The following is a 57671-nucleotide window of genomic DNA, read 5'->3' on the forward strand; positions in this document are numbered from 1 at the left end:
CACCAATCCGCCGCGTACACCGCCGTAGGCCAGTGGTCGGCTCGGGCCAGCAGTCGATCGACACTGTCCGGTACCGATCGATCGACAGCGGACGACGGTGCCGCGAGTCCGGCAGCTCGATACAACACCCCGGCATCGGCGAGGTCGAGACCCAAGGCCCGAACCAGAGCAGCGACCACCGCCGCCGACGGATTCGACGCACGGCCCTGCTCGAGTTGAACCAGATAGTCCACGGAGATCCCGGCGAGGGTGGCGAGTTCTTCGCGGCGTAGTCCCGACGAACGCCGAGGTCTGACGGTCGAGTCGGACGGAACGGGTGCGCTGCGGTCACGCCAGCCACGGAGCACCGACGAGAAATCCGCCGGTCGGCGTCCCTGCTGCTCTACGCTCATCTCCCCACTGTGCCACCTCGGCCACGTGCGTCTCCTCGACGACGACGTGGGTGGTACCGGCAGACCTACCGACAATCGGCATCTTCCCGATTGGATCGCCGAGCCCTAGCGTCGACGTCATGAGCACAATCACGATGATCACCGGCGGCAACAAGGGAATCGGCCACGAGACAGCACGGCGCCTGCAGCGTGCCGGCCACACCGTGATCATCGGTGCCCGCAACCGTGAGCTCGGTCGTGCTGCTGCCGCCGACCTCGGCGTCACCTTCGTCCAACTCGACGTCACCGATCAGGGCAGCGTCGACGCTGCCGCACACCAGGTGCGTGTGGACCACGGACGCCTCGACGTCCTGATCAACAACGCCGGCATCACCGGGGCCTTCGTGCCGCTCGAGGAAGGATCGGCGGACGACGCCCGAGATGTCTTCGACACCAATGTCTTCGGCGTCGTTCGAGTGACCAACGCATTCGTGCCACTGCTGCAGATCTCGAAGAATGCACGAATCGTCAACGTTTCCTCGGGCGTCGGATCGATCCACGACACCATCGAGCAGGGCTGGTTCGACTGGCAGGTGGTGCCGCCGATCTACGCGTCGTCCAAGACGGCACTCAACATGCTCACGGTGAAGTACGCGCACGCACTCCCCACGATGCGAGTCAACGCTGCCGACCCCGGCTACACCCGTACCGATCTGAACGGCGGCAAGGGAGCACACGACGTCGCGCAGGGCACCGACGAGATCGTTCGACTCGCCACGATTGCCGAGGACGGACAGACCGGCACCGTAGGAAACAGTCAGGGTCTGCTTCGCTGGTGAGTCATCGACCGAGAAGGCACTGAGCGCCTTCCGACAGGTGGGGCGTCGGACCGGCATGTCGCTCGGGTCGAGTGGGGGATGATGCGTTGCGTGTTCACTGACGCCGTGCGCGAGCCCATGGCGGCGCGCTGGATGGCAATCGCATCGCCCGCATCGGCCGCCGCAGGGCTGGCAGTTGCCTTCACCTGGCGATACTGCGTGCCCCGGATGTGGATCGATGCCGATGCCCCACCACCTGTGAATCCGGGCGACTCCGGGTACTTTCGCGTGTACGACTACGTGCAGTACGTGTCGGGACCGCCGTGGTGGCCGATCACGTTGGTCGCTCCGGTCGCGGCACTTCTGGTCGGGACCGTCGTCTCGATCACGGTCGGATGGATTCTGCGCGCCCGATCGCACGGCCGGGCGTTGCACATGTCGGCCCCACTCGTGGCGGGAGGCCTCGTAGGCGCGGGGGCAGCATGGTGGGCACGACGTCGACCTCCCGAGATCCGCATCAGGATGGTCGCGGATCCCTACTTCGATGACCTCGGGCCGACCGGCGCTGCACGCCAGGAGATCTACGGCGGACCGCCGCTGTTCGACACCGTGCATGCCGGGCTGCTGTTGCCGGTGGTGGGGGCGGTGGTCGGTGCCGTGGTCTTCGCTGTGGGCTTGGCGATCACGACACTCCGCGTACGGCGCTCGATCTGACCGAGGCTCAAACCTGCAGTGCAAGCCACAGGCCTGCCACCGCACCGACGATCGTCAGCGGTGTCGTGATGACGCCCAACACGGTGAAGGTTCGCAGATCTGCCGGCTCGTCGTTGGCCGATGCGACGCGTCGCCAGAGCATGATCGCCAGCGATCCGACGTAGGTGAGATTGGGGCCGAGGTTCACCCCGATCACCATGGCCAACAACAGTGCCGGGGGAGCGTCGGCCCCGAATGCGGCCAGCAGCAGCAGCGTCGCGGGCAGGTTGTTGACGATGTTCGACGCCACCGCCGCGATGGCGGCCGCGGCCAGCAGCGAGGCGAAGCTGGTGTCGGACGGCAGAATTCGGGCCAGCCAGTCGCCGATCGGGCCTGTGGTGACACCGAGAACGACGATGCCGAGCAAGAAGACGAAGCCACAGAACGGTAGATCGGCACCGCGCAGAATGGTGCGAGCACTGGTGTGGCGTCCTCGAAGTGCGGGGATGGCCAGTGCCACCGATCCCACCGCGGCCACCCAGAACGGTTCGACGTCGAACAGCCCTGCCACGGCGAAACCGACGAGTGTCGCGGCGAGGATGACCAGCGTGGTCCGGGGTGCAGGGACGTTCTCGGCGCTCTGCAGGGTCGAGCTCTCCGGCGGTGTGGCGGTGCGAGTCAGATCCTCGCGGAAGAAGATCAGGAACACCGCCAACTCGATGGCCACCGCGAATATCCAGGGCAATGCCATCAGAGCGGTGAAGTGCAGGAAGGTGAGTCCGGTCGCGGCGAATGCGAGCAGGTTGGTCAGGTTCGATACCGGCAGCAGCGTCGACGCCGAATTGGACAGGTGCGCCGTGGCGTAACTGTGTGGACGCGGCGACATTCTCAGGACGCGAGCAGCACCGATGATGGCCGGCGTCAACAGCACCACGGTGGCGTCGAGGCTCAGTACTGCCGTGGTCGATGCGGCTGCTGCGAACACGAGTGTCAACAGTCTGCGGGGGCTGCCCTTCGCACCTCCTCGCAGCTTCGCCGCGATCCAGGTGAACACTCCGAGCGCGTCCGACAGATGCGCCAGGATCAGGATGAACGCCAGAAACACGACGGTCGGAGCGAGTTCGAGTACCTGCTCGCGTGCGGCGTCGAGGCTGACGAGGCCGACGACCAGGACTATCGCGGCAGCCGGCAGCGCGGCGACGATCTCGGGCAGACCCCGGGGTCGGACGATCGCGAAAACGAGCACAGCTGCGACCAGTGCCGCGGCGAGAACGGTCACGCGAGAATCTTCACGAGAGTGCGCAGATTTCGAGTGGTGGTCGTCGGCTTGAATTTCGCCTTGGCCGTCGCTTTCCCGAAGCGACTCGTCGTCGTGCTCCCCGCGCGGACCTCCCAGTACACGACATCGCGTCCGGCAGCGACACGTTCGAGCTCGACATCGAGTTCGTCTGCGAGAGCGGACAATTCGGTCAGATGGGTGGGGTCGGTTCCGAACACCACGTAAGGATGCCACCCTTGCCGTTCGGCGTCGAACGGGTAGCACTCCACGATCGCCCGAAGTGTCGGCACGTCCAGGACGACAACCCAGGCCTGATAGCCGAACGCCTGGGCAAGCGTGTTCTCCACCTGTTCCTTCACGACGACGGAAGTCAGCGGGGAGTTCAGCAGGACATTGCCGGTCGCGAGAACAGTGCGGACATCGGTGAAGCCGGCCGACGTCAGGGCCGCACGGAGATCGGCCATCTTGATGTTGATGCCACCGACATTGATGCCACGCAGCAACACGACCCACTCACTCATGAAGGGAACTGTAGTTCGGTTTCCGGCGACCGCGGAGCGCCGAGTAGAGTACGCAACCGCGAACGAGTTGGCCGGACGGCTGCGGCTCGAAGGACGGGCGAACGAGTGTCGTCGCGCTTCGAGCCGAGGAAAGTCCGGACTCCACAGAGCAGGGCGGTTGTTAACGGCAACCCGAGGTGACTCGCGGGACAGTGCCACAGAAAACAGACCGCCTGCGGATCGGTTCCTCGGAATCGAACGGCAGGTCAGGGTGAAACGGTGCGGTAAGAGCGCACCAGCATCCCAGGTGACTGGGATGGCTAGGTAAACCCCGCCCGGAGCAAGGTCGAAGGCTGCACCCCGAAGGTGGTGCAGCTGCGCAGGTGCTCGAGGGCTGCTCGCCCGAGCCTGCGGGTGGACTGCTCGAGGTACCCGGCAACGGTGTGCCCAGATGGATGGTCGTCGACGTCGAACCCGCGAAAGCAGGAACGGCAGACAGGATCCGGCTTACAGGCCGACTCGTTCGCACTCACTATTTCTTCCGCAGTTCTCCTGCGGTGTCGCTCCATGGGGCACACTGGAAGTCATGACCGACGACGACACCTCCTGGTACTACGACATCAGCACCAAGCAGGTCGTACAGGGCAAGCAGACCAATGCCCTCGACCGCATGGGCCCGTATCCGGACAAGGCCACCGCGGAGCAGGCGCTGAAGATCGCCGCGGCGCGCAACAAGGCCGCCGATTCCGACGACGACTGGAACAACTGACGGTGCTGCTCACCCGGCTGAGGGCCCCGGGCTTCGACTTCGAGGCCATCAGATCCGAGTTCGCACTGAACGAAGCGTTCGACGCAGACGTGATGCGCGAGGCGGTCGAAGCCCGAGACCTGCACGCCGACAGCAGAATCGACCGCACCGACATCCCGTTCGTCACCATCGACCCGCCCGGCTCGAAGGACCTCGACCAAGCCGTACACATCGAGAAGACGTCCAACGGATTGGTGGTGCACTACGCAATCGCCGACGTGGGCGCACTGGTGACGCCCGGGGGAGCGCTCGACACCGAAACCCGTCGACGCGGTCAGACGTTCTACCTTCCCGACGGATCCGTACCGTTGCATCCACGAGAGCTGTCGGAGGGCTCGGGCAGCCTGCTCGAGGGCCAGACGCGTTGCGCCGCGCTATGGACCATCGAACTCGACGACGTCGGCGAGGCGGCCGCGTGGACCGTCACCCGCGCGCTCGTTCGATCGACCGCCCGGCTCGATTACGCCGCAGTGCAGGCCGATGTGGACGCGGGGACACCGCATCCGTCCATCGCAGCGTTGGCCGAATTCGGGGCCCAGCGCGCAGCTGCAGCGAGACGGCGCGGAGCCGTCGACATCACCCTGCCCGAGCAGGAAGTGGTGCCGGACGGGCGAGGCTGGCGCATCGTCCTGCAACCACGCACCGCAGTGGACGGGTGGAACGCCGAAATATCGCTGCTGACGGGAATGTGCGCCGCCAGAATCATGCTCGACGCCGGAATCGGTATCGTGCGCACCCTCCCGCCTGCCTCGTCCGAATCCGTGGACACACTGAAGAAGACGGCAGCAGCCCTCGGGATCGACTGGCCCGCAGGCGCATCCTCCGGGTCTGTGCTGGCGGGTCTGCCCACCGACGAGCCGTCGACACTGGCGATGATGACCCAGGCGACCGGTTTGCTGCGCGGTGCGGACTACCTCGCGTTCGACCGCACGACGAACCCTGTGGACAGTGATACATCGGTCGAGCATTCGGGAATCGGCGCGCCGTACGCGCACGTGACGGCACCACTGCGGCGGCTGTCCGATCGCTTCGCCACCGAGGTGTGCCTGGCCGTCGTGGCCGAAGTGCCGGTACCGGACTGGGCGGCGCAGGCGCTGCCGGAGTTGCCCGCCATCATGCGCGGATCGGATTCCGCGGCGTCGAAGGTGGACCGCGCTTGCATCGACCTCACCGAGGCGCACGTACTGAAAAACAGAGTGGGCGAGCATTTCTCGGCCGTCGTGCTGCGCGGTGCCGAGGGGAAGCGGGACGCCGAGGTGTTGGTGTCGCAGCCGATAGTTCTCGGCAAGTGCGACGGAGAACCGCCCGCAGGGGAGTCGGTGAAGGTCCGGTTGACCCGGGCCGACACCGACTCGCGCACAGTCCGGTTCGACTACCCGGCCGTCACTGCCTGAAACGATCCGTCGCCTCGACGAGGTGATGCACGATGCCGGGTTCGGCTGCAGAGTGCCCGGCGTCGTCGACGATCACCAGATCTGCCGAGGGCCAGGCCTTGTGCAGCGCCCACGCGCTCGTCGCCGGGCACACGACGTCGTAGCGGCCCTGCACGATGACACCCGGAATGCCGTCGAGCAAGTGGGCATCACGTAGCAGTTGATTCTCTTCGAGAAAGCAGTTGTTACGGAAGTAGTGGTTCTCGATACCGGCAAATGCCAGGGCGAACCGCGGGTCCGAGTTGTCTTGCACTGCATCCGATTTCGGCAACAGGTAACTCGTCGCCGCCTCCCAGGTGGACCACGCCACCGCGGCTTTCGTAGCGGCCTCGCGGTCGTCGGACGTCAACTGCCGGTGGTATGCCTCGACGAGATTGCCGCCGCGCTCGTCCTCCGGAACAGGTTCGAGAAACTTCTCCCACAGATCGGGGAAGATGTGGCCTGCCCCGCCGCCGTAGTACCAGTCGATCTCCGACGGCCGCACCAGGAAAATCCCCCGCAGAATCAGTCCTCGCACGCGATCCCGGTGCGACTGTGCGTACGCCAGCGACAGCGTCGAGCCCCAGGAACCGCCGAACACCAACCACGTGTCGATGCTCAGATGTTCCCGCAGCTTCTCCATGTCCGAGATCAGCCGGTCGGTGCTGTTGACCGACAGATCGGCGCCGTCGGCGATGTGCGGGGTCGACTGCCCGCAGCCCCGCTGATCGAACAACACGATTCGATAGGCCTGCGGGTCGAAATACCGCCGTTGCAACGGATTGGTGGCCCCGCCGGGACCGCCGTGTACGAATACCACCGGAGCGCCGTCGGGATTACCGGAGACTTCCCAGTAGATCTGTTGTCCGTCGCCGACATCGAGGTGTCCGGTGTCGACAGGATCGATCTCGGGGTACAGAGAACGCATCCTAGAAGCCCACCAGACCGGATGCGAGGTCCGGAATGTCCAGCGAGCGGATGGCCTCGTCCCGCACGTCCGAGCACGTCTCCGTCGTGATGTCGTCGACGATCGCTCGGTTCTGCACCACCTGCAGGTTGATGACGCCGCTCTGCGCCGCCCAGGTCTGCACCAGGATGTTGAGCCCGCCCCGGCCGAGCGTCGGCCCCTGGACGCGCCAATTGGACAGCTGCGCCTCGAGATCGGTGCACAGCTGTTGCTTCTGGGCATCGGTGATCACTGCTTCCGCCGGCGGTGCGCTGACCGTGGTGGTCGGCACGACAGTCGTCGTCGACGACGACGAACCAGTGTTGGTCGTCTCCGTGCTGCACGCACCGATCAGCGTGAGGAGCGCAGCCGCGCCGACTACTGCGACTGCGCTTCTCCGTGCCTCGAAGGTCGAACCCCGTCTGAGTTTCATGGTCCGAGTGTGCCATCCGCACCCGACGGAGACGGTAACGATCAGTAGCTGTGTTCGGGCCCGGGGAAGACCCCCGACTGCACCTCGGACAGGTACGTCGTTGCCGCGGTCCGCAAGGAATCGCCGACGTCGGCGAACTTCTTCACGAACTTCGCGGTCTTACCGTTGGTGTATCCGGCCATGTCCTGCCACACCAGAACCTGCGCGTCGCATTCGTTGCCCGCACCGATGCCGACCGTGGGAATGGTCAGCTTGCGGGTGACCTGGCCGGCGATGTCGGCGGGAACCATCTCCATGACGACGGCGAATGCTCCCGCTTCCTGGACTGCGATGGCGTCGGCCACCAGCTGCTCGGACGCGTCTCCGCGACCCTGAACGCGGAAGCCACCGAGGGTGTTGACACTCTGCGGGGTGAAGCCGACGTGGGCCATCACCGGGATGCCCGCGGCAGTGATCGCGGCGATCTGGCCGGCCACGCGCTCGCCGCCTTCGAGCTTGACTGCGCCCGCGAGACCTTCCTTCATGAACCGGACAGCGGTTTCCAGTGCCTGCTGCGGCGAGGCCTCGTAGGTGCCGAAGGGCAGATCTGCGACGACGAGGGCGTGCGGTGCGCCGCGGACCACCCCGCGGACCAGCGGAAGGAGCTCGTCGACGGTGATCGGCACGGTGGTGTCGTAGCCGTAGACGACGTTTGCCGCCGAGTCGCCGACGAGGAGAACCGGAACTCCGGCTTCCTCGAAGATGCGGGCACTGGAGTAGTCGTAGGCGGTGAGCATTCCCCAGCGCTCACCGTCGGCCTTCATCTGCAGAAGGTGGTGGGTGCGGGTCTTGCGGGTCAGCGCGGTGGAGGGTGCTTCCTGAGCGGATCCGCCGTACACAGCAGTTTCGGACATCTTTGTCCCTTTCTGGTCCTCGAGGCCCGCTCGGCGGGTCCCCGGGATGGGGTGTGATGACGTGGGCAAGTCTGCCACTGCTCACGACCTGCCGGACCGCTACCGGCAGTGCAATTGGTCACACCCCGCCGCGCGCCGCGTAGTCCCGCCAGCCGTTGGTGATCGGCATGCGGCGGTCACGTCCGAACGCACGAGAGGTGACCTTGGTGCCGATCGGATACTGACGCCGCTTGTATTCCGACGCGTCGACCTTGCGCAGGATGTCCGCGACCACCGCGGCCTCGAATCCGGCCGCCACGATGTCCTCGAAGCCCTGGTCGTGGTCGACGTACCTGAACAGGATGGCGTCGAGCTCGTCGTAATCGGGCAACGAGTCGGTGTCGAGTTGCCCCGGCCTGAGCTCTGCGGACGGCGGCTTGTCGATGCTCGACTCGGGGATCGGAGGAATGTCCCCACGGTCGGCCGCGGACTTGTTTCGCCACCGCGCCAGATCCCACACGAGCGACTTCGGCACGTCCTTGATCGGCGCGAAGCCGCCGACGGCATCCCCGTAGATCGTCGAATAGCCAACGGCCAGTTCGGATTTGTTGCCGGTGGCCAACACCAGATGGCCGAAGCTGTTCGACAGTGCCATCAGCACCATGCCCCGGCACCGCGCCTGGATGTTCTCCTCGGCGAGCCCGGTCAGATGCAGCTGGTCGACGTAGCGGGCGACCATGTCGGCAATCGGCTCGACGCGGAAATGAACACCCGTGCGCGACGCGAAATCCTCTGCGTCGGTGCGAGAGTGAGTCGACGAGTACGTCGAGGGCATCGACACTGCGTGTACCGCATCGTGGCCCAGGGCGTCGACGGCGATCGCGGCGACCACCGCCGAATCGATACCGCCGGACGATCCGAGAGCCACCGAACGAAAACCGTTCTTGTGCACGTAGTCTCGTAGACCCGTCACCAGTGCGCCCCACACCTGTTCCTCGGTGCTCACGATCTCTGCGAGGAACGGCTCGGCTCGCTGCCAGCCGGTGACCGCCACGTCGGGGAGCGTGACCCGATCGATGGTCCAGCCGGGTACCTCGGCGGCATCCGGATGTGGTGCCGTCGGAGCATCGACGTCGACGATCAGCAGATGCTCGACGAATTGCGGGGAGCGACCCCAGGTGGAGCCGTCCGGACCGACGACGAAACTCGCCCCGTCGAACACCAACTCGTCCTGGCCGCCGACGACGTTGACGTAGGCGATCGGAGCGCCGATCTCGGTGGCCCGTCGCAGGGCGATGGAGCGACGCACCTCGTCCTTCCCCTGCTCGAAGGGGCTGGCGTTGAGGCAGAGCAGCATGTCCACCCCGGCCGCGGCATAGGCGGGCACGGACCCGCCCGGTTGCCAGATGTCCTCGCAGACAACGACGCCGAGCCGCAGGCCGTTCACCGTCGTGATGCTCAGGCCGGATCCCGGAGCGAAGTAGCGTGCCTCGTCGAACACTCGGTAGGTGGGGAGCGAGTGCTTGTCGTACCGAGTCGTCACCCGTCCGTCGGTGATCACTGCCGCGCTGTTCCGCGAGCCCTCGGCGTCGCGATCGAGGTAGCCGACCACGACGATGCGATCGCCACACCCGGCAGCGTCGAGGGCTGTCGCCAACTCGGTGAGGCAGTGCGCCGACGCTGCGGCGAACGACGGTCGCAGAGCCAGATCCTCGACGGGGTATCCCGTCAGCGCCATCTCGGGAAACACCACCACGTTGGCACCGTCGTGAGCTGCGCGGACCGTCCACTCGACGATCGCTGCGGAATTCGCTGCAAGATCGCCGACCACGGAGTTGATCTGGGCGAGGGCGAGTCGAAGTGCCTGCACGGCGTCCACGCTAGTGCTCGCACGACGTCCCCGCCGGGCAGCGGGAGCGGAGGGTCCGAAAGACCTGGCACGATCGTGCCATGAGAACGCGCACCAGGAGCACGGCCGTGGCACTGTCCACGGTCGCCGTGTTGGCCGTCGGCTGCTCCACGTCCGAGCCGACAGCCACTCCCGAGAACTCCGGTGCGTCGGACACCTCCTCATCGGCATCCGCCGTCGGCCCGATCCCCTCGGGGCTCGAAACGTTCTACACCCAAACGCTGGAGTGGGAAAGCTGCGACCGGTACAACACCGACGGCAGCGAACTGGGAAGTGCCGTCGAATGCGCGATGGTGACCGTGCCGTTGGACTACGCCGACCCCGAGGGCAGGACGATCGAGGTCGCCATCTCACGGACGAAGGCGACGGGCGAGAAGATCGGATCGGTACTGATGAACCCGGGCGGGCCCGGATCGTCGGGCCTCTACCTCGCCGGGCAGGCCGAAGGCACCGCCGTCGCCGATCGCTTCGACCGCATCGGCTTCGACCCACGCGGGATCGGAGCATCCGAGCCGGAGGTCCGTTGTCTGACGTCCGAGGAGGTCGACCAGGAGCGTCGCGAACCCGATGTGGACGTCAGCCCCGAAGGCATCGCGGCGACCGAGGCCGAACATCGGGACTACGCCGCGCAGTGTGTGGAGCGGACCGGGGCGGACGTGCTCGAGCACGTCGGCACCCGCGAGGTGGTGCGGGACATGGACGTCATCCGCGCAGTTCTGGGCGACGAGAAGCTGACCTACATCGGGTACTCCTACGGCACGCGAATCGGGACCGCGTACGCCGAGGAGTTCCCGTCGAACGTGCGCGCGATGGTGCTCGACGGTGCGCTCGATCCCGACCAGTCACCCGTCGACGAGGCCGTTGCCCAGGGGGCGGCATTCCAGACCGCGTTCGACGCTTTCGCCGCGGACTGCGCGCAGACCGAGACCTGCCCGCTCGGAACCGACCCGGCGCAGGCCGTCGCGCAGTTCCGGTCCTTGGTGGACCCACTGATCGACCGACCCGCCGACACGACCGATCCCCGTGGCCTCAGCTACGACGACGCGATCACCGGAGCCCAGCAAGCGCTGTACTCACAGCAGCTGTGGCGTCTGCTCCGGGCCGGGTTGAACGAATTGCGCGATGGTCGGGGCGACACGCTGCTCCGGCTCGCCGACACCTACTCCGGCCGGCTCGAGGACGGTAGCTACACCAACATCGACGACGCATTCAATGCGGTTCGTTGCGTCGACGGCCCACCGACCACCGATCGCGCAGCGGCCGACGAGGCGGACGCCCGGTTCCGTGCCGCCGCGCCGTACCTGGACGACGGTCGGGCGACGGGCAGCGCGCCACTGGACCTGTGCGCCTTCTGGCCGGTGCCGAACACGAGTGATCCGCACATCGTCGACGTCGAGGGACTGCCGACGCTGGTGGTCGTCTCGACGACCAACGACCCGGCCACGCCCTACCAGGCAGGTGTCGAGCTGGCGGCGCAGCTGCGTGCGGATCTGGTGACGTACGACGGTACGCAGCACACGGTCGCCTTCTCCGGTGTCGACTGCATCGACGAGCCTTTGGTGAACTACCTCGTCGAGCTGGTGCCGCCGGAGGACGGATTGCGGTGTTGACGTGCTAGCTCACGTCCCGCGAAGTGCGCAGAGAGTTTCACGAAGTGAGACCGAATTCACGATGTAACACAGATTTAACTCCGTTTGCTTACTCTCGCGTTCATGGATCGTCAAAAGGAATTCGTGCTCCGGACCCTCGAAGAGCGCGACATTCGTTTCGTCCGCCTCTGGTTCACCGACGTTCTCGGGTACCTCAAGTCGGTGGCCATCGCCCCCGCCGAGCTCGAAGGGGCTTTCGACGAGGGGATCGGTTTCGACGGTAGCGCCATCGAAGGATTCGCCCGCGTGTCCGAGGCCGACACCGTGGCCAAGCCCGATCCGTCGACGTTCCAGATTCTGCCGTGGTCCACCAGCAAGGGGCACCAGCACTCGGCGCGGATGTTCTGCGACATCGCCATGCCCGACGGCTCGCCGTCCTGGGCCGACTCACGCCACGTGCTGCGCCGCCAGCTCAGCAAGGCCGCAGACCTGGGATTCAGCTGCTACGTGCACCCCGAGATCGAATTCTTCCTGCTCAAGGACGCTCCGCAGGACGGCTCACCGCCGACCCCGGCCGACAACGGCGGCTACTTCGATCAGGCCGTACACGACTCGGCCCCGAACTTCCGCAGGCACGCCATCGACGCGCTCGAGTCGATGGGAATCTCGGTCGAGTTCAGCCACCACGAGGCCGCACCGGGCCAGCAGGAGATCGACCTGCGCTACGCCGACGCACTGTCGATGGCCGACAACATCATGACCTTCCGCTACGTGGTCAAGGAAGTCGCGATCGAAGAAGGCGTGCGCGCGACGTTCATGCCCAAGCCGTTCAGTGATCAGGCCGGCTCGGCGATGCACACGCACATGAGCCTGTTCGAGGGCGACGCCAACGCCTTCCACAACCCGGACGACCCGATGCAGCTCTCGGAGACCGGCAAGTCCTTCATCGCAGGCATCCTCGAACACGCCAACGAGATCAGCGCCGTGACCAACCAGTGGGTCAACTCCTACAAGCGGCTCGTGCGCGGCGGCGAGGCACCGACGGCGGCGTCGTGGGGACCGGCGAACCGCTCGGCACTGATCCGCGTGCCGATGTATACCCCGAACAAGGCATCCTCACGCCGAGTCGAGATCCGCAGCCCTGATTCGGCCTGCAACCCGTACCTCGCCTTCGCGGTTCTGCTGGCCGCCGGTCTGCGTGGAATCGAGAAGGGCTACACCCTGCCGCCCGAGGCCGAGGAAGACGTGTGGGCACTGACCTCCGCGGAACGTCGCGCCATGGGATACAAGGAACTGCCGGGCAATCTCGATCAGGCACTGAACGCGATGGAAGGCTCCGAACTGGTCGCCGAGGCACTGGGCGAGCACGTCTTCGACTTCTTCCTCCGCAACAAGCGTCGCGAGTGGGAGGAATACCGCAGCCACGTCACGCCGTACGAGTTGAAGGCCTACCTGGGTCTTTAACAGCACGGCGTCGTCATGGGCTACGTTCTAGTCGATCGTGAATGGTAGTTCCGATGCCGGCGCGGGCACCCTCGCGTCGCATTACTGACGACGGGGTAAAACTGTGGCACGCCGAGGTGGATTCTAGATGGTGCGTCCTCCTACTTCCAGATCCGTCGTTCCCGGACCGGGCCGACTCGGCCTGGTCGAAGAGACTGCGCCGTCCGATCTGCGCACTCTCGGTTGGACGGACGAGGACAGTCTCGAGCTGCTCTGGTCGCTCTCGCGTGCGCCCAATGCCGATCTCGCGCTCCGCACCCTCGTGCGGTTGTACGAGTTGCTCGGTTCCGGTTGGTCGGAGTTCGACACGGCGCTGCGCACGGACAAGGGATTCCGCGGGCGCATCCTCGGACTCGTCGGTGCCTCGAGTGCGCTCGCCGATCACCTCGTGGCCGACGACAGCACGTGGCGTCTGCTGCTGACCAAGGAAGGTCAGGGCACCGGGGTCTCGGCGAAGATCGAACTCCCCAGCAAGGCGACACTGGTCGCGGAACTCCTCGAGGTGGTCGGGGCAGAGCCCGAGACCGGACCCAATGCCGCGCCCGACCTGTACCGGGCGTCGATCACCGGACCGCCAGCCGTGATCGCCCTGCGCAAGAAGTACCGCGACCAGATCATGGTCCTGGCGGCGTACGACCTCGCCGCAACCGTCGAGAACGAACCCGTCCTGCCGTACACGGTGGTCGGATCGCAACTGTCCGACATGGCCGATGCAGCGCTCACTGCGGCACTCGCCGTCGCCGTCGCCACCGTGTGCCCCGACGCCCCGTGCCCCACGCGCTTGGCCGTCGTCGCGATGGGCAAATGCGGTGCGCGCGAACTCAATTACGTCTCCGACGTCGATGTCGTGTTCGTCGCCGAGCCTGCCGACTCGCAGGCGAGTCGCATCGCCGGCGAGATGATGCGCATCGGATCCTCGGCCTTCTTCGAGGTCGACGCGGCGCTGCGTCCCGAGGGCAAGCGCGGCGAGTTGGTCCGCACACTCGACTCGCACGTGGCCTACTACAAGCGCTGGGCCAAGACCTGGGAGTTCCAGGCGTTGCTCAAAGCACGCCCGATGACCGGCGACATCGCGCTCGGCAACGATTACGTCGACGCGGTCAACCCGATGGTGTGGTTGGCCAGCCAGCGCGAGGACTTCGTGCCCGAGGTGCGCGCGATGCGGCGTCGAGTCGAGGAGATGGTGCCGCCGGAGCTCCGCGAGCGCGAGATCAAACTCGGCCGCGGAAGCCTGCGGGATGTCGAATTCGCGGTCCAGCTCCTGCAATTGGTGCACGGTCGAACCGACGAGTCGCTGCGCGTACTCGGCACGACCGACGCACTGACCGCACTCACCGAGGGCGGCTACGTCGGACGTGACGACGCCGCGAATCTGACGGCCTCCTACGAGTTTCTTCGGCTGATCGAGCACCGCCTGCAGCTGCAGCGAATGCGACGCACGCACACCCTGCCTCCACAGGACGACGAGGAAGCCCTGCGGTGGCTGGCTCGTTCGGCGCACATGCGACCGGACGGCAACCGCGACTCCCTCGGGGTGCTGAACGCCGAGATCAAGCGCAACGCACAACGCATCAGACGGTTGCACGCCAAGCTCTTCTACCGGCCGCTGTTGGACTCGGTGGTCAAGTTCGACTCGGAGACAGTGCGGTTGACGCCGGACGCCGCGACGCGTCAGCTCGCAGCGCTCGGCTACGCGACTCCGCAGAACGCATTGGGCCACCTACGTGCGCTGGTCGGCTCGGGTACCCGCCGCGGTCAGATCCAGGCCGTGTTGCTGCCGACCCTGCTCGAATGGCTTGCCGACACACCCGATCCCGACGCCGGACTGCTCAACTACCGCAGGCTGTCGGAATCGGCGGGGGAGCAGACGTGGTTCCTGCGGGTGCTGCGCGACGAAGGCGCAGTGGCTCAGCGGCTCATGATCGTGCTCGGCTCCTCGGCGTACGTGCCGGATCTGCTGATCAAGGCCCCCGAGGTCATTCGGTTGTTCGCGGACGGACCCACCGGCCCTCGGCTGCTCGACGTCGAGCCGGAGGAGACGTACCGCGCGATCCTGTCGTCCTCGGCCAGATATGAGGACCCGGTTCGAGCGATCAACGCCGCCAGGGCTTTACGACGCCACGAACTGGCCCGGGTGGCCTCGGCCGACATTCTCGGCATGCTCGACGTACCTCAGGTGTGCCGCGCGCTGTCCTCGGTCTGGGCCGCAGTGATCAACGCAGCGCTCGCCGCTGCAGTGCGAGCCAGCGAGAAGGAACGCGGAGAACCTGCACCGGCAACTCTCGCCGTCATCGGTATGGGACGCTTGGGCGGCGGTGAGCTCGGCTACGGCAGCGACGCAGACGTGCTGTTCGTCTGCGAACCGGTGGACGGCGTCGACGAGACCGTTGCGGTCAAGTGGGCCAACACCATTGCCGACCGCATCCGCAAACTGCTCGGCGCGCCCAGCACCGATCCGCCGCTCGAGGTCGACACCGGTCTGCGGCCGGAAGGCCGCAACGGCCCGGTGGTGCGCACCCTGGCGTCCTACGCCGCGTACTACTCGCAGTGGGCTCAGGCATGGGAAGTGCAGGCTCTCCTGCGCGCACACCAAGTGGCCGGCGACCAGGATCTCGGCATCCGATTCCTGCTGATGGCCGACAAGGTGCGCTACCCCGAGGGCGGTGTGTCCGCCGATGCGGTCCGCGAGATTCGACGCATCAAGGCGCGCATCGATTCCGAGCGTCTGCCCAAGGGAGCCGACCCATCCACCCACACCAAGCTCGGACGTGGGGGACTGGCAGACATCGAGTGGACCGTTCAGCTGATTCAGCTCAGGTACGCGCACAAGGTCCTCGCGCTGCACAACACCTCGACCCTGCAGTCACTCGACGCCATCGGTGCGGCCGAGCTCATGAGCGAAACCGACGTCGAACTGCTCAGGGAAGCCTGGATCCTGGCGACGAAGGCACGCAACGCGCTGGTGCTGGTCCGCGGCAAGCCCACCGATCAGCTGCCGCGACCGGGAGCTGTGCTCTCCGCAGTCGCGCAGGTGGCGGGCTGGGAGAACGGTGACGCCGGAGCATTCCTCGACAACTACCTGCGCGTGACACGTCGAGCGAAGGCAGTGGTGGAGCGGACCTTCGGCGGAAGCTAGTCGCTAGTCGCTGCCGACGGTGACGAACCCCTGCTGAACCATCCAGTCCCGTGCGACGTCCGCGGGCTCGCGGCCGTCGATGTCGACCTGCTTGTTCAACTCGGAAATGGCCTCGTTGGTCAGCGCCGCCGAGATCGGGGCGGTCACCTCGGCGATCTCGGGGTACTGATCGGCGACCTCCTGACGGATGATGACGGTCGCGTTGTAGCGCGGGAAGAACGACTTGTCGTCTTCGAGCACGGTCAGATTCAGCCCCTTGATTCGGCCGTCGGTGGTGAACACCTCGCCGAATCGGCACTGCGAACCGTCCGCTGTCGCCTGATAGATGACGCCGGTCTGCAGGATCTGCACCGGGATGGCGTTGGCGTCGAAACCGTAGGTGGCGGCGAGGCCGGGGAGCCCGTCCTGGCGACTGTTGAACTCGGTTTCGACGCACAGAGCGGCAGCGGCTGGATCGCGGTTCACCAGAGCGGCGTAATCCGAGAGCGTGCTTACGCCGGTCTCCTGTGCTACCTGCTGATTCATGGCCAGGGCGTACGTGTTGTCCATCGGCGCCGGATTGACCCAGTCGATACCGTTGGCCTTGTCGGCGTCACGCACTGCTTCGAACTGTTCGGTGGCATCGGGAATGGGTGTCTCGTTGCCCAGGTAGTTGATCCACCCGGTTCCGGTGTACTCGTAGGCAAGGTCGACCTGGCCGCTCTGCATGGCCAGCCGGACGCTCTGCGAGCCGACGATATTGGTGAGGTCCCGAACGTCGGCACCGGCTGCACTGAGAGCGAATTCGAGGATGTAGCCGAGGATGATCTGCTCGGTGAAGTCCTTCGATCCGACGGTGAACTCGGCACCCTCCAGCCCGGGGAGCGGAGTGATGCTGCCGGCCTCGACCGACAACGGCATAGCGCCGCCGGACTGCAACCCGCACCCCGTCAGCGCGAGAGCAGTGGTGGCGCACAGCGCAGCGAGTCGTCGAGTGGTGCGTCGCATCAGCGGAGTCCTTTCGGTCCGAGGTAAGCCTCGGCGAGTGCGCCCAGCCAATCCACCAGCAGCGCGAGTGCGACCGCGAGAACGGCACCCACCACGAGAATGAGTGGCTGGTTGAGCTTGTAGCCGGTGTCGATCAGGACGCCGAGGCCACCCGCACCGACAAGGAAGCTCAGCGTCGCCGTGCCGACGGCGAGAACCAGAGAGGTACGCAGGCCTGCCAGTATGAACGGCACCGCAAGCGGAAACTCGATGCGGCGCAGAATTCCCATGTTCGACATGCCCTGACCACGAGCTGCATCGATGTAGGTCGGTTCGACGGTCTGGAAGCCCAACATCGTATTGCGCAGAACCGGGAGCAGCGAATAGAACGCGATAGGGAGCACGCCGGTCCAGAAGCCCGTTGCGCCCGTCCAGAGGAACAACAACACCAGAAGTCCGACGGCGGGCGCGGCCTGCCCGATGTTCGCGATACCGATGAACAGCGGCGCGGCCTTGCGATACCCGTTGCGAGTCAACAGAATTCCCAGCGGTACGGCGATGACGAGTACCAGCGTCGTAACCACGAAGGTGATCAGTACGTGCTCGAGAACCCGGGTGGAGATCGTGCTGATGTTGATCGTCTCGGCCTGTGTCGCGGTGAGATCTCGGGTCAACGCATAGACCAACAGAATTGCCACGATGAGCAGCACGACGGCCGGTTGGATGAGCAGACGAATTCGCTCTGCGCGTTTGGCTGCGCGCGCAACGTCCTTGGTCTCGTCGCCGGTATCGGCGAGGGTCGTCACGACGGTGTCCCGACGTCTGTGCGCGCCTCGTCGTGATCGTTGGCGTGCTGCGATCGCAGAGATTTGATGGTGTCGATCAGTACGTCGATCGTCACGGTGCCGACGTATTCGCCGCGATTACCGGTGACGGTGGCCGTCGCGTTGCCCTCGGAGAGCAGAGCTTCGAGTGCGTCCTGGAGGGTCGATTGCGTCGAGACCATCTCGCCCATCGGCACACCGACGTCGCGCAGGCTCCCGACTCCGACGAGGTGGCGTCGATCGGTCCACCGAAGCGGGCGCTTGCGCGAGTCGAGGATGATTCCCCACGCCTCGGGATCGGAGCCGAGTGCCGAGTTCATCGACTCCACCGAGTCGTCCTCGCCGAACACCGGCACATCGGACAACTCGATGTCGCGAACTCGCATCAGCGTCAGCTGCTTCAACGCGGCTCCGGCCCCGACGAATCCCGCGACGGTGTCGTCCGCGGGGTTGGCAAGGACGGCCTCGGGAGTGTCGTACTGGAGGATCGTGGACTGGTTCCCGAGTACCGCGATTCGGTCACCGAGCTTGACGGCCTCGTCGAAGTCGTGGGTCACGAAGACGATGGTCTTACCCAGCTCGGCTTGCAGGCGCATCAATTCGTCCTGCAACAGTCCTCGGGTGATCGGATCGACCGCGCCGAAGGGCTCGTCCATCAACAGCACCGGGGGATCGGCGGCCAGTGCGCGGGCGACGCCGACACGCTGCTGCTGGCCACCCGAGAGCTGACGCGGATAGCGCTCGCGATAGACCGCCGGATCGAGCCCGACGAGATCGAGCATCTCGTCGGTGCGATCGTTGATGCGTTTCTTGTCCCACCCGATGAGCCCGGGCACCATGCCGACGTTCTGCGCGATCGTCATGTGCGGAAACAGCCCGGCCTGCTGGATGGAATAACCGATGGTGCGGCGCAACTCGTTGGGGTCGATCGATAGCGCGTCCTTGCCACCGATGGTGATGCGGCCCGACGTCGGCTCGATGAGCCGGTTGATCATGCGCATCGTCGTCGTCTTGCCGCAGCCCGAGGGCCCGACCAACACGACGACCTCGCCGGCCGGAATCGTCATGGACACGTTGTCCACGGCCGCGAGCTTCTGCCCCGGGTAGCTCTTGGTGACGTTCTCGAGCACGATTTCCGCGCCGGAGACGTTCGATGTACGGGTCGAGTCACTCACGAATACCCCTCGAGGTGGTCAGTTTGCCGATCAACACGTAGATCCCGTCGAGGATCAACGCCAGCAGGACGATCAGGACAGTGCCGGTGAGGGCCTGCGGTAGCGCAGTGGGGCTACCGACTCGAGCGAGACCGGAGAAGAGCAGATTGCCCAGGCCCGGTCCTTTGGCGTATGCGGCGATGGCGAGAATGCCCATGGCCATCTGAGTGCTGATGCGCATTCCGGTGAGAATGGACGGCCAGGCGAGTGGGATCTCGATGCGCCGAAGCACCAGGGTGCGGCTCATGCCGATTCCGCGGGCGGCGTCGGAGACGGCGGGATCGACGGCCGCCAGGCCCACCACGGTGTTGCGGATGATCGGCAGCAGGGAATAAAGGACCAACGCGGTCACCGTGGGTCGAACGCCCAATCCCATGATGGGGATGAGGACACCCAGCAGCGCGAACGAGGGGATGGTCAGGATGGTGCTCGCGAGAGCCGTCGCGATCGCCGATCCAGCGGGGCTGCGGTAGACGAGAACTCCTATCGCGACGCCGATGACCGTCGCTATGACGACGCACTGCACGACGGCCGAGACGTGCAGATAGGAGTCGATCGCCAACTGTCTTCGCCGTCCGACGATGAATTCCCACAGTGCATCCATGCAGTTGTCGTCCTCTGTATCGCCGTGAGCGGATAAATACCTTTACCCTCCGTGCCAACTATCAAACGCCGACCAGTCCGGATTTTTTGCCGATCGGCAAGAGAATTCGGCGGCGAAGAACGCGAAACGCCCGGCCGAAAAGATTCGGCCGGGCGTTGTCGATGAGAAATCAGACGATCACACGTCGTAGTACAGCGAGAACTCGTACGGGTGCGGACGCAGGTTCACCGGAGCGATTTCCTGCTCACGCTTGAGCGAGATCCAGGTCTCGATCAGGTCGGTCGTGAACACGCCACCCTCGGTGAGGTAGTCGTGATCGGCCTCGAGACGGTCGATGACCGCGTTCAGCGAGGTAGGTGCCTGAGGGATGTTCTTGGCTTCCTCGGGCGGCAACTCGTAGAGGTCCTTGTCGACCGGTGCCATCGGCTCGATCTTGTTCTTGATTCCGTCCAGACCGGCCATCATCTGAGCGGCGAAGTTCAGGTACGGGTTACCCGAGGAGTCCGGCGCACGGAACTCGAGGCGCTTGGCCTTCGGGTTGTTGCCGGTGATCGGGATACGAACCGCGGCGGAGCGGTTGCGCTGGCTGTAGACCAAGTTGATGGGGGCTTCGTAGCCCGGCACCAGACGGTGGTACGAGTTGATCGTCGGGTTGGTGAACGCCAACAGCGACGGTGCGTGGTGCAGGATGCCGCCGATGTAGTGGCGCGCGAGATCCGACAGTCCGGCGTATCCGGCCTCGTCGTGGAAGAGAGGCTTGCCGTCCTTCCACAGCGACTGGTGCACGTGCATACCCGAGCCGTTGTCGCCGAAGAGCGGCTTCGGCATGAACGTTGCCGACTTGCCGTTCTGCCATGCGGTGTTCTTGACGATGTACTTGAACAGCTGCAGGTCGTCTGCCGCACGAAGCAGCGTGTTGAACTTGTAGTTGATCTCCTGCTGGCCGCCGGTGCCCACCTCGTGGTGCGCACGCTCGAGCTCGAAGCCGGCGTTCTGCAGGTTGGTGGAGATCTGGTCGCGCAGGTCGACGTAGTGGTCGTACGGAGCGACGGGGAAGTAGCCACCCTTGAAACGCACCTTGTACCCGAGGTTCGGGCTGCCGTCGGCCTCGGTCTCGGCTCCGGTGTTCCACCAACCCGAGGACGAATCGACCTCGTAGAACGCACCGTTCGCCTGCGAATCGAAGCGCACGGAATCGAAGATGTAGAACTCTGCCTCGGCACCGAAGTACGCGGTGTCTGCGATGCCGGTGCTGGCCAGGTACTCCTCGGCCTTACGGGCAACGTTGCGCGGGTCGCGGCTGTAGGCCTCACGCGTGAACGGATCGTGAACGAAGAAGTCGATGTTCAGCGTCTTGGCATTGCGGAAGGGATCGACCTGAGCGGTGGCGTAGTCCGGAAGCAGAATCATGTCGGACTCGTGGATCGACTGGAAGCCGCGGACCGACGAACCGTCGAACGCGAGGCCGTCCTCGAGCGTGTCTGCCGTGAACGCCTTGGCGGCGATCGAGAAGTGCTGCTGTGCACCCGGCAAATCCGTGAACCGGATGTCGACGTATTCGATTCCTTCATCTGCGATGAACTTGATGACCTCTTGGGCCGTGGAAAACGCCACGCTTTTGCTCCTTTGTTGAGTCCGTCAACCTGACGGTATGGACTTGGTGTTGCCCGCCCGTCAAGCTCGTGTTTCGCCCGTGTTACGCGTCCTGGCTCACGACTGGCACGGACAACAGTACGTCCAGGTGTTTTCCCGTGTGCCCGACCGCGCCTATCCTGGAAATCATGGCACGAATGACAGGGTCCTGGTTGTCCGGACCGGCCTCCGCGAACCCACGTGAACCCCAGAACTTCCGCGGGGAGGAGCTGGGCCTACCGCAGCAGGGTGTCGGCGCGTTGGCAGGTACCGGACGCCGGGTTCTCGCGTTGGTGCTCGATTGGACGATGGCCACCGGCGTGGCATCGCTCGTTCTCGGTGGATACACCACGAGCGGACTGATCTCGACGATCGTGCTGGCCGTGTGGTTCGGCGTCGGACTGGTGAGCGTCTCGCTGTTCTCGTTCACCCCGGGGCAATTCATCGCCGGTATCCAGGTGGCACGCATCGACGCACCCGCGCGGGTCGGCTTTGTGCGCGCGCTCGTTCGGCAGCTCATCCTGCTGTTCGTGGTGCCGGCCGTCGTCACCGACATGGACGGCCGGGGAATGCATGATCGTGCAACGGGAACAGCCCTGCTGCGAACCCGCTGAGGGTCTGCGCACCAGGGCTGTTCGAGCGGTCGTGAGTTGTCAGCGGCGCTTCATGGTCCGCTGAACGCCCTTCATCTTGGCTCCGCCGGGAATGGGTCCCTTCGGCATGGCAGGTCCACCCTTGGTGCCCAGAGCCGAGAGTCGCGACTCGATGGTGTCCATGCGCTTGCCGTCGATGTTCTTCGGCAACTTCGACAGGTACTTCTGCAGACCCGAGAGCGGAATCTGGTTCTCTTCGTTTCCGACGATGATGTCGTAGATCGGAGTGTCGCCCACCAGGCGGGCGGTCTTCTTCTTCTCCTGAGCCAACAGTGACTTCACGCGATGCGGTGCACCCTCGGCAACGAGAATGACACCGGGCTTGCCGATGACACGATGCACGGCGTCGAGGTGGGTGGTTCCGGCGATCGCATTGGTCACCCGCCACGACCCCTGCAGGTTGTCCAGCGCCCATGCAGCCGCGCCTGCCTGCCCGTCTGCCTTCTTGTACACCGACTTCTGCACACGGCGACCGAAGATGATGAACGCAACCAGGACGCCCAGGAGCAGTCCGATGGGGAGCAGGAACCACTGGAAACCGAAGGCCAGGCCGATGAGGAACCCGAGGAGTCCGAGCCCGACCACCGACCCGATCATCAGCGGAAGGAGTGCCTTGTCGTCCTTTCGCTGCATCTGAAACGCCTGCCAGAGCTGCTTGCGCCGTTCCCTCGATGCCTGCTTGCGCGCCGCTTTCGCAGCCGCCTTTGCTTCCTTGCTGGGCTTTGCTGCTTTGCCAGCCTTACTGCCGTTCGCCATACCTCACAGGATACGTGCTGTGCCGACGCTCACGTGCACCGCGCCGGGTTGGCAGAAAGGATCAGCGAGCCGCCAGACGCGCCATCAGCGAACTGGCCTCCTGAGAGGCTTCGCCACCGTCGGTCAGGTGACTCATGCTCTCGGGAAGTTCACGGCCGTGATGAGCCATGGCCTGCGCGTAGAGGCGTCCGGCGCGGTAGGAGGAGCGGACCAAGGGCCCGGCCAGCACACCCGCGAAACCGATTTCGGTTGCGTAATCGGAGTGCTCGACGAACTCCTCCGGCTTGACCCAACGCTCGACCGGATGGTGGCGCGGCGACGGGCGCAGGTACTGGGTGATGGTCAGGATGTCGCAACCGGCCTCGTGCAGGTCGCGAATGGCTTCCTGCACCTCTTCGGGCGTCTCACCCATGCCGAGGATCAGGTTGGACTTGGTGACAAGACCATCGTCGCGGGCCGCGGTGATGACGTCCATCGACCGCTGGTATCGGAACGCGGGACGGATGCGCTTGAAGATGCGCGGCACCGTCTCGACGTTGTGGGCCAGCACCTCGGGACGCGACGAGAACACCTCGGCCAACTGATCGGGCTTGGCGTTGAAATCCGGGATCAGAAGTTCGACGCCGGTGTTCGGATTGAGCTTCTTGATGTGTCGAACCGTTTCGGCGTACAGCCACGCGCCGCCGTCCTCGAGATCGTCCCGAGCCACGCCGGTGATCGTGGAGTAACGCAGACCCATGGCCTGCACGCTCTCGGCGACCCGGCGGGGCTCGTCACGATCGAGATCCTCCGGCTTGCCGGTGTCGATCTGACAGAAATCGCACCGGCGGGTGCATTGCTCACCGCCGATGAGGAAGGTCGCTTCGCGATCCTCCCAGCACTCGTAGATATTGGGGCAGCCGGCTTCCTCGCACACCGTGTGCAGACCTTCACGCTTCACAAGACCTTTGAGCTCGGTGTACTCCGGGCCCATCTTGGCTTTGGTCTTGATCCAATTGGGTTTGCGTTCGATGGGGGTCTCCGCGTTTCGGATCTCGAGGCGGAGCAGCTTGCGTCCTTCTGGGGCCACAGTCACAGAATTGATGCTACGCGCCGAAGCGAACCGTGGTGAACTGCGGGTTGACAGACGCGCCGTTCGGCGACGGATGCTCGATCTCGTGATCCTGTACGGACAACGATCCGTCCAGCGCAGCAAGAACGGCCTCGGTGACCGCAGCGATGACCTCGCCTGTGCCGACCTCTCGCCCGAGTTCCAGCGACAGCGACGTCACACCGGCATCGGCGATGCCACACGGCACGATCGCGTCGAAACCGGTCATGGCCGCGTTGCAGTTCAGTGAGAAGCCGTGCAGGGTGACCCCGCGTTGCACGCGGACCCCGATCGCAGCGATCTTGCGTTCGGGCAGCCACGTTCCGTCGCGGGTCTCGGCGGCGAGCCATACCCCGGATCTACCGTCCACGCGTCCGCAGGAAATACCGTAGGCAGACACCACGGAGATGAGCGCCTCTTCGATGCGACGTACGTATCTGACGACGTCGATGGGCTGCGCCAATTTGACGATGGGATAGCCCACCAATTGACCGGGGCCGTGCCAGGTGATCTTGCCGCCACGGTCCACCTCGACGACGGGCGTACCGTCTCGCGGCATGTCCTCCTCGGACGTGCGTCGACCCGCGGTGTAGACCGACGGATGTTCGAGCAGCAACAGGGTGTCGGACCCGATGTCGTCCGCCCGGGCACCGGCCAGTTCGCGCTGCAGTGCCCAGGCCTCGGTGTACTCGACGGTGCCCAACTCGCGCACCACGACCGGCTCGGTGCTCGCGCGCGCCGATACCGGAACCTGGACCGTGGGAGAGTTCGCGTCACTCATGAATCGAAACGGTACGCCGAGTCACTTACCGACAGCTACCCGCAGTGCCTCCCCGATCGTGTTGTGCTCGAAGGCGTACCCGGCGTCCTCCAATGCCTTCGGGATCGCCCTCGGCCCGGTCAGGATCGCCTCCTCGGCGAACTCTCCGATCACGGCCTTCAACGCGAAGCCGGGCACAACCCATGGGGCCGGTCGATGTACCGCTCGCGACATCGCACTGTTGAACTGGGCGTTGGTCACCGGAGTGGGGCCGACCATGTTGACCGGTCCCCGGAGTGCGTCGTTTTCGATGCCGTGCACGATGGCCCCGATCTCGTCCTCCAACGAAATCCACGGGAAATACTGACGGCCGCTGCCCAACCGCCCGCCGAGGGCGAACAGGTACAGCGGTCGAAGCTTGCCCAGCATGCCGCCGCGCTGCGACAGCACCACACCGCTGCGCAGAAGGATGGTTCGGACACCGGCCTCCGACGCCTTCGACGTTGCGTTCTCCCAGTCGCGACAGACCTCGGACAGAAATCCCTCACCGACCGGTGCGCTCTCGTCGACCACCCGGTCGCCGGTGTCGCCGTAGAAGTTGACGCCGCTGGCATTGATCAAGGTGGGGACCCCGGCGTCGGCCGCAGCCGCAGCGAGTACCTCGGTCGGGGCGATGCGACTGTCTCGTACCAACTGCTTGTATGCACCGGACCATCTCTTGTCGCCGATACCGACGCCGCAGAGGTTGACGATGGCGTCGGCACCGTCGAGCGTGGCCGCGTCGATGCTCCCGCGCGACGGATCCCACTGGGACTCGTCCGGTCCGGCAGGCGTGCGTCGAACGAGCCGGGTGACGTCGTGGCTACGACCCCGCAGTGCTGCGACGAGAGCGGTGCCGATCAATCCTGATGAACCTGCAATGACTACGCGCATGTGAACGAAAGCCTCCTTGACGCAAACGGGGCATCATTCGCGAACGAATGATGCCCCGGATGCACGGTTCGTGCCCCTCTTTTCGAGACTCCGATGCGAATGTTTCGCGCTCTCACCAGAATACGTGAGCGGCGCGATTCGCCGGTTGCCTACAGGCCGAGATCGGCCTCGAACGACGCAACTTCGAGACGCTGCTTGATCGTCGTGAGGAAGCGACCCGCATCGGCCCCGTCCACCAGACGGTGGTCGTACGTCAACGGCAGGTAGCACATCGAGCGAACACCGATCGACTCGTTGCCCGAGTCGTCCTTGACGACGACCGGACGCTTGACGATCGCTCCGGTGCCCAGCATGGCCGCCTGTGGCGGAACCAGGATCGGGGTGTCGAACAAAGCGCCCTGGCTGCCGATGTTGGTGATGGTGAACGTTCCACCGGACAGCTCGTCGGGCTTGAGTCCACCCGAGCGTGCACGAGTGGCGATGTCGTTGATCGCCCGAGCCAGTCCGGCGAGCGACAGGTCGCCCGCATTGTGGATGACGGGGGAGAGCAGACCCTGCTCGGTGTCCACGGCGATACCGAGGTGGACGTCGGCGTGGTAGGTGATCTCCTTGGCGTCCTCGTTGATGCTCGCGTTGACGTTGGGGTGTGCCTTGAGAGCCTCGACGACGGCCTTGGCGAAGAACGGCAGGTAAGTCAGGTTGACGCCCTCGTTCTCGGCGAACTTCGCCTTCGCCTTGGTACGCAGACCGGCGATCTTCGTCACGTCGACCTCGAAGGTCTGCGTCAGCTGTGCGGAAGTCTGCAGGGACTCACGCGTCTTCTTCGCGGTGATCTGACGAATCCGGTTGATCTTCTGCGTGGTTCCGCGAAGATGCGCGAGCTCGGGGCGAACACCAGCGGTCGCCGGGGCAGCGGGCTTCGATTCGGCGGCGGGCGCAGCAGCGGCGGCCGGAGCTGCCGGAGCCTTCTTGGCCTCGGCTGCGGCGAGCACGTCCTGCTTGCGGATGCGGCCACCGACACCGGTGCCCTTCACGGTCGACAGATCGACGTCGTTGTCCGACGCCAGCTTGCGCACCAGGGGAGTGACGTACGGGCTGGAATCACCCGACGGTGCCGACTCCTTGGCGGGAGCAGCCTTGGGCGCTTCCTGCTTGGGCTCCGGCTTCGGCTCGGCCTTCGGGGCTTCCTGCTTGGGAGCCTCCTTCTTCGGCTCTTCCTTCTTCGGCTCCTCGGCCTTCGGGGCCTCGGGCTCCGGGGTGGCCTCGGGCTCGGGGGCCTTCTCGGCGGGCGATCCCGAACCGATGACGGCGAGCTGGCCACCGACGGCGACCGTGTCGTCCTCCTCTGCGGAGATCTCGAGCAGAGTTCCGGCGACCGGAGACGGGATCTCGGTGTCGACCTTGTCGGTGGAGACCTCGAGCAGCGGCTCGTCGACAGCAACCTCGTCACCGACGGCCTTGAGCCATCGAGTCACGGTGCCTTCGGTGACGGACTCGCCCAGCTCGGGCATCGTGACCGGCGTGCCGGATCCGGACGAGTCGGACGATGCACTCGCTGCGGGTGCCTCCTCCTCGGCCTGCGGCTCGGGTTCGGCAGCGGGAGTGGGCTCCTCGGCAGCTTCCTCGGGCGCAGATTCCTCGGCGGGCGCGGAGTCCTCGGCCGGTGCGTCGGACGAGGGGGCCTCGCCTGCGTCACCGATCTGGGCGAGCTCGCCACCGATCTCGACGGTGTCGTCTTCCTGAGCGACGATCTTGGTCAGAACACCGGCTGCAGGCGACGGGATCTCGGTATCGACCTTGTCCGTGGAGACTTCGAGCAATGGCTCGTCGACTTCGACGGTGTCGCCTTCTTGTTTGAGCCACCTCGTGACAGTTCCCTCGGTGACGCTCTCACCAAGAGCTGGCATCTGGACGGAGAAGGCCATGTCTGTTGACTCCTCGACAGTTGTGTGCGGGTGATGTAGTTCGACGACTCGTGGTCGCAGACCATTGTGCTGGCGGAACAGGGTTCATGGACGAGAGTTGCGTGATTCGGTTCGACGGGGGCGCCGGTGCACACGGCACCGATCGAGCGTGCTCGGCTCGACACAGCGCCCACGTAGACACTCCCTCTCGGCAATTCACTTACTCACTTCACGAGCCTTGGTTCACTATCAAGAGAGCTGAACCCTCTAATGTCATCCTTCCATTGTTATCGCCTCGCCGTTCCCCTAGGGCGTGCAACACGCCTGGCAAACTGGCGGGTAACAAAATTCCGGTACCAGAACCGGTGACCCATCGGCCGTACGAAAAGGATGTTCTCGTGGGATTGTTCGATCGACTCAAGCGAAGCGGTGGGGGCGCGAAACGGGCTCCGGAAGGGTCGGTTGCCCAGTACCTGGCCGATTGGACCGACGCGCGAATCGGTGTCGAGGCCTACGTCGAGCCGAAGACGACCGTGACCCCGCTGACCGTCGTACTGGTCGCGAACGACGGCGAATGGACCCGTCGGCCGCTCGATGAAAAATATGTACGAAAGATCGGATCCGACCTGAAGATCCCGGTGTACGACGTGCGCAAGACCGGCTACCCCCAGCGCATGCGCGATCACGACGCCCGCCAGAAGGTCATCAGGAAGCGCGAACAGCAGCAACGCGATCTCTGACCTGGCCCGTGCGTGCGGACGCCGAATCCGCACGCACGGACTCTCGTGATCAGCCGTTCTCGACGATGTCCTCCAGGACCGCGAACATCGTCCGTACGGGAACGCCGGTGCCGCCCTTGCCGGTGTACCCGAAGGGGCCACCGGTGTTGTACGCCGGGCCCGCGACGTCGATGTGAGCCCATTCGACGCCGTCGGCGACGAATTCTTTCAAGAACAAAGCGGCAGCGAGCATTCCACCGGCCCGGCCGTTGGTGACGTTCGCCAGATCGGCCACCTTGGAATCGAGTTCGCGTCGAATCTCCTTCGGCAACGGCATCGCCCACGCGTTTTCGCCGATGGCTTGGGAGATCTCCGCGACGCGGTCGCGGAAGTCCTCGGTGCCCATGACTCCCGGCGTTCGATTGCCGAGCGCGACCACCTGAGCTCCGGTCAGTGTCGCGGTGTCGATGAGGTAATCCGGATCGTCCTCGCAGGCCCGCACGATCGCGTCGGCGAGTACCAGGCGGCCTTCGGCGTCGGTGTTGATGACCTCGACGGTGATGCCGCCGTACTGGGTCAGTACATCGCCCGGACGCTGCGCAGTGCCCGACGGCATGTTCTCGGCCATCGGCACCGTCGCGATGACGTCCAGTGGCAGATCGACCTTCGCGGCCAGGATCACCGTCGCGATGACCGCAGCGGCACCGCCCATGTCCGAGGTCATGTTCTCCATGCCCGCAGCGGGTTTGATGGAGATTCCGCCGGTGTCGAACGTGATTCCCTTGCCCACCAGGGCGACCTTCTTCGCGCCTCGCTTCCCACCCGAGTGCGTCAGGCGAACAAGCCGCGGCAGGCGCGAAGAACCCTTGCCGACGCCGTGAATGCCGCCGTAGCCGTCCTTCTCCAGTGCCTTGTCGTCCATGATCTCGACCTTCAGGCCCGCTGCCGTGCCGAGGGCATTGGCCTGCGCGGCGAACTCCTCGGGGTAGAGGTGGCTCGGCGGGGTGTTGACGAAATCGCGTGCTACGGCGACGGATTCGGCGATGGCGAGCGATCGTGCCAGCTCGTTCTTGGCGTCCTTGGAGCGGGTGTCGGGAACGAGCAACACGACGCGCGCGAGTGGGAGCGCGTCGGACTTCGGTGCCGAGACTGCCGATTTGAACTCGGTGAACTGATACGCGCCGAGAAAGAACCCTTCTGCGGCGGCACCGAGATCGAGCGCCGACAACGTGGTCGCCGCAGTGTCGACCCCCTTGAGCGAGCGTGCCGCGGTACCGGCCGACTGCCGAATCCGCTCGCTGTCGATGTCGGCGGCGCTGCCGAGGCCGACCGCCAGCACGCTGTCCACCGACAGGCCGGACGGTGCCGGAATGCGCACCAGCTCGTCGGCCTTTCCGGTGGCACCGACGGATTCGAAGGCGTCGAGTAGCGCAGCGGCGACGGCGTCGTCGGAAATGTCGTCGGTGATGGCGAGTTCGAGGCCGTCGTCACTGGTGCTCAGCGCGACTACGAGAACGTCGACTTTCTTGCCGAGCTTGCCCGCGAGGACCAGGTCGGGTCCGAGAGTGCGGGAAGGCGTCGAGGGTGAAGGCACGTGGCTGCTCCTGTAGGGGTTGACGTGTACGTACCTCGATCCTAGTGACGACGCGTCGAGGGACGCAGTCGGTCTGCCGGGCCCGCTACGGCCGCGATGTGAGCTAGCGTGACCGCCATGACCGACACCGAGCTGATCGAGGGACCACTTCACGCCGTGCACACCGAATTGGGCGCGACGTTCGCACCTTTCGGCGGCTGGACGATGCCGGTGTCGTACGCCGGAGTCGTCGTCGAGCACACGGCGGTGCGAGAAGCCGTCGGCCTGTTCGATGTGGGGCATCTCGGCAAGGCGTCGGTGACCGGGCCCGGAGCCGCCGCGTTCGTGAACTCCGTGCTCACCAACGATCTGAACCGAATCGAACCGGGCAAGGCGCAGTACACGTTGTGCTGCACCGAATCCGGCGGTGTCGTCGACGACCTGATCGCGTACTACGTCTCGGACGAGAACGTCTTTCTGGTGCCGAACGCAGCCAACACTGCGGCCGTCGTCGCGGCGATGGCCGAGCAGGCACCCGAAGGCGTGTCGGTGGTGAACCAGCACCGAGACTTCGGAGTGCTGGCCGTGCAGGGACCGAAATCGAGCGAGGTCCTGCAGGAGCTGGGCCTGCCGACCGACATGGACTACATGGCGTTCGAGGACGCCACCTGGAATTCGGTGGCGGTGCGGGTCTGCCGGACCGGATACACCGGCGAACACGGCTATGAGCTCGTTCCCCCCGCCAGAGATGTGGAACCTCTCTTTCGGGCACTCGTTGCTGCAGTGCGATCGCGCGGAGGGCAGGTGTGCGGGCTCGGCGCACGCGATACGTTGCGCACCGAGATGGGGTACCCGCTGCACGGACACGAACTGGCACTGGACATCTCGCCGCTCGAGGCGCGCTGCGGCTGGGCGATCGGGTGGAAGAAGGATGCGTTCTGGGGCAAGGAAGCACTGTCCGCCGAGAAGGCGAGCGGGCCGGCGCGCGTACTGCGCGGACTGAAGGCCCTCGACCGCGGTGTTCTGCGCCCCGGTCTCACCGTGCGTGTGTCGGGGCAGGACATCGGGACGACGACCTCCGGAACGTTCTCGCCGTCGCTGAAGATCGGAATCGCCCTCGTACTGCTCGACGCGCAAGCAGCTCCGGAGGTGGGCACGGAGGTCGAGGTCGACGTTCGTGGGCGAGCGTTGCGCTGCGAAGTGGTCGCGCCGCCGTTCGTCGCAGCGAAGACCAGGTGACCGCGCGAGAGCGCAGCGACCTTGACGATAGTATCTCCGGCATGACAGGTGTTTCCGAGTTCGCGTACGTGCAGCATCCTTCTCCCGCCACTCCGGTGGAGCGCGACGCGGTGCTCGCTGCACCCGGTTTCGGAAAGCACTTCACCGACCACATGGTGTACATCGACTACACCCGTGACGGCGGATGGCACGATGCGACGATCGCGCCCTACGGACCGATCGAGCTCGACCCGGCCGCGATGGTGCTGCACTACGGCCAGGCCATCTTCGAGGGACTCAAGATCTACCGTCAGCCGAACGGCGACCTCTCGACCTTCCGGGTGCACTCCAACGCCGAGCGCTTCCGCTCGTCCGCCCGCCGCCTGGCGATGCCGGAGTTGCCGGACGAGCTGTTCATCGGATCGATCGAGAAGCTTCTCGAATTCGACCACGAGTGGGTCCCCGCAGCAGGCGGCGAAGACGCGCTGTACGTCCGGCCGTACATGTTCTCCACCGAGGCCGGGCTGGGCGTGCGCCCCGCCGACTCGTACCGCTACATGTTGATCGCCTCGCCCGCGGGCGCGTACTTCCCTCGAGGCGTCAAGCCGGTGAGCGTCTGGCTGTCCACCGAATACGTCCGGGCGGCGCCGGGCGGGACCGGTGCGGCGAAATTCGCCGGCAACTACGCCGCATCGCTTCTGGCGCAAGCACAGGCCAGCGACGAGGGATGCGATCAGGTGGTCTGGCTCGACGCCACCGAGCGCCGCTACGTCGAGGAAATGGGCGGTATGAACCTGTTCTTCGTCTTCGGCTCGGGCTCCGATGCACGCCTGGTGACCCCGTCGCTGTCCGGATCGCTTCTGCCCGGCATCACCCGCGACTCGCTGCTGGCCCTGGCGACCGACGCAGGCATCCCCGTCGAAGAGCGGCGGATCTCCACCGAGGAGTGGCGCAAGGGTGCCGACTCCGGCGAGATCACCGAGGTGTTCGCCTGCGGCACAGCAGCCGTCATCACACCGGTGGGCAGCGTCAAGTCCACCGAGGGCACGTTCGAGATCGCAGGCGGTGAGCCCGGCGAGATCACTCTCGCACTACGTGACACGCTCACCGGCATTCAGCGCGGAACGTTCGCCGATACTCACGGCTGGATGACCACGCTCCGCTAGCTCCCCAGGAGCAGGCCGACCGCGGCCAGTGCGGTGGTCGTCTCGATTCCGGCTCCGAGCACGTCGCCGGAGAGCCCGCCGAAGCGTCGGACGCAGTGACTAGTGAGAATCACCGCGACGGCGAGTGCGGCGATCACCACCAGCGCTCCCTGCCACGGTCGGTCGGGCAAAATGTACGTGAACATGGCCGTTGCCACGCCTGTCCACAACGCCACGACCGCGGTCGACTGAGTGCCTGCCACCAGCGCGCCGAAGCCGCTCGGTGCCGCCGCGTCGATCCCTCGGCGGCACGCGACCACTGCCGACACTCTTGCGATCACCGAGACGCACACGATGGCCCACCACATGTGCAACTGCGCGAGCTGGCCCAGGCTTGCGGCCTGTATCCCCAACACCAGAACGAGTGCTGCCACACCGAACGGGCCTGCACTGCCGGACTTCATGACTTCTCGCGCGCGCTCGGGCGGTCCGTAACAGCCGAGCCCGTCTGCGGTGTCGGCCAAGCCGTCGAGGTGCATACCCCGGGTGAGCAGTGCCGTGGCACCGACGGCGATCAGTCCGCCGAGCAGTGGTGACAGTCCGGCCGCGATCGACACCCACAGCAGCGCGGCGGAGATGCCGCCGAGGGCGAGGCCGACGAGCGGCGCGAACGCGATCGCGCGGCCGGCGGAGTGTCTGTCGACGTTCTCCGGGCCGCGCACGGGCAGTACCGTCAGCCAGGAGAACGCGAGCAATACTCCATCGGCGCGCCTGCTCACGGTCAGGGATTTTCGGTACTGCTGTGGCCTTCGCTGTCGCCGGTGCTGACCCCGGCGTCGGCGAAGGTCGCCATCGAATTCAGGGTGCCGACACCCGCACGAACCAGAGGCAACGCCGCCAGCGCACCCGAGCCCTCGCCGAGACGCATCTCGAGCTCCACGAGCGGTTCGAGACGCAAGTGCCGCAACGCAAGTGAATGGGCAGGCTCGGCCGAACGATGTCCGGCCACCCACCAGTTGCGCGCTCCGGCCGCTGCATCCTCGGCCACCAGAGCGGCCGCGGTCACCACGAGGCCGTCCAGAATCACCGGGGTTCGCCGGTGTGCGGCCTGGGCGAGAAACCCGGCGAGAGCCGCGATGTCGGCACCGCCCGCGACCCGGAGCAGGTCGGTGGGGTTCTTCGCGACCGGACGAGCCCTACGCATCGCATCCCGGATCGCCGCGGTCTTCCTGATCCACCCCGCATCGTCGATTCCGGTGCCGCGGCCGACAGCGGCAACCGGTTCTGTATCGGTCAGGGTGGCGATCAATACCGTTGCAGGAGTGGTGTTTCCGATGCCCATGTCGCCTGCGATGAGAAGATCCGCGCCGGCGTCGACTTCCTCGTCGGCGATGGCGGCTCCGGCAGCGACGGCGGCCCGAACCTCGTCCTCGGTCAGTGCGTCCTCGCGGTCGATGGATCCGCTGGACCGTCGAATCTTGAACGCGGACACGGAAGAATCGGTATCGGCGTCGACTGCGATGTCGACGACCCGAACCGCCGCACCGGCGATATCGGCGAGCACGTTGACCGCGGCACCGCCGGCGCGGATGTTCGCGACCATCTGGGCCGTGACCTCGGGAGGGTAGGCGGAGACCCCGTGCGCAGCGACGCCGTGATCGCCGGCGAAGACGACGACACGCACTCGTTCGAGGGACCGCGGCGGGCAGGCGTCCTGGCAGGCCGCGATCCACTCACCGAGCGTCTCGAGGCGACCGAGGCTGCCGGCGGGCTTGGTCAATTCCCGTTGCCGGTCCGCCGCAGCCGATCTGGCCGAGTCCGACGGAGCCGTCACCGGACGAAACGGCGTCGCCGAATCCTCTTCCGAAAGAATTGTCACACTGTGCCTTTCGCGGTTGTGAAGTCCGCCGGAGGTTCCTTGAGGGTCAGCGCGAGTCCCGCAACGACCAGCAGAACCCTGTCACACACTGTCGCGAGCCGAGAATTGAGCGAGCCCAGCTCGTCTCGGAAGAGGCGACCGGAACGGGATTCGGGCACCACGGACAGGCCGACCTCGGGGCTGACGAGCACGAGAGGCGACGTGCATCGCGTGACTGCCCCGACCAGGTCGTCGACTGCCGGTGCGACGGTGCCGCGGGGGAGCTCCCAGGCCTGCGCGTCGTCGAGCATTCCCGTCAGCCACGTTCCGAGGTCGTCGACGACGGTGGTGCCGTCCCACGGCTGCGAGATGACACCGGCCAGTGACGTGACGGTTTCGACGGTGGACCAGTGATTGGGTCTCGACGCGCGATGAAGGTCGATACGGCGTTGCCAGTCCTCGTCGGTGGTGTCCCGCCTACCGGTGGCGAGATAGCGAACCGGCTCGAGAACGGCAAGCGATTCGGCGTGCCCGGACTTGCCGGATCTGGCCCCACCGAGCACGAGAGTTCGAGTCGGTACGCCCACCGACGTCAGACGGCCTCGCCGGCGCTGACTCGCGGCTTGGGGGCGCGCATCTTGCGGATCTGGGACGCGCGGACGAATGCGTACCACCCGATCTTGAAACCACCGTCGGTGGTCTCGGGGAACCGCACCCGGATCTTGTTGTTGATCATCTTGCCGAGGTAGATGCCCTCACCGACCATGAAGAGCATCATCACGAACATGCCGAGAGTGACGTACTGCTGCACCTGAGGCTGCAGGAACAACGCGAAGATCAAGATCAACGCGAGCGGCATGAACAGTCCGACGAGGTTGCGCCGCGCGTCGACGATGTCTCGCACGTATGCGCGGACCGGACCCTTGTCGCGGGGGAGCAGGTACTTGTCGTCGCCCGCGAGCATGCGTGCGCGACGCTCGGCTGCGGCGGCGCGTCGCTCGTTGGAGGCGGCCTTGCGGTCTTCCTTGCTGCCCTTGTTCGCCTTGCGGCGCTCGCGTGCCTCTTTGCTCGTCAGCGGAGCAGGAGCGACCGGTCCACGACGCCGCGCCTCGGCGTCACGACGCTTGGGGGTCGGTCGGCCCTTACCGAGAGACACCGAAGAGGTCGCGTCGCTCCCGGCCGTCGTCGACTCGGATTCGTTCGAGTCGTTTCCGTCCGAATTGTCAGAGTTTCCACGGCGTAGCAGCTTCACGCACTCAGAGTATGGGATGGCTCGTCGGATTCGAACACCGGCCAGGTCAGCGACGAAACAGCGGATGCCGTTCCGTCGCTGCAGCCCTAGACTTCCGACGATGCGAGTGATGATTGCGCCGGATTCGTTCGGAGACACCCTGACTGCCGCGGCCGCGGCCGACGCCATCGCCAGGGGATGGGCGTCGGTTCGGGAGACCGACGAGCTCGAACTCGCCCCTCAATCCGACGGTGGCCCCGGCTTCGTCGAAGTACTGGCTTCGCGCATCGGCACCGTGCAGTTCGCGGATGTGGACGGGCCGCTCGGCAACCCGGTCCGAGCCGAATGGCTGCTCGACGGCACGGCGGCATACATCGAATCGGCTCAGGCCTGCGGACTGCATCTGCTCGACGGGCCGCCCACCCCACTGTCCGCATCGAAGGCGAGCAGCTACGGCGTCGGCCAGTTGCTCGGCGCGGCACTGGACAGCGGAGCCGAAACGATATTCGTCGGACTCGGCGGAAGTAGCTGCAGCGACGGTGGCCGCGCGATGATTCGTGCGCTGGGCGGACTCGGATCGGCAGTCGCCCGGTTGTCCGACATCGACCTCGTCGCCGCGTCGGACGTGGAGAATCCGCTGCTGGGCGACGCCGGTGCAGCCCGAGTCTTCGGTCCACAGAAGGGTGCCGACGCAGAGACCGTTGCTCGGCTCGAGGAGCTGAACGCCGACTGGGCGGCGGTCCTGTCCGCCGCGGGTCACGACGTGGCGGGCCGGCCGGGTGCCGGGGCCGCCGGTGGTCTCGGGGCGGCGTTGTTCGCACTGGGCGGCAGGCAGCAGCCCGGGGCGGCTGTCGTGGCCGAGCGGACCGGCCAGCAAGAACTGTTGGACTCCGTCGACCTGGTGCTCACCGGTGAGGGCAAATTCGACTCGCAATCGCTGCGGGGCAAGCTGGTGACGAGAATGGCTGCCGCGGGCGGCGCGACCGGTATCGACACGATCGTGCTCGCGGGACAGGTCACATTGTCCGAGGACGAACTGGAATCGGCGGGTATCTCCGCTGCGCACTCGATCAGTGAGTTCGCAGGATCGGTGGAGCTGGCGATGTCCGACGCGGCGAACCAGCTCGAACAGCTGGCCGCGCGCGTAGCGGCCGACGTGGACGACACTGCCGTACAACCGAGGCGGCGAGCGTGAGGAATAGAGCCACCGGGAGTACGGTTGAGTAGTTCACGGGTTTGTACGACTGATAGGGAGAGCCCATGACCGTCTCGAACGAGGCCACAACGACCGAAACCACAGCGCACAAGGTCACCATGACGGAGACCGCGTCGACCAAGGCCAAGGCGTTGCTGGACCAAGAAGGCCGCGACGACCTCGCGCTGCGCATCGCGGTGCAGCCAGGTGGTTGCGCAGGACTGCGCTACCAGCTCTTCTTCGACGACCGAAGCCTCGACGGCGACCTCGCGGTCGACTTCAACGGCGTCACGCTCGCAGTGGACCGGATGAGCGCCCCGTACGTGGAGGGTGCATCCATCGACTTCGTGGACACGATCGAGAAGCAGGGCTTCACGATCGACAACCCGAACGCCACGGGATCGTGCGCGTGCGGCGACTCGTTCAACTGAGCTGACTCGTACTCGACTGTGACCGGTACACGCGTGCGTGTATCGGTCACAGTCGTGTCTGCCCAGCAGCTCTCCAGCACTCAAGAACCGAAAGGCCCTCCTTCGTGACTCTCGCGGTATCCGGCTCGATAGCGACCGACCATCTGATGCGATTCTCCGGACGGTTCGCCGAGCAGATAGTCGCCGACCAGCTCTCGAACATCTCGCTGAGCTTCCTGGTCGACGATCTGGTGATTCGCAAGGGAGGCGTCGGCGGAAACATCGCGTACGCACTCGGAGTTCTCGGCGGTGCGCCTCTTCTCGTCGGGGCCGTGGGACCGGACTTCGCCGAATACCGGACCTGGCTGGAGGAGCACGGCGTCGACTGCAGTGGTGTGAGCGTGTCCGCTACCGCGCACACCGCCCGCTTCGTCTGCACCACGGACGAGGACATGGCGCAGATCGCGTCCTTCTACCCCGGAGCGATGAGCGAGGCCCGTGATATTTCCATCGAGACGCTCGCGGCGCAGCACGAGATGGACCTGGTTCTGATCGGCGCGAACGACCCCGACGCCATGACAGCGCATACGGCCCAGTGCCGCGCTGCGGGTATCCCGTTCGCGGCCGACCCGTCGCAGCAGCTCGCCCGGCTCGACGCAGCGCAGGCGACCGACTTGATCGACGGTGCCGCGTACCTGTTCACCAACGAGTACGAATGGGCACTGCTGAAGCAGAAGACTGGCATGTCCGACGCGGACATCGCTGCGAAGGTGGAGCTACGTGTCACCACCCTGGGTAAGCGCGGCGTCGACATCGTGGCCAAGGGCGGCGAACACACCCACATCGGCGTCGTGCCCGAGACGAGCAAGGTCGACCCGACCGGCGTCGGCGATGGCTTCCGGGCAGGTTTTCTCACGGCACACATGGCCGGAGCCAGTATCGAACGCGCAGCGCAACTCGGTTCGCTCGTGGCCGTGCTGGTGCTGGAGACCACCGGCACTCAGGAGTGGGAGCTCAATCGCGACGACGCGATCAAACGTCTGACCGCGGCGTACGGTGCCGACGCGGGCGAGGAGATCGGGGCATTGCTCCCCGTCTGATGCCGATCTCGCCGCCCCGAGCCATCGGGGCGGCGAGGTGACCTCGATCAGATGTTGACCGGGTACTCCGGTTCGGCGATCTGCGGCACGATGCGTTTCTCCACGAAGATTCCGTGCCACACCATGAAGATCAGCAGGGTCCACAGTCGACGGCTGTGATCGGACCGGCCGGCGCGGTGGTCGTCGAGCATTGCGACGACGGCTGCCTTGTTCAGCAGGTGATCGGTCTGCGAATCGGCGATCTGCTGGTGCGCCCAGTCGGAGAGTTCCGTGCCGCGGAGCCAATGGCGCAGTGGCACCGGGAATCCCAGCTTGGCGCGGTGCAGGACATGACCGGGAACGATTCCCTCCAGTGCCTGACGCAGAGCGTACTTGGTGGTGCTCTTGGTGATCTTCTGCTCGAGTGGGAGCTTCTCGGCAACCTTGTAGACCTCGGAGTCCAGGAACGGGACTCGCAACTCGAGTGAGTTCGCCATGGTGATCTTGTCGGCCTTGACCAGAATGTCGCCACGCAACCAGGTGAACAGATCCAGATGCTGCATGCGAGCCACCGGATCCCATCCCTGCGACTGCGCGTAGATCGGGGCGGTGACGTCCTGATGGGTCCATTCGGACCGGAACTCGCGCAACACCGAGCGCAACTGCGCGTCGTTGAAACTGCGAGCGTTACCGTAGTACCGCTCTTCGAGGGTCATCGATCCGCGGTTGAGCAGGCTCTTGCCGCGCGTGCCCTCGGGGATTCGCTCGCTCAACGAGCCGGCCGCTCGTCGAAGGAAGGCGGGCAGCGACTCGAACGGCTTCAACGACAGCGGTTCGCGGTAGATGGTGTATCCGCCGAACAATTCGTCCGCACCTTCACCGGACAGCACGACCTTCACGTGCTTGCGTGCTTCCTTGGCGACGAAGTACAGCGGCACCAAGGCGGGGTCGGCCACAGGATCGTCCAGATACCAGACGATCTCGGGAATGGATGCCGCGAATTCTTCGGGCCCCACGACCTTCACGATGTGCTTCGCTCCGATGGCGGCCGCGGACTCCGCCGCCACGTCGACCTCGGAGTAGCCCTCGCGCTCGAATCCGGTGGTGAACGTGATCAGGTCGGGATTGTGGCGAATCGCCAGAGCTGCGATGGCCGTCGAATCGATGCCGCCGGAGAGGAACGAGCCGACGGTGACGTCGGCGCGCATGTGTTTGGCCACCGAATCTTCGAGTGCCTCGGCGATTTCCTGGTACCGCGCCTTCTCGGTGCCCGGCGCGAACGGCTGCACCGGGAACTTCGGTGTGAAGTAGCGGGTGATCTTCGGCGTCGTACCGGGGGACAGGGTGGCGTAGCAACCGGACTCGAGCCGCCGAACGCCTGCGTGCAGGGTCTCGGGCTCGGGGACGTACTGCAGAACGGTGTAGTGCTCGATGGCGCGCGGGTCGAGACCGGTGTCGACACCGAGCAACTCCATCAGCTCGAGCACGCTCTTCTTCTCACTACCGAACGCGGTGCCACCCGGACCGGTGGCCAGGAACAGCGGCTTGATGCCGAAGGGATCGCGAGCGACGAACATCTCACGGGTCTCGGTGTCCCAGACGGCGAATGCGAACATGCCCCGAAGCCGCTCCACAGCGGCAGCACCCCAGTAGTGAAACGCTGCGACGATGGACTCGCTGTCACCCTCGGTGCTGAACTCGGCACCGTGGTCGCGTGCCAGTTCTGCGCGCAGTTCCAGATAGTTGTAGATCTCGCCGTTGAAGACGAGCGCATACCGGTTCGGCGACTCCGGCGGACCCCAACGCATCGGCTGATGCGAGTGTTCGATGTCGATGAAGGACAACCGATTGAAGCCGTAGACGACGTCGTCGTCGTGCCAGGTGCCACCGGGCTCGTCCGGGCCGCGGTGTCGCATGCAATGGGTCGCCGAAGCGACGAGTTCGACTCCGGCGGCGGTCGTTCCGTGAGACGTGAGTACTCCGAGCAGTCCACACACGGCGTCTGCTACCTCTTCTCGCAGTTGGGGACAGTGCAGGGGTCCTGGTCTCCGCGAGCGTCGTCAGCGGGACTGTAGATCAGGATCCGAGTATGCCGCAGACACGCTCGGACGTAGGTAACGACCCAAGGGTGGTTCTCCTCCGGCTTTGGTCTACGCTGCGTAGTACTCGGGCATCTCCATGTGGAAGCCCTTATTCTTCAGTGGTGGGCAATCAGGAAGGCGTGAACGTGGCGCAGAGTCGGATCCTTCGGCGAGCGGGGCTGACAGCATTTCTCGGTGTAGCCGCGTTGATGCTGTCGGGCTGTTCCATCAGCAGCGACAACGTACTCAATTTCGGTTTCGCCTCGGGCGTCACCCCTCAGGGGCGACGCATCGGCGACCTGTGGACGTGGTCGGTCATTGCAGCCCTGGTCATGGGCATCATCGTGTGGGTTCTCATCTTCTGGGTGGTGCTGTTCCACCGTAAGAAGAAGAGCTCACCGGAGTTCCCTCGCCAGACGGCGTACAACGTTCCGCTCGAGCTGTTCTACACGGCGGTTCCGTTCGTGATCATCGCGGTGCTGTTCTACTTCACGGTCGTGGTGCAGAACTACGTCGACGAGAAGCAGGCAGATCCCGATGTCCAGGTGGATGTCACGGCGTACCAGTGGAACTGGAAGTTCGGATACCGGACCATCGACCTCAAGGACGGTGCCGCCAAGTACGAGGGCACCGACGAGGAAGAGCAGGCTGCAGCCGAGGCCGCGGCAACCCCGGGCGAAGGTGCCGAGGGCAGCGAGGACGGCGAATTCGTTCCGGGACCGATCAACGGAGCTTCCACGCAGGATCTGTCGTACCTGCACTACAACAAGATCGAAACGGTCGGATCCAGCGACGAGATCCCGGTTCTGGTTCTGCCGACCGGCAAGCGCATCGAGTTCGTGCTCGCGTCCTCGGACGTCATCCACGGATTCTGGGTTCCGGAATTCCTGTTCAAGCGCGACGTCCTCCCGAACCCCGAGGAGAACCACTCCGACAACGTCTTCCAGATCAGCGAGATCGAACGCGAAGGCTCCTTCGTCGGACGGTGCACCGAGATGTGCGGCACCTTCCACTCGATGATGAACTTCGAGGTTCGTGCAGTGTCTCCGGAGCGGTTCGAGCAGTACATCGAGCTGCGCAAGCCCCTGTCCGAGGGCGGAGATGCGCTGACCAATGCGCAGGCACTAGAAGCCATCGGCGAAAGCCCCCTCGCAACGAGCACCTCGCCGTTCTCTACCGACCGCACCCTCCGAACAGCCGCTGTCGCTGAAGGCAACTGACCAAGGAAGCATGCTGATATGAAAATCGAAGCCAAGATCTTCGAAATCCTCACTGTCTTCTTCCTCCTGGTCGGCATCGTGTACACGTTGTTCACGGGCCTGAGCCGCACAGGAGTGGAGTGGGCCGGAGTCACCGCGATCTTCCTGTCGGTGGGTCTGACCCTGATCATCGGTACCTACTTCAGGTTCGTCGCCCGACGCCTCGATACGCGCCCGGAAGACTTCGACGACGCCGAGGTGAGCGACGGTGCAGGCGACCTGGGATTCTTCAGCCCCGGCAGCTTCTGGCCGATCGTGCTGGCAGCCTTTGCAGCCGTCACTGCCATCGGCTTCGCCTTTTTCCAGCCGTGGCTCATCGCTCTGGGCGTCTTCTGTGTCATCGCCGCGGCCGCAGGTTTGGTCTTCGAGTACCACGTAGGTGCCGAGCGCCACTGACTCCACCAGCTCCACCCGACAAGGGCCCTGGTCGTTCTCACGAACGACCAGGGCCCTTGTCTGTTGTACACGCACAGGCCGGTCCGGATGCTCGGCTCACGGCGGCTGTGACGTCGACGGAGCTATGAACTCGGGAGGTGTAAGCGGGAGGCGCACCACGGGGGACAGTCAGGAGACGTCGGCCTCCGAGTGGGTCCGACCGGAACAGGACGTCGAATCGGCAAGAGAGTCGAGGGAGATGTCCAGCGCACCGCACAATGCGGCGACGGTGAAGAACGCCGGCGTCGGAATCCGGCCGGTCTCGATCTTCCTCAGAGTTTCGACCGAGATGCCGGCCTTGTCGGCAACATCGGTCATGGTTCGGCCACCACGGGCAAGACGGAGCGCAGAGCCGAGCCTGGCACCTCGGGCGAGTTCGCCGGGGGTGAGGGGAATGCGGACCATGAGACCGATAGTAATACCGGTTCGTCGAGAACCCGCGAGCCGAGATCGGCCGATACAGCGAGTGGGTCGTCCGCCGGTGGGGGAGGGGAGGGCCGCTCGGGAGTCTCGCGGATCCTCAGCCGTCATGCTCAGGACAGCGAGCCCAGGTTTTGGGTCCGGATGTGTCGGCAGACAAGAAAAGAGGGCGACACCGTTGCCGGTGTCGCCCTCTTTCGGACTCTGTCAGATGTCAGTGTTCTCTGTCGTTGTCACTTCGGCCCGAAGCAATAGCAGCGTCCTCGTCCGAATGGAGTCCATTGCCGTTGCCGTTCGCGTGGCCATTGCCATTGGCATGGCCGTTCGAGTGACCGTTGCCGTTCGAGTGACCGTTCCCGTTCGAGTGGCCGTTGCCGTGAATGCCCGCCTGGTAGTTGCGGAGCATCGTGAGCTGTTCGTGTTCACCCTTGTGGAGGGCATCTTCGAGAGCCTTGCTCTGTGCCACCGGATCCGGACTGAACAGCGATCCCGAGCCAGGCTTTCCGGCCGAGCCGAGCTTGTTCATCTTCTTCGGTACGGGTGCGCCCTGGTAGTCGAGGGGGATCGGGTGTCCGTGATCGTCGACCGGTCCGAGCGGCTGGTGGATTTCCACGTACTGGCCGTGCGGGAGGCGCTTGATGATTCCGGTTTCGATGCCGTGCTCGAGAACTGCCCGGTCACTGCGCTGCAATCCGATGCAGAATCGGTACGCGATGAAGTAGGCGAGCGGAGGCATGGTGAGAATTCCGATACGACCGATCCACGTCATTGCGTTGAGCGAGATGTCGAACTTGTACGCGATGAGGTCGTTGATGCACGAGAGCGTGAGGATCACGTAGAAGGTGAGAGCCATCGCGCCGATCGCGGTACGCACCGGAACGTCGCGGGGACGCTGCAACAGGTTGTGATGCGCAGTGTCTCCGGTGAGACGCTTCTCGATCCAGGGGTAGGCGATCATCACGGTGAAGACGAGACCCATGATCACTGCCACCCAGAACACTGCCGGGATGGTGTAGCGCCCAGCGATGTATATCTCCCAGGCAGGCCACAGTCGGGCCATGCCGTCGGTCCACATCAGGTAGAAGTCGGGCTGCACACCGGCCGACACTTGCGACGGGTTGTACGGTCCGAGATTCCAGATCGGGTTGATCTGGAGCAGTCCGCCCATTGCTGCCAGGATGCCGAAGGTGACGGCGAAGAAGGCACCGGACTTGACTGCGAAGACCGGGAGAATACGAACGCCGACGACGTTCTGTTCCGTGCGGCCCGGTCCGGGGAACTGGGTGTGCTTCTGGTACCAGACCAGAGCCAAGTGGGCCGCGATCAGGGCCAGGATGATTGCCGGCAGCAGAAGAACGTGAGCGACGTACAGGCGCGGGATGATGATCGTGCCGGGGAAGTCGCCGTCGAAGATGAGCCAGTGCATCCACGTACCGATGATCGGGATGCTCATCGTGATGCCACCCAGTGCGGCACGGAGGCCGGTGCCGGAGAGCAGATCGTCGGGCAGCGAGTAGCCGAAGAAGCCCTCGAACATCGCGAGGATGAGCAACAGGCAGCCGATGACCCAGTTGGCCTCACGCGGGCGACGGAACGCGCCGGTGAAGAAGATGCGCATCATGTGCACGATGATCGAGGCGGCGAACATCAGGGCCGCCCAGTGGTGAATCTGTCGCATGAACAGACCGCCACGAACCTCGAACGTGATGTCGAGAGCCGTTGCGTACGCCCTGGACATCGTCACACCGTTGAGCGGGGTGTACGCACCGTCGTACACGACCTCGCTGAGCGAGGGGTCGAAGAACAGGGTGAGGAACACGCCCGAGATCAGCAAGATCACGAAGCTGTACAGCGCGATCTCACCGAGCAGGAAGGACCAGTGGGTGGGGAACACCTTGTTGATCTGGCGCCGTAGCCCAGGTGCCAGGTGATAGCGACTGTCTACGCCGTCGGCCTGCTTGGCGGCGAGGTTTTGCAATGTACTCATGAGTCACGCTCCGGACGACGTTCCCAGAAGGCGGGTCCCAGTGCTTCGGTGAAGTCTCCCGAAGCGACGAGGAATCCCTCTTCGTTGACAGTGATGGGAAGTTGGGGCAGCGCACGCGCAGCCGGTCCGAAGATCGGCTTGCCGTACTCGAGCGCGTTGAACTGCGACTGGTGGCAAGGGCAGAGAATTCGGTTGGTCTGCTGCTCGTACAACGATGTCGGGCAACCCAGGTGCGTGCAGATCTTGGAGTAGGCGAAGTAATCGCCGTAATTGAAGCTTTCTTGACCCTTGCGCTTGACGACGTTGCTGGCGGCGTCCGGGCGAAGGCGGATGAGCATGACCGAGTTGCGAACACCACGCAGGGATACGAGCAGGTCGTGCTCGCTCTCGCGATCCGCTTCGCGGAACGGGAAGACGGTCTCCATGGCACCAGCGTCCAAGTCCTCGGGCCGAACGAGAACGACATCTTCCGGTCGCCCGGTGTCTCGTCGGAGGTAGATGGTCTCTCCATCGTAGCGAGGAGTCCAGCCGGATACCCACAACGGCGAATCTTCGCCCTTCGCCCACGGGTTCTTGATCAGGCCGCCCAGGGGGAGAAGCGCCATCACACCGAGTGCGCCACCACCGAAGACCAGCGACCGCTTGATCACCTTGCGACGACCGATGGTCGACGTGTCGAGGGAGTCACCCAGCTCCGCCACCAGCGTCTTGCGGTCCGTCTCCGACGAACCGCCGTCGTGACGGTCCTGGATGGAGACCTCTTCGGGGATGAACTTCTTGGTGAACTGCACCGCGCCGACACCGACCGCGAGGATCGCCAGACCCATCGTTGCGCCGATGAGCGGGGTGTAGAGCGAGTAGGCAATGTAGTTCTCTTCGCCGATACCGGCGTACTGCCACGGCCAGAACAGGTAGATACCGATGAACGCGACCGCAGCGAGACCGGCGATCGAGAACCAGATGGCGACGCTGCGCTCGGCGCGCTTCTCGGCGCGGGTACCTTCCACTGCCCAACGGTTGCGGCGGAAAGCGACGTCGACACCGTCGAGGTTGGTGCCCAGTTTGACCAGGTCGTCGCGGCTGAGTGCGGCGAGTTCCTCGTCGGTGTACTTCTTGTCCGCGTTCACGCCTTCGGCACCGGGCGCATCCTTGCGTCCGGATTCGTCGTTGTTCGCGTCCTTACGGCCGGAATCGCCGTCGGTCATGATCTAGCTCCGATCCACAAAGTTGCTCCGACGACGGCGATGATGCCGACCGTCCAGATAGCGATCATCTCGGTACCGGGACCGAAGCCGCCGATGCTCCATCCGCCTGCGGGCAGCGTCTCGGTGGACGACTTGATGTAGGCGATGATGTCGGACTTCTCTTCCAGCGTCAGCTGGCGATCGGAGAACTTCGGCATGTTCTGAGGACCCGTGACCATCGCGGTGTAGATCTCTTGCTCGTTCGCGGGTCCGAGCGGGGGTGCGAACTTACCCGAGGAGAGAGCTCCGCCGAGGCCCGTGAAGTTGTGGCAGGAGGCGCAGTTGAGTCGGAACAACTCGCTTCCGCGTCCGATGTCGTCGCCGCGCAGTGACTCCTGAGCGATCTCGCCGTTCTCGTCGAGGATGACCGTCGGTCCGCCACCGTTGGCCTGGATGTAGGCACCCAGCGCGTCGATCTGCTTGTCGTTGAACTTCGGCGGCTTGCGCAGCGCCTGCGCCTCGTTGCGGACGGCAGGCATGCGGCCGCTCGACACCTGGAAGTAGACAGCCGCTTCGCCGACGCCGATGAGGCTCGGTCCGCGATCCTGAACACCCTGCAGGTTGGCTCCGTGGCACGTGACGCAGGACGTGTCGTAGAGCTGCTTGCCCTCGCGGATCAGCGCTGCCGAATCGGTATCGGCGGTCGCGACCTGCGGAGCTGGCGTCAGAGCCGAGGCGAGGAATCCTGCGCTCAGAAGGCCCATCATCAGAACGAGCGCACCGGTGATGCGTCGGCGCGTCTTACGCTGCCGTCTCGTCTTGGAGGCGGCGTTGTCGTCGGATGCTGCTGGGGGAGATGAACTCATCTTCTATCCCTTGTCGTGTCGGGACGGACCGAACGTCGGGGGCTGAATCCGTTCGCTCGTTATCTTTGGCGTGCTGACTGTCACTAGCGGATGAAGTAGATCGTTGCGAAGAGGGCAATCCAGACGATGTCGACGAAGTGCCAGTAGTACGAAACGACGATGGCGGCGGTGGCCTGTGCTGGCGTGAACTTGCTGACCAACGTTCTGGTGATCAGGAAGACGAAGGCGATGAGTCCGCCGATCACGTGCAGTCCGTGGAAGCCGGTCGTGATGTAGAAGACCGAGCCGTACACGCTGCTCGAGATCGTCGTGCCCTCGTGCACCAGGTGGTAGTACTCGTACGCCTGGCCGGCCACGAAGAACGTGCCCATCATCAGAGTGATGATGTACCAGCGGCGGAGTCCGAAGACGTCACCTCGCTCGGCGGCGAACACACCCAGCTGGCAGGTGAACGACGATGCGATCAGCACCGCGGTCACCGGCACAGCGAGAGCGAGGTTCAGCTCCGTCGGCTCGGGCGGCCAGATTCCATTCGCCTGGGCGCGTGCGACGAAGTACATCGCAAACAGTCCGGCGAAGAACATGAGTTCACTCGACAGCCACACGATCGTGCCGACGCTGACCATATTGGGACGGTTCAGCGAGTGCACGCGTTGGGTGATTGCCGATCCTTGAGTCCCTACAGCGCTCGTCACAAAGAGAAGTATGACCCGTCGTAGTACGGAAGGCATATCCGGGTCCGCTCTTGGCGCGTCGTGTCGGAACGAATCCGGGTCCGTCCTTGTTCCCGTGCTGGTGAGAGCCCTTGTACGGGCCGGTAGGGTCCAGTCGTGCAAGGCTGGCCTCATGGCAAAGCGCACCGAGGGTGGATGGTTTCGGAGACTGTTCTCGCGATCGACGGCAGAACCTCTGGACCCCACCCGTGACGACCTCGTGACAGTGGCGAGTTGCTTCGACGATGCACAGGCGTGTTCGGCCGTGCTCGACGAAGCAGCGAGGACCCAGCCGGTGTGGACGGAATCGGCGGACGTGGTGCTCCGGCATCATCTGGTGTTGCCCTCGCACCAAGTCGAGGACGCTGCGGCGGTCGCGGCTCAGGACGGCTACGAGGTGGGACCGGTCGTCGATCTACCGGAGAACTCCGGTTACCGCCCTCGGGTCGACGACGGCGTGCCTCTGGTACTGCAACGTGTTCAGGTGCTCGACGCCTTGCACTGCTCACAGGAGCGTTCTCGCATGGCCGGGCTCGCCCAGCGACGAGGGGGAGCGGTACTCGGGTGGGACGCACTGCAGCCTGCGCAGCCCGGCGCAGCCTCTGGCTAAGCTTCCACCGCACCGTACGGGCATCGACGGCAGAAGGGCACGGCACAACCACCATGACCGCACCGACCAGTGACGAGCAGCCGCGAACGTGGCGTCGAATTCTCGGAGCGTTGACCACGTACTCCGACCTGTCGAGCGCCGACACCGGTTGGGTGATGGACGAGATCATGTCCGACAACGCCACAGCCGCGCAGATCGCCGCCTTCGGGGTGGCGCTGAAGATGAAGGGCCCGACGCCTGCGGAACTGGAAGGTCTCGCCGAGTCGATGCTCTCGCACGCCCTTCTCGTCGAGACCGACCGTGACGCCGTCGACGTCGTCGGAACCGGCGGTGACGGAGCCGACACCGTGAACATCTCCACGATGGCCGCGATCGTCGTCGCCGCCAGTGGTGTACGAGTGGTCAAACACGGCAACCGCGCAGCGTCGTCCAAGAGCGGAACGACCGATGTGCTCGAAGCGCTGGGAGTGCACGTGAACCTGGGCGCTGCCGGAGTCGCGGCGAGCGTCGAGCAGGTCGGTATCGGGTTCTGCTTCGCCCCGATCCATCACCCCGCGCTGCGTTTCTCCGGTCCCGCTCGCAAGGAGATCGGGATCCCGACGGCGTTCAATGTGCTGGGCCCGCTGACCAACCCCGGCCGCCCCCGCGCCGGACTGATCGGCTGCGCCTTCGAGAATCTTGTCCCCGTCGTCGCGGGCGTATTCGCCCAACGCGGCAGTTCGGTGCTCGTCGTGCGCGGTGACGACGGCCTCGACGAGATCACCCTGTCCACCACGACCACCGTGCACGTGGTGTCCGACGGGGCCGTCACGGTCGAGACGATCGACCCGGTCGACTACGGAATCGCCCGAGCGCCCATCGACGCACTCAGAGGCGGAGACGCAGAATTCAACGCGGCCGTGGCGCACCGAGTGTTCGCCGGTGAACACGGCCCCGTCCGCGACGCGGTACTGCTCAACGCTGCCGCAGCAATGGCAGCGCACCACGGCGTGTCCGACGACCTCCACGCCCGGATCGAAGCCGGATTGGTCACTGCCGCAAAGACAGTCGATTCAGGCGCGGCAGCACAGCTACTCGCCGACTGGGGTCGATGCACCACCGAACTCGCCGACTGACACCGAACGCGCCTATTCGCCTATCGAGAACCCCGCATCGACATCGGCACTCGAATAGGACTGGAACGCAATGTGAGTGGTGGTGCTGCGCACACCCCTCACTCGATTGATGTGCTTGGTGATGACCTCTGCGATCGAAGCATGATCGCGAACCTTGACGATGGCGATCAAATCGACATCCCCAGCACACGAATAGACCTCCGACACCCCGTCGACATCGGCCACGGCCTGCGCCGCCTCCGGAATCAGATCGGCCTCGGCGTCGATCAAGACGATGGCATTGATCATCTGTGCTCCTCCCGCATCTCGAGCTCGGTGTCCGACGCGAGCTACCCCCAAACCCTAATGGCTGCCATATCCCGAAAGCCGTTCCGCAGGCTCCACTCCTGCCCACACTTGTCGTTCCGCAGGCTCCACTCCTGCCCCTAACGGTCGTTCCGCAGGCTCCACTCCTGCCCCTAACGGTCGTTCCGCAGGCTCCACTCCTGCCCTCGCTGCTTCTCTCGCCGTCCGACACCACGACTCCCACGAACCCGCCGACCGTGCCGGGCTGCAGTACCCACTGCTCGTGCGCACGATCCGGACTCCGTCCGTGCGCAACCACGCCGCGATCAGTCCCACTTCTTCCGGCGGCGCACCGCGAAGCGGCGTCGTATCGGGCAGCACCGTTTCGGCCGACGCGGTGATGGCATCGACGACAGGCATCGGATGCACTCCGCGCGGTGCGACGGCAGCGCCGGCCAGACGGCCGAAGCGCACCACGATCAACTCCCACCCGCCGTCGGCCGTTCGTTTCGCCGCAACGAGTTCGGCAATGGCGGCCACCGCCGCCGATCGGTGCATCCTGCGTAGTGCATCGACGGTGATCGCGATTCGATCACGCAGACGAGCGGCCGTCTCGAACAGCTCCTTGTCCGCGAGCTCGGCGACGCGGCGGCGCATGGAGTACAGCACGGCATCGTCCTGACCGCACACGAGCGCGAGAAACTGCCTCGGGGCATCCGAGTACTCGTCGGCCGTCAACGGGCCGCACAGTGCCGCAGGGCAGCCTCCGACGTCTGTTGCCGGGCACTGGTCGCCGTGTCGAACCGAGCGCGCGAGTCGGCGAGTGCAGGTTCGCAGGCGGCAGAACTCGGCGACGAGCGCAGCGGCCTCTGCGGCGTCGCCGCGAACCGAGAACGGTCCGAGACTGTTCGGTGTCGGTGTGCGGACGATCGACAGGCGGGGGAACGCCTCGTCGGTCAGGGTGATCCACCACCCCTTCCTGGGGAACTTCGAGCGGCGGTTGTACGGCGGGACGTGCGCCGAGAGCAGACGTAACTCGCGGACCCCGGCTTCGAGCGCGTGCGCACACTCGACGTGGTCGACGCGAGTCGCCAGTGCGACCATCTCCTTCATCCGGCCTCTCGTCTCCGAACCGGTGAAGTAGTTGCGCACACGCCGCTTGAGGTTGTTGGACGTACCGACGTACAGCACCTCGTCGGACGGGCCGCGGAACAGATAGACGCCGGGCGTACCGGGAAGGTGAGCAGCCAGCCCGCGTTTGGCGCGCTGGCCGGCCGACACTGCGGGTAGGTAGTCGACCAACTCGGCGTAGCTGTGAACCCCCTGATTGCCCACCCGTTCGATGAGTCCGTGCAGAACGTCCACGGTCGCTCGGGCGTCGTCGAGCGCGCGGTGGGTGGGCCTGGTACCGGATCGGAACAGTGTGGAGAGCGCCGACAGCTTCACCGAAGGTGCCTCGTCGCGCGTCAGAACTCGTCGAGCCAGCTTGACCGTGCACAGCACCTGGAACCGCGGCCATGCGATGTCGAGACGACTGGCGGCGGCTCTGAGGAATCCCGTGTCGAAGCCGGCGTTGTGCGCCACCAGCACCGAACCGCGTGCGAACTCGAGGAAACCGGGAAGAACCCGTTCGATGCGCGGCGCTCCGATGAGCATCGCCGATGTGATGCCGGTCAGTTCCACGATGTACGGCGGGATGGATCTGCCCGGGTCGATCAGGGTGGCGAATTCGCCGAGAATTTCGCCGCCTCGTACCTTGACCGCCCCGATTTCGGTGATGGCCTCGGTGTCCGCGCTCCCGCCGGTGGTCTCGAGGTCGACGACGACGAACGTGGTCTCGTGCAGCGGGGTATCGAGTTCGTCGAACGTCAGCTGGATGGGCAGGCTCACCGCGACGACGTTAGGGCCGACCCCCGACAAGAACGTTCATGGTGCCGTCGAACGTCGTCGTGTCACGAAACCTGTCGGTGCCCGTCGCTATCTTTCGCTTCGTCGGCCGATTCGGCCGCCGGAAACCGCAAAGAGACAAGGATCACAATGATCATCGACTGCAGTGACTGCCTGGTCCGTGACATCGCCTGCGCGGACTGCGTCGTGACGGTGCTTCTGGGGGCTCCGGGGATGCCGTCGAGATCGGACGGTCGGTGGGTCGGGCCGCCGTCTCGTATCACTCTCGAGCAGGAAGAACTCGGTGCCATGGGTGTGCTCGCCGATGTCGGCCTCGTGCCCGCACTCAAGCTCGTTGTGAACGATGACGACACCGCCGAGGTTCCGTTGTTATCGACTCGTGACACACCGGGGGATCAGCGCGCCGGCTAGCGAGAATCGAGCCGAATCCGCTCGCCTCGGCGAGTTGGGGTCGACACGGGGGTATGCCATTTCGTAACCTTCCTGAGACCTTGCGGAGTCTCGCCAGTCCAAACCGGAGTGGCGTCGCAAGTCACCGCCTAATCGTTCACTCGCGAGAGTGTTCGTACCGGGAACCCGATATCTACTGGGGTGAATCCCGCTGAGCCACCACGCGGTGGCCGGTGGGTAGGGCTGCTCTTCCCAGCCCGAACCCGTCAGCTAACTCGGTCGGCGGACGATAGGAAGAAACGGAGCACCATCTTTCGTGGCGTCACAACTTTCCAACCGATCATTGCGGCGAGTCCTCGTAGCCGGAGCGCTCACTGCAGGCGTGGTCATCCTTCCCGCTGCACCCGCAATGGCGGCCCCCCTCACCATTCCCGGCGTCGGAACCTTCGAGATTCCTGACATCCCGGGCCTCCCTCCCCTCAACATCCCGGGTGTGCCTGCACCGGGTGCGCCGTTGGCACCCCAGGTCACCCCGGCAGCAAAGGCCGTTCAGGCCGCTGAGTCCAAGATCGGAGCACCGTATGTGTACGGCGCTTCGGGTCCGGATTCGTTCGACTGCTCGGGCCTCGTCCAGTGGGCGTACAAGCAGGCCGGCATCAGCCTGCCCCGTACCAGCTACGACCAGGCGGCCGCGGGCACTCCGGTCTCGCGCGACAGCCTGGTTCCCGGCGACGTCGTGTCGTTCTACGGCGGCTCGCACTCGGGCATCTACGTCGGCAACGGCAATGTCGTGCATGCATCCACCTCCGGCGTGCCGGTCAAGGTTGCTCCGCTTGACTCGATGCCGTTCGACGGTGCTCGCCGTTACTGATTCGAGCGAGCGACGTCCGCTGTGATCGACCGACAGGGTCGAGCCGTCCATCGGCTCGGCCCTGTCGTCGTATCCGGACACCGGCCGCGCGACACGCCGGTCCGGTGGACAGGGAAGCCCCTAGTTCGTAATCTGATCGAGACCTGGTCGATGTTTACTTTGTGACCTGTCACCTCGAATCCCCATCGATTTCGGGCCGTGTTCACGTCCGCGCCCGCAAGAGCATGGGTATGGTTCGGTTTCGGTCCACTTTTCCAACCGTTGCCTCGCTCGAGGCAACACGTGTGAGGACGGAGAGTCGCTTTCCGTGGCCCTATCGAGATCTACCCGAGCGTTGCGGCTGGCCCGCAACTCGGTGGTTGCTGTCGCACTGACCGCGTGCATGGTCGTGGTCCCGATGACGACGGCGACCGCGCAGCCGGGATTCGACTCGGCGTCCGACGCGCAGACCGAACTCGCCGAGCTCTCTCGCCAGTCCGAGCAAACCAACGAAGCTCTGCACAACGCGCAGATCGATCTCGACGCCAAGAACCAGCAGCAACTCGACGCACAGGTCGCCGTCGACCGGAGTCGTGCCGCTCTGGACGCAGCGCAGGCGCAGTTGGCGCAGCTCAAACCGGCCATGGACAAGGTCGCCAACGTCAATTACCAGGGTGCGCGGACCAATCGACTGTTCGCCGTGATGGTCAGCGATTCGCCGCAACAGTTGCTCGACCAGATGTCTGCACTGGACGTGATCTCTGCCGATACCGCCGACCAGGTCGCTCGATTCAAGCAGGCGAGCTCGGATGCCGTGACGGCCGAGCAGGCCGCAACGACGGCCGCCGACCAGGCACGTGTCGCCGCCGAACAGGCCAAGGCCGTCAGCGACGACCTTCAGGCCAAGCAGAGTGAGCTGCAGGGTCAGATAGCCGAGGTCATGGCTGCCTACAGTGCACTCTCGTCCTCCGAGCAGTTGGCTCTGGCCGGATCGGCCCTGCCAGAAGGATTCGATCCCACCACCATTCTGCAGAATCTGACGCCGGGATCGGGTGCCAGTGCGTTGCAGGCCGGCCTGACGCAGATCGGCAAGCCGTATGTCTGGGGCGGCACCGGTCCGGACGGCTTCGACTGCTCCGGTTTGGTCGTGTGGGCCTACAAGCAGGTGGGCAAGACATTGCCGCGGTCGAGTCAGGCGCAGGCAGCGGGCGGAACGCCGGTGGATCAGAAAGATCTGCAGCCGGGTGACGTCGTCCTGTTCTACCCGGACATCTCTCACGTCGGGATCTATGCCGGGAACGGCAACGTGCTGCATGCCTCCACCTTCGGTGTTCCTGTGAAGGTTCAGTCGATGGCATCGTTCCCGTACTACGGTGCGCGTCGATACTGAGGTGCGCCTCGACGATCGACGAACGCCTGCATGAGTGGCTCGAACCGGCGCTCCGGATTGCGTGTTCTCGCCCGATCGCTGCGAGTGCGGTTGCTCGCCGTCGTGCTCGTGGCCGCGGTGGCCGTCTCGGTCGTTCTTGTTCACCGATTCGACAGCACGTCCAGCGCAGGTACTGCTGACTCGACAGTCGCGGGAAACCCACCGACCTACGATCAGCAGCGTCGCGCCGAGGTGACCGTTCTCCTGGACTCGTGGGCCCGTGCGGTTCGCTCCGGCGATCTCGATGCACTGCGGGAGTCGATGGATCCTCTGGCCGCCCCCGACTTCGTGGAGGCGCAGGTGCGCCGGGCCGCAGTGGTGCCGGGCGTGCCCTTCTCCGAGTTCGACTACGAGTTGGGTGACGAGCCCGAAACTCCGGTGCCGCCGCAGATCGCCGAGGCGCTGGATTCGACCGACGTCTGGGCACCGTCGGTGTATCTGAAGTACGCGGTCGCCGGGCCGGACGCGTCGCCGACGCGTCGGCCGGTCTCATTGGTGGTAGCCGAGCGGGACGGTCGATGGCGGCTGGTCGACGACGCGGACCTGACCGAATACCGACGCCACACCTGGCGTGGGCCGTGGGATTTCGGGCCCTTGAAGGTGCGCTCGGTGCCCACCGCAGCCGGGACATCGGTGGTCATGGGGCATCCGGACCGCGAGCAGTTCGTCGAAAGCGTGGCCGCCGAACTTCCGTCGGCAACCGCGGCCGTCACCGACTTCTGGGGGGACGATTGGGCGCGCGACGGGCTGGTGTTCGTCGCGTCCTCCGCGGAGGAGTTCGCCGAACTGACGGGGTCCGCGCCGTCCACCGAGGTGGCCGCAGTGACGGTGTCCGACGCGGTGGTGGGCGACGGCTCCCGTCCGACGGGTCAGCGGGTGATGTTCGGTCCCGACGCCGCGACGCGGTTGACGCCCTTCACCGTGCGCTCGGTTCTGCGCCACGAGTTGACCCACGTGGCGGCGAGGGCGAAGACGTCCGACGGTACCGAGTTGTGGGTGTCGGAAGGGTTCGCCGACTATTCCGGGTATCGAAATTCCGGTGCCGAGTTCGTGCAACTCGCCCCCACTCTCGCGGCGATCGTGGCGGCGGGCGGGCCTCCGACGGTGCTGCCGAAGAACGAGGACTTCGGTGCAGGCGGGGCCAGATCGAGTGTGGCCTACGAATCGGCGTGGTCGGTGTTCGCATTCGTGGCCGACAGATTCGGGGAGTCGAGGCTGCGCACCCTGTACGAGTCGCTCGCCTCCGACAGCTCCACCGATTCTGCCTTCGCGTCGGTGTTGGGAACGAGCCGCGCACAGTTCGTCGCCTCGTGGGGCGACTGGGTGGCTCGCCAGGCCGGCTGAGACGGGGCGCTACGGTTGTCGCCATGCGTCGTACTCTGCTCGTGACGAACGACTTTCCTCCTCGCCCGGGTGGTATTCAGTCCTATCTCCACAGCTTCGCCTCGCAACTGCCGGCCGACGAGCTGGTGGTGTACGCACCGCGGTGGCGGGGCGACTCGCACGAGAAGTTCGATGCCGCGCAGCCTTTCGAGGTGATCAGGCATCCGACGACCCTGATGTTGCCGACTCCGCTCGTCGCGCGTCGCGCAGCTCGAATCCTGAAGTCCCGAGGCTGCGATTCCGTGTGGTTCGGTGCGTCGGCTCCGTTGGCGGTGATGTCGTCGTACCTGCGCAAGGCAGGGGCCGATCGCATCGTGGCCAGTACGCACGGTCACGAGGTCGGTTGGTCGATGGTGCCGGGCGGGCGTGCGACCCTGCGCACGATCGGCGAGAACACCGACGTGGTGACCTACGTCAGCAAGTACACCCGGGGGCGCTTCAGCTCGGCGTTCGGGCGGACTGCCGCCCTCGAACACCTACCGCCCGGTGTCGACACCGATCGCTTCGTGCCCGACGACGCGGCGCGAGCGGAACTTCGCGCGCGCTACGGCCTCGGTGATCGCCCCACCGTTCTGTGCCTGTCCCGGCTCGTTCCGCGCAAAGGCCAGGATTTCCTGATCCGCGCGCTTCCGGGGATCCGGCGGGCCGTCGACGGAGCGGTCCTGGTCATCGTCGGCGGCGGACCCTACGAGAAGACCCTGCGCGAGCTCGTTCGATCCACCGGAATGGAGCAACACGTGGTGTTCACCGGCACCGTGCCGTCGGCGGAGCTCGCCGCCCACCACACCATCGCCGACGTGTTCGCGATGCCGAGCCGCACCCGAGGTGCCGGTCTCGATGTCGAAGGTCTCGGCATCGTCTACCTCGAAGCGTCGTCCTGCGGCGTACCGGTCGTCGCGGGCATGTCCGGGGGTGCGCCGGAAGCGGTGCAGCACAACAAGACCGGTGTCGTCGTCGATGGGACGTCGATCTCGGAGATCACGGACGCGATCGTGCGAATCCTGTCCGATCGCACGCTGGCCACGCAGATGGGCAATGCCGGCCGCGCGTGGGTGGACGCGGAATGGCGCTGGGACGTGCTGACCGAGAAGCTGCGGTCGCTGATCTGACGCGCGTCATCGCGATGCGGTGCACCTACCGGGCGTAGATCGATTCGATCTCGTCGGCGTAGGCGGCGGTGATGACGTTGCGCTTGAGCTTCATGGTGGGAGTCAGCTCACCGCTCTCCTCCGAGAAGTCGTGGGGGAGGAGTCGATACTTCTTGATCGACTCTGCATGCGAGACGGACTTGTTCGCGTCGGCAACGGCGGCGTCGATCTCCGCGACGAGTTCGGGGTCGGTCTGCAGATCGGCTGCGGTGGCGTCGGCGGCCTTGCCGTGGGAGGACTTCCAGCGATCGAACGCATCCGGGTCGAGGGTGATGAGCGCACCGATGAAGGGCTTCTGATCGCCTACGACGACGGCCTGGCTGATCAGCGCACCCGCCCGCAGTTGGTCCTCCAGTCCGGCCGGTGAGACGTTTTTGCCTCCGGCGGTGACGATCAGTTCCTTCTTGCGACCCGAGATCGTGATGTACCCGTCTTCGTCGACCGAACCGAGGTCTCCGGTGCGGAACCAGCCGTCGTCCAGCGACTCGGCGGTCGCGACCTCGTTGCGCCAGTAGCCGTCGAACACGACCGGTCCGCGGAGTTGGATCTCGCCGTCCTCGGCGATGCGTACGGTGTTGCCGGGCAGTGGACGCCCGACGCTGCCGACGCGTTGGAAGCCGATGGTGTTGACCGCGAACGCCGCGGTGGTTTCGGTCAGGCCGTAGCCTTCGTAGATCGTCACGCCGATGCCCCGGTAGAAGTGGCCGAGACGGGAACCGAGAGGCGCTCCGCCGGAGATCGCGAGTTCGCACTTACCGCCGAGCGCTGCCCGCAGTTTGCCGTAGACCAACTTGTCGAACACGGTGTGCTTGGCGCGCAACACGATTCCCGGTCCACCGGTGTCCTGCGCCTCACTCCACGCCACTGCGCATTCGGTGGCGAGGTCGAAGATCTTGCCTTTGCCATCGGCGTGCGCCTTCTGTTTGGCGGTGTTGAAGACCTTCTCGAACACTCGAGGCACCGAGAGGATGAAGTCCGGTTGAAACGTGCCGAACGTCGCGACGAGGTTCGGGATGTCGTTGGTGTGGCCGAGCGTGACTCCGGCATCGAACGACGCGATGCTCACTGCGCGGGCGAGGACATGCGCGAGCGGCAGGAACATCAGGGTGCTGCGGCCCTGCCTCATCAGTGATTTCAGCGAGGTCTCGCGAATGCCGAGTGATTCGGCGAGCAGATTGGCATGGGTCAGTTGGACGCCCTTGGGACGACCGGTGGTTCCGGAGGTGTAGATCAATGTGGCCGGGTCGGACGAGGCGAGTGTCGAAACACGTTGATGTACCTGGTCTTCGGTGATCTCGGATCCGCCGTCGGTCAGGGCCTGTACGGCGTCGGACCCGGCGGAGTTCTCGATCACGAACGTCTGCCGCACCGACGGCGCAGCTGCCACAACGGTTTTCGTTTCCTGTACGTGTGCGTCGTTCTCGAGTATCAGCAGGACGGGCTCGGCGTCTTCGAGGATCCATTCGACCTGCCCGGCGGAGGAGGTCTCGTAGATCGGCACCGTGACACCGCCTGCGGCCCAGATCGCGTAGTCGAGAACCGACCACTCGAATCGCGTCGACGACATCAGGGCGA

General features: G+C 65.2%; 54 protein-coding genes, 1 other RNA gene and 1 riboswitch (2 of these 56 only partly in view). Of the genes, 24 read left to right on the forward strand and 31 right to left on the reverse strand.

Annotated features, from left to right (window positions below; genetic code table 11):
• A protein-coding gene (locus CH249_RS12815) for a helix-turn-helix transcriptional regulator (RefSeq protein WP_094682271.1) crosses the window boundary here: on the reverse strand, nt 1–392 show its 5' end (the start). Its footprint begins 451 nt before the window's first position; the window shows 392 of its 843 coding nt (coding positions 1–392); its start codon is at nt 390–392; the stop codon falls past the left edge of the window.
• A 119-nt stretch (nt 393–511) separates the two neighbouring features.
• On the opposite strand from CH249_RS12815, the gene CH249_RS12820 reads away from it, so the two are divergent.
• Together CH249_RS12820 and CH249_RS12825 are read left to right on the forward strand one after the other, a co-directional pair.
• Nucleotides 512–1210: an SDR family NAD(P)-dependent oxidoreductase gene (locus CH249_RS12820; protein ID WP_179273237.1), complete on the forward strand. Its 699-nt coding sequence runs from the start codon at nt 512–514 to the stop codon at nt 1208–1210.
• Nucleotides 1211–1300: 90 nt separating this feature from the next.
• Nucleotides 1301–1903, forward strand: a complete 603-nt coding sequence (locus CH249_RS12825; RefSeq protein ID WP_141214697.1) for a hypothetical protein — start codon at nt 1301–1303, stop codon at nt 1901–1903.
• Between the two features lie 7 nt (nt 1904–1910).
• On the opposite strand, the gene CH249_RS12830 is transcribed toward CH249_RS12825, so the two are convergent.
• Nucleotides 1911–3161, reverse strand: coding sequence for an SLC13 family permease (locus CH249_RS12830; RefSeq protein WP_094682273.1), 1251 nt, complete (start codon nt 3159–3161; stop codon nt 1911–1913).
• Complete coding sequence (locus tag CH249_RS12835; RefSeq protein ID WP_094631652.1) at nt 3158–3682, reverse strand: DUF1697 domain-containing protein; 525 nt, start codon at nt 3680–3682, stop codon at nt 3158–3160. Before CH249_RS12835 ends, CH249_RS12830 begins: the two co-directional genes overlap by 4 nt.
• A 63-nt stretch (nt 3683–3745) precedes the next feature.
• Here CH249_RS12835 and rnpB point away from each other — a divergent pair.
• The 3 genes from rnpB (at nt 3746) to CH249_RS12850 (ending at nt 5863) form a co-directional block, all read left to right on the forward strand.
• An RNA gene (gene rnpB / locus CH249_RS12840) (RNase P RNA component class A) lies at nt 3746–4187 on the forward strand.
• 60 nt (nt 4188–4247) lie between these two features.
• Nucleotides 4248–4430 carry a hypothetical protein gene (locus CH249_RS12845; protein WP_045194843.1) on the forward strand — a complete coding sequence of 61 codons (183 nt, stop codon included), beginning with the start codon at nt 4248–4250 and terminating at the stop codon, nt 4428–4430.
• Between the two features lie 2 nt (nt 4431–4432).
• Nucleotides 4433–5863, forward strand: a complete 1431-nt coding sequence (locus CH249_RS12850) for an RNB domain-containing ribonuclease (RefSeq protein WP_094682274.1) — start codon at nt 4433–4435, stop codon at nt 5861–5863.
• On the opposite strand, the gene pip is transcribed toward CH249_RS12850, so the two are convergent.
• The 4 genes from pip to CH249_RS12870 form a co-directional block, all read right to left on the reverse strand.
• Nucleotides 5853–6809 carry a prolyl aminopeptidase gene (pip, locus tag CH249_RS12855; protein ID WP_045194847.1) on the reverse strand — a complete coding sequence of 319 codons (957 nt, stop codon included), beginning with the start codon at nt 6807–6809 and terminating at the stop codon, nt 5853–5855. The genes CH249_RS12850 and pip overlap by 11 nt on opposite strands.
• 1 nt (nt 6810) lies before the next feature.
• Nucleotides 6811–7260 (reverse strand): hypothetical protein, encoded by a 450-nt coding sequence (locus tag CH249_RS12860; RefSeq protein WP_094682275.1) that lies wholly within the window; start codon nt 7258–7260, stop codon nt 6811–6813.
• Nucleotides 7261–7301: 41 nt separating this feature from the next.
• Nucleotides 7302–8153: a 3-methyl-2-oxobutanoate hydroxymethyltransferase gene (panB, locus tag CH249_RS12865; RefSeq protein WP_094682276.1), complete on the reverse strand. Its 852-nt coding sequence runs from the start codon at nt 8151–8153 to the stop codon at nt 7302–7304.
• A 118-nt stretch (nt 8154–8271) separates the two neighbouring features.
• Nucleotides 8272–10002: an NAD+ synthase gene (locus tag CH249_RS12870; protein ID WP_094682320.1), complete on the reverse strand. Its 1731-nt coding sequence runs from the start codon at nt 10000–10002 to the stop codon at nt 8272–8274.
• Between the two features lie 80 nt (nt 10003–10082).
• Between CH249_RS12870 and CH249_RS12875 the strand changes: the two genes are divergently transcribed.
• The 3 genes from CH249_RS12875 (at nt 10083) to CH249_RS12885 (ending at nt 16269) form a co-directional block, all read left to right on the forward strand.
• Nucleotides 10083–11651, forward strand: a complete 1569-nt coding sequence (locus tag CH249_RS12875) for an alpha/beta hydrolase (RefSeq protein ID WP_094682277.1) — start codon at nt 10083–10085, stop codon at nt 11649–11651.
• Between the two features lie 102 nt (nt 11652–11753).
• The gene (gene glnA, locus CH249_RS12880) at nt 11754–13094 is read left to right on the forward strand and encodes a type I glutamate--ammonia ligase (RefSeq protein ID WP_032379097.1); all 1341 of its coding nucleotides are present in this window, start codon (nt 11754–11756) and stop codon (nt 13092–13094) included.
• A gap of 127 nt (nt 13095–13221) precedes the next feature.
• Nucleotides 13222–16269 (forward strand): bifunctional [glutamine synthetase] adenylyltransferase/[glutamine synthetase]-adenylyl-L-tyrosine phosphorylase, encoded by a 3048-nt coding sequence (locus CH249_RS12885; RefSeq protein ID WP_032394433.1) that lies wholly within the window; start codon nt 13222–13224, stop codon nt 16267–16269.
• Between the two features lie 3 nt (nt 16270–16272).
• Here the strand turns inward: CH249_RS12885 and CH249_RS12890 are convergent, their stop codons facing one another.
• The 5 genes from CH249_RS12890 to glnA (CH249_RS12910) form a co-directional block, all read right to left on the reverse strand.
• A complete protein-coding gene (locus CH249_RS12890; RefSeq protein ID WP_094682278.1) occupies nt 16273–17256 on the reverse strand; it encodes a glycine betaine ABC transporter substrate-binding protein in 984 nt (327 codons plus the stop codon).
• Complete coding sequence (locus CH249_RS12895) at nt 17256–18041, reverse strand: ABC transporter permease (protein ID WP_045194854.1); 786 nt, start codon at nt 18039–18041, stop codon at nt 17256–17258. Before CH249_RS12895 ends, CH249_RS12890 begins: the two co-directional genes overlap by 1 nt.
• Nucleotides 18038–19234 carry an ABC transporter ATP-binding protein gene (locus tag CH249_RS12900; protein ID WP_032394431.1) on the reverse strand — a complete coding sequence of 399 codons (1197 nt, stop codon included), beginning with the start codon at nt 19232–19234 and terminating at the stop codon, nt 18038–18040. Before CH249_RS12900 ends, CH249_RS12895 begins: the two co-directional genes overlap by 4 nt.
• Nucleotides 19227–19877: an ABC transporter permease gene (locus CH249_RS12905; protein ID WP_032394430.1), complete on the reverse strand. Its 651-nt coding sequence runs from the start codon at nt 19875–19877 to the stop codon at nt 19227–19229. Before CH249_RS12905 ends, CH249_RS12900 begins: the two co-directional genes overlap by 8 nt.
• 177 nt (nt 19878–20054) lie before the next feature.
• On the reverse strand, nt 20055–21491 hold the full coding sequence (glnA, locus tag CH249_RS12910) for a type I glutamate--ammonia ligase (protein WP_032368128.1): 1437 nt from the start codon (nt 21489–21491) through the stop codon (nt 20055–20057).
• Nucleotides 21492–21658: 167 nt separating this feature from the next.
• On the opposite strand from glnA (CH249_RS12910), the gene CH249_RS12915 reads away from it, so the two are divergent.
• The gene (locus CH249_RS12915; RefSeq protein ID WP_032394429.1) at nt 21659–22123 is read left to right on the forward strand and encodes an RDD family protein; all 465 of its coding nucleotides are present in this window, start codon (nt 21659–21661) and stop codon (nt 22121–22123) included.
• A 39-nt stretch (nt 22124–22162) separates the two neighbouring features.
• Here the strand turns inward: CH249_RS12915 and CH249_RS12920 are convergent, their stop codons facing one another.
• From CH249_RS12920 to sucB, 5 genes are all read right to left on the reverse strand, one after another.
• Entirely contained in the window at nt 22163–22918 is a 756-nt protein-coding gene (locus tag CH249_RS12920; RefSeq protein ID WP_032394428.1) for a DUF4191 domain-containing protein, read from the reverse strand.
• Between the two features lie 61 nt (nt 22919–22979).
• On the reverse strand, nt 22980–23993 hold the full coding sequence (gene lipA, locus CH249_RS12925) for a lipoyl synthase (protein WP_179273238.1): 1014 nt from the start codon (nt 23991–23993) through the stop codon (nt 22980–22982).
• Nucleotides 23994–24003: 10 nt separating this feature from the next.
• Entirely contained in the window at nt 24004–24789 is a 786-nt protein-coding gene (lipB, locus tag CH249_RS12930) for a lipoyl(octanoyl) transferase LipB (protein ID WP_032394426.1), read from the reverse strand.
• A 21-nt stretch (nt 24790–24810) separates the two neighbouring features.
• Nucleotides 24811–25701 carry a TIGR01777 family oxidoreductase gene (locus CH249_RS12935; protein ID WP_094682280.1) on the reverse strand — a complete coding sequence of 297 codons (891 nt, stop codon included), beginning with the start codon at nt 25699–25701 and terminating at the stop codon, nt 24811–24813.
• Nucleotides 25702–25850: 149 nt separating this feature from the next.
• Nucleotides 25851–27626, reverse strand: coding sequence for a 2-oxoglutarate dehydrogenase, E2 component, dihydrolipoamide succinyltransferase (sucB, locus tag CH249_RS12940; protein WP_032394424.1), 1776 nt, complete (start codon nt 27624–27626; stop codon nt 25851–25853).
• A 377-nt stretch (nt 27627–28003) separates the two neighbouring features.
• On the opposite strand from sucB, the gene CH249_RS12945 reads away from it, so the two are divergent.
• Nucleotides 28004–28345, forward strand: coding sequence for a hypothetical protein (locus CH249_RS12945; protein WP_032394423.1), 342 nt, complete (start codon nt 28004–28006; stop codon nt 28343–28345).
• A gap of 49 nt (nt 28346–28394) precedes the next feature.
• On the opposite strand, the gene CH249_RS12950 is transcribed toward CH249_RS12945, so the two are convergent.
• The gene (locus tag CH249_RS12950; RefSeq protein ID WP_094682281.1) at nt 28395–29918 is read right to left on the reverse strand and encodes a leucyl aminopeptidase; all 1524 of its coding nucleotides are present in this window, start codon (nt 29916–29918) and stop codon (nt 28395–28397) included.
• A 117-nt stretch (nt 29919–30035) separates the two neighbouring features.
• Here CH249_RS12950 and gcvT point away from each other — a divergent pair, with 117 nt between their 5' ends.
• The gene (gene gcvT / locus CH249_RS12955) at nt 30036–31136 is read left to right on the forward strand and encodes a glycine cleavage system aminomethyltransferase GcvT (protein WP_094682282.1); all 1101 of its coding nucleotides are present in this window, start codon (nt 30036–30038) and stop codon (nt 31134–31136) included.
• Between the two features lie 41 nt (nt 31137–31177).
• Entirely contained in the window at nt 31178–32281 is a 1104-nt protein-coding gene (locus tag CH249_RS12960) for a branched-chain amino acid aminotransferase (protein ID WP_032394421.1), read from the forward strand.
• Here the strand turns inward: CH249_RS12960 and CH249_RS12965 are convergent.
• From CH249_RS12965 to CH249_RS12980, 4 genes are read right to left on the reverse strand one after another with little or no spacing between them, the layout of a single operon-like run.
• Nucleotides 32278–33039: an adenosylcobinamide-GDP ribazoletransferase gene (locus CH249_RS12965; protein WP_094682283.1), complete on the reverse strand. Its 762-nt coding sequence runs from the start codon at nt 33037–33039 to the stop codon at nt 32278–32280. The two genes, CH249_RS12960 and CH249_RS12965, sit on opposite strands and share 4 nt — an antisense overlap.
• A gap of 2 nt (nt 33040–33041) precedes the next feature.
• Nucleotides 33042–34133, reverse strand: a complete 1092-nt coding sequence (gene cobT, locus CH249_RS12970; protein WP_373453544.1) for a nicotinate-nucleotide--dimethylbenzimidazole phosphoribosyltransferase — start codon at nt 34131–34133, stop codon at nt 33042–33044.
• A gap of 2 nt (nt 34134–34135) precedes the next feature.
• On the reverse strand, nt 34136–34705 hold the full coding sequence (cobU, locus tag CH249_RS12975) for a bifunctional adenosylcobinamide kinase/adenosylcobinamide-phosphate guanylyltransferase (protein WP_094647665.1): 570 nt from the start codon (nt 34703–34705) through the stop codon (nt 34136–34138).
• Between the two features lie 5 nt (nt 34706–34710).
• Nucleotides 34711–35370: a DUF3043 domain-containing protein gene (locus CH249_RS12980; protein ID WP_032394419.1), complete on the reverse strand. Its 660-nt coding sequence runs from the start codon at nt 35368–35370 to the stop codon at nt 34711–34713.
• Nucleotides 35371–35470: 100 nt separating this feature from the next.
• Here CH249_RS12980 and CH249_RS12985 point away from each other — a divergent pair, with 100 nt between their 5' ends.
• The 3 genes from CH249_RS12985 (at nt 35471) to CH249_RS12995 (ending at nt 38054) form a co-directional block, all read left to right on the forward strand.
• Complete coding sequence (locus tag CH249_RS12985) at nt 35471–36544, forward strand: glycerate kinase (protein ID WP_094647667.1); 1074 nt, start codon at nt 35471–35473, stop codon at nt 36542–36544.
• A 65-nt stretch (nt 36545–36609) separates the two neighbouring features.
• Nucleotides 36610–36975, forward strand: a complete 366-nt coding sequence (locus CH249_RS12990) for an iron-sulfur cluster assembly accessory protein (protein ID WP_032394417.1) — start codon at nt 36610–36612, stop codon at nt 36973–36975.
• Nucleotides 36976–37079: 104 nt separating this feature from the next.
• On the forward strand, nt 37080–38054 hold the full coding sequence (locus CH249_RS12995; protein ID WP_032394416.1) for a carbohydrate kinase family protein: 975 nt from the start codon (nt 37080–37082) through the stop codon (nt 38052–38054).
• A 47-nt stretch (nt 38055–38101) separates the two neighbouring features.
• On the opposite strand, the gene asnB is transcribed toward CH249_RS12995, so the two are convergent.
• On the reverse strand, nt 38102–40030 hold the full coding sequence (gene asnB / locus CH249_RS13000) for an asparagine synthase (glutamine-hydrolyzing) (protein WP_094682285.1): 1929 nt from the start codon (nt 40028–40030) through the stop codon (nt 38102–38104).
• A 224-nt stretch (nt 40031–40254) separates the two neighbouring features.
• Here asnB and CH249_RS13005 point away from each other — a divergent pair, with 224 nt between their 5' ends.
• Together CH249_RS13005 and CH249_RS13010 are read left to right on the forward strand one after the other, a co-directional pair.
• The gene (locus CH249_RS13005) at nt 40255–41334 is read left to right on the forward strand and encodes a cytochrome c oxidase subunit II (protein WP_032394712.1); all 1080 of its coding nucleotides are present in this window, start codon (nt 40255–40257) and stop codon (nt 41332–41334) included.
• Nucleotides 41335–41352: 18 nt separating this feature from the next.
• A complete protein-coding gene (locus tag CH249_RS13010) occupies nt 41353–41769 on the forward strand; it encodes a cytochrome c oxidase subunit 4 (protein ID WP_032394414.1) in 417 nt (138 codons plus the stop codon).
• A 168-nt stretch (nt 41770–41937) separates the two neighbouring features.
• Here the strand turns inward: CH249_RS13010 and CH249_RS13015 are convergent, their stop codons facing one another.
• From CH249_RS13015 to CH249_RS13035, 5 genes are all read right to left on the reverse strand, one after another.
• The gene (locus CH249_RS13015; RefSeq protein ID WP_094631665.1) at nt 41938–42213 is read right to left on the reverse strand and encodes a helix-turn-helix domain-containing protein; all 276 of its coding nucleotides are present in this window, start codon (nt 42211–42213) and stop codon (nt 41938–41940) included.
• A 229-nt stretch (nt 42214–42442) separates the two neighbouring features.
• Nucleotides 42443–44215: a cytochrome bc complex cytochrome b subunit gene (locus CH249_RS13020; protein ID WP_094682286.1), complete on the reverse strand. Its 1773-nt coding sequence runs from the start codon at nt 44213–44215 to the stop codon at nt 42443–42445.
• The gene (locus CH249_RS13025) at nt 44212–45420 is read right to left on the reverse strand and encodes a ubiquinol-cytochrome c reductase iron-sulfur subunit (protein ID WP_230596647.1); all 1209 of its coding nucleotides are present in this window, start codon (nt 45418–45420) and stop codon (nt 44212–44214) included. Before CH249_RS13025 ends, CH249_RS13020 begins: the two co-directional genes overlap by 4 nt.
• Nucleotides 45417–46265 carry a c-type cytochrome gene (locus CH249_RS13030; RefSeq protein ID WP_032394411.1) on the reverse strand — a complete coding sequence of 283 codons (849 nt, stop codon included), beginning with the start codon at nt 46263–46265 and terminating at the stop codon, nt 45417–45419. The genes CH249_RS13025 and CH249_RS13030 overlap by 4 nt, the downstream gene beginning before the upstream one ends.
• 83 nt (nt 46266–46348) lie before the next feature.
• Nucleotides 46349–46960, reverse strand: a complete 612-nt coding sequence (locus CH249_RS13035) for a heme-copper oxidase subunit III (protein WP_032394410.1) — start codon at nt 46958–46960, stop codon at nt 46349–46351.
• A 151-nt stretch (nt 46961–47111) separates the two neighbouring features.
• Here CH249_RS13035 and CH249_RS13040 point away from each other — a divergent pair, with 151 nt between their 5' ends.
• Both CH249_RS13040 and trpD read left to right on the forward strand, forming a co-directional pair.
• Nucleotides 47112–47588, forward strand: a complete 477-nt coding sequence (locus tag CH249_RS13040) for a hypothetical protein (RefSeq protein WP_045194875.1) — start codon at nt 47112–47114, stop codon at nt 47586–47588.
• Between the two features lie 53 nt (nt 47589–47641).
• The gene (gene trpD / locus CH249_RS13045) at nt 47642–48703 is read left to right on the forward strand and encodes an anthranilate phosphoribosyltransferase (RefSeq protein ID WP_094682287.1); all 1062 of its coding nucleotides are present in this window, start codon (nt 47642–47644) and stop codon (nt 48701–48703) included.
• A 12-nt stretch (nt 48704–48715) separates the two neighbouring features.
• Here the strand turns inward: trpD and CH249_RS13050 are convergent, their stop codons facing one another.
• Together CH249_RS13050 and CH249_RS13055 are read right to left on the reverse strand one after the other, a co-directional pair.
• Nucleotides 48716–48991, reverse strand: a complete 276-nt coding sequence (locus CH249_RS13050; RefSeq protein ID WP_027497377.1) for an Lrp/AsnC family transcriptional regulator — start codon at nt 48989–48991, stop codon at nt 48716–48718.
• Nucleotides 48992–49045: 54 nt separating this feature from the next.
• Nucleotides 49046–50878 carry a DEDD exonuclease domain-containing protein gene (locus CH249_RS13055; protein WP_094682322.1) on the reverse strand — a complete coding sequence of 611 codons (1833 nt, stop codon included), beginning with the start codon at nt 50876–50878 and terminating at the stop codon, nt 49046–49048.
• Between the two features lie 147 nt (nt 50879–51025).
• Here CH249_RS13055 and CH249_RS13060 point away from each other — a divergent pair, with 147 nt between their 5' ends.
• The 5 genes from CH249_RS13060 (at nt 51026) to CH249_RS13080 (ending at nt 56057) form a co-directional block, all read left to right on the forward strand.
• Nucleotides 51026–51307 (forward strand): hypothetical protein, encoded by a 282-nt coding sequence (locus tag CH249_RS13060; RefSeq protein WP_032394407.1) that lies wholly within the window; start codon nt 51026–51028, stop codon nt 51305–51307.
• Between the two features lie 115 nt (nt 51308–51422).
• Nucleotides 51423–51584, forward strand: a riboswitch (cyclic di-AMP (ydaO/yuaA leader).
• A gap of 18 nt (nt 51585–51602) precedes the next feature.
• On the forward strand, nt 51603–52157 hold the full coding sequence (locus CH249_RS13065) for a C40 family peptidase (RefSeq protein ID WP_179273239.1): 555 nt from the start codon (nt 51603–51605) through the stop codon (nt 52155–52157).
• Nucleotides 52158–52539: 382 nt separating this feature from the next.
• Nucleotides 52540–53526 (forward strand): NlpC/P60 family protein, encoded by a 987-nt coding sequence (locus CH249_RS13070; RefSeq protein ID WP_218828422.1) that lies wholly within the window; start codon nt 52540–52542, stop codon nt 53524–53526.
• Between the two features lie 30 nt (nt 53527–53556).
• A complete protein-coding gene (locus tag CH249_RS13075) occupies nt 53557–54909 on the forward strand; it encodes a hypothetical protein (RefSeq protein WP_094682289.1) in 1353 nt (450 codons plus the stop codon).
• A gap of 23 nt (nt 54910–54932) precedes the next feature.
• Nucleotides 54933–56057 (forward strand): glycosyltransferase family 4 protein, encoded by a 1125-nt coding sequence (locus tag CH249_RS13080; RefSeq protein WP_032394404.1) that lies wholly within the window; start codon nt 54933–54935, stop codon nt 56055–56057.
• A 25-nt stretch (nt 56058–56082) separates the two neighbouring features.
• Here the strand turns inward: CH249_RS13080 and CH249_RS13085 are convergent, their stop codons facing one another.
• On the reverse strand, nt 56083–57671 hold the 3' portion of the coding sequence (locus CH249_RS13085) for a long-chain fatty acid--CoA ligase (RefSeq protein ID WP_032394403.1). It continues 217 nt past the right edge of the window; the window shows 1589 of its 1806 coding nt (coding positions 218–1806); its start codon lies off the right edge, out of view; its stop codon occupies nt 56083–56085.

Source organism: Rhodococcus sp. 05-2255-3B1 (assembly GCF_002258545.1).
Lineage (GTDB): Bacteria > Actinomycetota > Actinomycetes > Mycobacteriales > Mycobacteriaceae > Rhodococcoides.

Bases quoted from the DNA above. Each gene is read 5' to 3' on its own strand.
- CH249_RS12990 (WP_032394417.1), top strand. From the start codon at position 36,610: ATGACCGTCTCGAACGAGGCCACAACGACCGAAACCACAGCGCACAAG.
- CH249_RS12960 (WP_032394421.1), top strand. From the start codon at position 31,178: ATGACAGGTGTTTCCGAGTTCGCGTACGTGCAGCATCCTTCTCCCGCC.
- CH249_RS12820 (WP_179273237.1), top strand. From the start codon at position 512: ATGAGCACAATCACGATGATCACCGGCGGCAACAAGGGAATCGGCCAC.
- CH249_RS13050 (WP_027497377.1), bottom strand. From the start codon at position 48,991: ATGATCAATGCCATCGTCTTGATCGACGCCGAGGCCGATCTGATTCCG.
- panB (WP_094682276.1), bottom strand. From the start codon at position 8,153: ATGTCCGAAACTGCTGTGTACGGCGGATCCGCTCAGGAAGCACCCTCC.
- lipB (WP_032394426.1), bottom strand. From the start codon at position 24,789: ATGAGTGACGCGAACTCTCCCACGGTCCAGGTTCCGGTATCGGCGCGC.
- CH249_RS13010 (WP_032394414.1), top strand. From the start codon at position 41,353: ATGAAAATCGAAGCCAAGATCTTCGAAATCCTCACTGTCTTCTTCCTC.
- CH249_RS12860 (WP_094682275.1), bottom strand. From the start codon at position 7,260: ATGAAACTCAGACGGGGTTCGACCTTCGAGGCACGGAGAAGCGCAGTC.
- CH249_RS12920 (WP_032394428.1), bottom strand. From the start codon at position 22,918: ATGGCGAACGGCAGTAAGGCTGGCAAAGCAGCAAAGCCCAGCAAGGAA.
- CH249_RS12845 (WP_045194843.1), top strand. From the start codon at position 4,248: ATGACCGACGACGACACCTCCTGGTACTACGACATCAGCACCAAGCAG.
- CH249_RS13030 (WP_032394411.1), bottom strand. From the start codon at position 46,265: ATGAGTTCATCTCCCCCAGCAGCATCCGACGACAACGCCGCCTCCAAG.
- CH249_RS12885 (WP_032394433.1), top strand. From the start codon at position 13,222: ATGGTGCGTCCTCCTACTTCCAGATCCGTCGTTCCCGGACCGGGCCGA.
- trpD (WP_094682287.1), top strand. From the start codon at position 47,642: ATGACCGCACCGACCAGTGACGAGCAGCCGCGAACGTGGCGTCGAATT.
- CH249_RS13020 (WP_094682286.1), bottom strand. From the start codon at position 44,215: ATGAGTACATTGCAAAACCTCGCCGCCAAGCAGGCCGACGGCGTAGAC.
- CH249_RS12875 (WP_094682277.1), top strand. From the start codon at position 10,083: ATGAGAACGCGCACCAGGAGCACGGCCGTGGCACTGTCCACGGTCGCC.
- CH249_RS12915 (WP_032394429.1), top strand. From the start codon at position 21,659: ATGGCACGAATGACAGGGTCCTGGTTGTCCGGACCGGCCTCCGCGAAC.
- CH249_RS12890 (WP_094682278.1), bottom strand. From the start codon at position 17,256: ATGCGACGCACCACTCGACGACTCGCTGCGCTGTGCGCCACCACTGCT.
- glnA (WP_032379097.1), top strand. From the start codon at position 11,754: ATGGATCGTCAAAAGGAATTCGTGCTCCGGACCCTCGAAGAGCGCGAC.
- CH249_RS12835 (WP_094631652.1), bottom strand. From the start codon at position 3,682: ATGAGTGAGTGGGTCGTGTTGCTGCGTGGCATCAATGTCGGTGGCATC.
- gcvT (WP_094682282.1), top strand. From the start codon at position 30,036: ATGACCGACACCGAGCTGATCGAGGGACCACTTCACGCCGTGCACACC.
- CH249_RS12935 (WP_094682280.1), bottom strand. From the start codon at position 25,701: ATGCGCGTAGTCATTGCAGGTTCATCAGGATTGATCGGCACCGCTCTC.
- CH249_RS13080 (WP_032394404.1), top strand. From the start codon at position 54,933: ATGCGTCGTACTCTGCTCGTGACGAACGACTTTCCTCCTCGCCCGGGT.
- pip (WP_045194847.1), bottom strand. From the start codon at position 6,809: ATGCGTTCTCTGTACCCCGAGATCGATCCTGTCGACACCGGACACCTC.
- CH249_RS13070 (WP_218828422.1), top strand. From the start codon at position 52,540: ATGGTCGTGGTCCCGATGACGACGGCGACCGCGCAGCCGGGATTCGAC.
- CH249_RS13075 (WP_094682289.1), top strand. From the start codon at position 53,557: ATGAGTGGCTCGAACCGGCGCTCCGGATTGCGTGTTCTCGCCCGATCG.
- CH249_RS13025 (WP_230596647.1), bottom strand. From the start codon at position 45,420: ATGACCGACGGCGATTCCGGCCGTAAGGACGCGAACAACGACGAATCC.
- CH249_RS13015 (WP_094631665.1), bottom strand. From the start codon at position 42,213: ATGGTCCGCATTCCCCTCACCCCCGGCGAACTCGCCCGAGGTGCCAGG.
- CH249_RS13060 (WP_032394407.1), top strand. From the start codon at position 51,026: ATGATCATCGACTGCAGTGACTGCCTGGTCCGTGACATCGCCTGCGCG.
- CH249_RS13040 (WP_045194875.1), top strand. From the start codon at position 47,112: ATGGCAAAGCGCACCGAGGGTGGATGGTTTCGGAGACTGTTCTCGCGA.
- sucB (WP_032394424.1), bottom strand. From the start codon at position 27,626: ATGGCCTTCTCCGTCCAGATGCCAGCTCTTGGTGAGAGCGTCACCGAG.
- CH249_RS12985 (WP_094647667.1), top strand. From the start codon at position 35,471: ATGCGAGTGATGATTGCGCCGGATTCGTTCGGAGACACCCTGACTGCC.
- CH249_RS12905 (WP_032394430.1), bottom strand. From the start codon at position 19,877: ATGGATGCACTGTGGGAATTCATCGTCGGACGGCGAAGACAGTTGGCG.